The organism is Anaerotruncus sp. 80, from assembly GCF_009936115.1.
In the GTDB taxonomy this organism is placed as follows: domain Bacteria; phylum Bacillota; class Clostridia; order Peptostreptococcales; family Anaerovoracaceae; genus Senimuribacter; species Senimuribacter intestinalis.
In genome coordinates this window covers 1-57,671 of sequence record NZ_QWES01000002.1, presented here as the reverse complement: position 1 = coordinate 57,671, position 57,671 = coordinate 1, and the positions used below count along the sequence as shown (strand labels likewise).

Here is a 57,671-nt window from a genome sequence, read left to right as displayed (position 1 = left end):
ACAAAAGCAGACAAATGAATACCTATCTGGCGAATAGGCTCTCCTTTCCAGCACGCAGAAAACAGCTGACACAAGTAATCGTAAATGCCAGTGGTGTCGTCCAGAAAAAAAGACAGCTGCATCTGATGGCTATAACGAATAAACCCATTAGTCTTAACGCTGATCCCGATCAGCGACGCCTTGCACCGATGCCTTCGCAGCCTGCTTGTTACTCTGTCGGTCAGTGCCAGAATATAGTGCTGCGCCTCCTCTTTATCCGTCACATCATAGGGCAGTGTCATGCTGTTGCTGAGACCTTTCTGCAAAACCTGATCATTGGGCACTACTCTATCATGATCAATTCCATTGGCGTATTCCCAGATCAGCTGTCCATGGCTTTTCAAAAGGCTGCGCAAAAGTGCCTTATCGCTATGTGCCAGGTCTCCTATCGTATTGATATTAATCTTTCTGAGTTTCCGCACTGATGCCCTGCCTACCATAAACAGTTCACCTACAGGAAGAGGCCATAACTTCTCTTCAATTTCTTTGCGATTTAAAAGCGTGTGCACCTTGTCTGGCTTCTCTAATTCCCCTGCCATCTTCGCCAGTAATTTATTAGTACCCACTCCGACATTGACGGTGAATCCCAATTCTTTTCGAATCCGATCCCTTATGCTAAAAGCGGTCTCTATCGCTTGTGCACAATTCCGATTGCCCCTGTCCAGTTCCACAAAGCACTCATCTACGCTGAAACGCTGTATCACTGGTGAATATTCCTGCAAAATACTGTACATGGCCTCACTGCACGCCAGATAAAGGTCATAGTCCGGAGGAAATACCTGCAGATTCGGACATTTGCGGAACGCCTCAAAAAGGCTCTCGCCAGTTTTAATCTGGTATTTTTTCGCTGCCATAGACTTCGCTAAAATAATGCCGTGACGATCTTTCGGGTCTCCTGCGATGACAGAAGGAATCTGTCTGATATCCTGTCCGTATCCCTGCTCCAAAAGTTTCACAGCGCTCCAGCTGAGATATGCTGAATTGGCATCCACATGTAAAATCGTCATCCCCTACACCTCCTAAGAGAACGCATGTTCTTTTCGTAGTTTCACTATATCACGTTCCTTGACTCCATGCAACAGGAAACTTTTCCCAAAATCTGCTTTCATGAGACCCCGCCTACTCCCGCATTTTACGCAAACAAAAGCAGAATGCGCGCTAACGGTTATTTGCCGTCAAACCAACATCCTGCCTTATAAATTTGCCATTTCTAGTATTGCAGAAATCCTTTGCCGCCTTTGTACCTCAGTTCACATTCAGCAATTCTCCCCCAGTCTGCAATTCCTCAAAATCATGGTTTGCTCTTTAAACTTCTACAATCGCCTCAATTTCTACCGGTGCATCCATAGGAAGCTGATTGGTTCCCACAGCAGTTCGTGCGTGTCTTCCCTTTTCACCAAAAACATCATAAAGAAGCTGCGAAGCAGCGTTTGCTACAAGATGCTGCTGCATAAAGCCTGTCTTGCTATTGACAAACACCTGGATTTTCGTAATGTTTTTCACCTTATCCAAATCTCCCAAATAGTCCTTCAGCGCTGCCATTAAATTGATAATGCATCTTCTCGCTGCCTCCTCAGCCTGTTCCATAGAAACAGTATCTCCTACCTTGCCGCTTACTAAAAGCTTTCCATCAACAAAAGGTACCTGTCCTGCAACAAATAGAGCATTTCCCAGTTGTTTTACCGGAATGTACATTGCACCTGGAGGAGACGCTAAGGGTAATTCTATTCCGAGTTCTTCAATTCTTTTTTCTGCAATCATTAAAATCACCTCATCTTTCATCATTGTCTTTACTAATTTGATTATACTCCGCAGGAGTTTGTTTGTCAATATTCAGTTGACAAACAGTCAATTAATTTCATGTCATCCTCTGCTGCATACGTCATCGATAGGATTCCCCTATCGGTTTTGCTTACAATTTGTCTTGCTGATTGCCACAAACCATGGTAGAATAATACTGGTTTTGTCAAAGACAAGCTAGCTTCAGGGAGGATTATCGCCAATGAGTCAAAACAAAGAAAATAAACAGACCAAAGAACAAATTTTAGATTTTATGACCCGTACCGCAGAAGGCCTTGCACAGATGTTTGGTCACTCCTGCGAAACACTGATTCACGACATGAGTATACCGGGTCACCCTATTATCGCTATTTATAACGGTCATGTCAGCGGAAGATCTGTAGGCTCTACGGCTGATATTTTCGGTGATGATATCATGGCAGAAGGACACCTGCAGACAGTAGGAACACGCACTGCTCAAGCAGAAGATACAGATACTGCGCCTTATCATTTTAAGCCGGAAACTGATATCATCAACTCCCTCGCGATTACCAAAAATGGGAGATATATCAAGTCTACGACTTTTAACTATGTGGGGGAAGACTATCACTATGCACTGGGAATTAATTTTGACTACACGTCTTTAGGCAGCGCTATGTCCACCTTGGAAGGTCTCGTTGCCATCGGCAGCGATCTCAATGATGCCATCAAAGACTCCAGCAACAATCAACTGGAAGAAATCTTCAAAGACTGCCTGTCCATCGTTGGAAAAACGCCGCAGGCTATGAAAAAAAATGACCGTCTGCAGCTCATTGCCCTTTTAATACAGCGCAATGCCTTCAGCTTTCAGAAGTCAATTACATACGTTGCAGAGCAGCTGAACGTATCCCGTTATACAATCTATAAATACTGTCACGAAGTGGAGGAATCGCTTAAATAATTCACTTAACACATTCACTAACTGACAATTCCCTTAAAAACCGCAAAAGATACTCATACGCCTCCCTGCCGCGAACAACAATCTCAACACCTCTGGCAGAATTAAAAACCAGAATCGAAAGTCCGCTTCCAATAGCGGTCTTTTTTATAATTTCAGCCGCTTCCATCGCGCTTATTCCTGTAACCGCTGCCTGAGCCTGTCCTGCACATTCCTCTATAGCAATCAGCTGTGGAGCAGCCTCCTGCCACCGTATTGCATCATTCATCTTTTCCAAACCTCCTATCCGAAAAATAAAAGCGACATTGCTGCCGCTTTTATTCATACTATAATCTCATTTTATGTACACATTACTGTGCTGCTTTTCTAGCCTCAATCTCTTTTTTCAGTTCCGGCAGCTTCTTTTCAATTTTGTAAATATACAGCAGAAGCAGCCCCATGACTACATATACTGCAAGCTGTGCAGTGAACTGCAGATGGAAAAAGGCGCTAAGCACATTTGCCGGCTGGGTTGCAGCAGTTGGATCAAAGCCGACTGCATCCAGTACAAATCCGGCAACCGTAGTACCAAATGCCAATCCAATTTTTGTTCCAATACCATATGCGCTCATAATGACGCTGGTATTCTTGTGCCCTGTCTTCCATTCGCCATAGTCAACACAGTCCATAATACACTGCGGTACCACTGCGCTTACCATTACAGGCCCGAGAGACTGCACGGTGGTGATGACTACATAAAAAGTGACGCTAGGCACACCTGTAATAACTGCTGCAAGCAAGCTGAGAGCTGCCAGCGTACATCCAATTAAACCTGTACCTGCATTTCCGAATCGCTTATACAGCGGCACCAGAAGCAGAACCGGTACTAGTCCGACAATCGTGCTCGGTACAGAAGCATAGGACATGGCGTTAACATCTCCCAAATTGTAAGTACAGTAGTAGACCATGACAGCACCTCCAATGGAGGAAATCAGCATTTTCACCACCTGCATTGTCAGAACCGCCAAAGCAGGTCTGTTTTCTGCCAGTGCTTTTATCATCTGTCCCGCACTCGGCGCAGCTGATTTGACGTTGCCCTCCTCTTCATAGTCTTCATACTCATAGCCCTTTACTGTGCAAGTGCCGACATAACCAATAATTGCATACACAACCGCATAAATTGCAGCAAGTTTTGCAAAGGCTGTCGCTTCGCCGTAGCCTGCCAGCCAGCCGACAAGTGGCATTGTTACTGCCGGTACAACAGCGTTAAGGATGGTATTATACACGTTGTCATAGACATTCAGCTTTGCACGTTCTGCACCATTAGATGTCAGTTTTGGTCTGAGGGAATCCTTAGAAATACTAAAAACTGTCTGAGACATTCCCAAGCCTATAAAGGATACCGCAGCCCATACGACCTTCATAGTATAAGATAAATCCGGCGCTGAATAGCAGAGCACCATGAAAATTCCTACCGGAACCAGCGCACAACGCATGAAGAAAATGCACTTATTCGGTCTCCTGCTCTTTTCTACAATAATTCCCACCATAGGGTCATTGATAAAGTCCCAAATACGGGCAATCATGATAATAAGTCCGGCTGCTGTTCCACTGATACCGAGAAAGTTTGTGAAAAACATCAGCAGAAAGTACATCTGGAGCAGCATCTGCAATGTTGCTGACACGTTGAGAAGCGGATACCCCATCAGTACTCTCATAGGCAATTTACGGTCGTTGTTGTTTGTTGACATTTTGCCAATCTCCTTTCAATTCTATGTCTATATTATACCATTTTACGACAAATTGTCAATCATTTTTAAAACATTTTGTCAATTTATTGCAAGCTTCTGACACTCTTTCTAAGGCTTCCTCAATCTGCATTCTCGAACTGGATAGATTCATTCTTGTCATCCTCTCACAGCCCTCTCCGTAAACTTCTCCTGTTTCCACCTCAAAAAGGGCCTCTCTCTCAAAGAAATCGTGGAGCTCTTTTCCTGAAATACCAAGAAACGACCAGTCAATCCAGCAGACGGTTGTTCCCTCCACAGGAAATACGTATGCCTGCGGCAGATGCTCTCGTAAAAATTCTTTTACCCAAACACCGTTTTTGTAAATATAATCTCTTACAGCCGTAAACCAGGCTTTTCCTTCCGGACAGTAGGCGCCCAAAACAGAAGCATATTCAAAAGGTCCCAGACTTCCGTAATGATCCGCATATTTCTGCTCTTCGTAACGTGCACGAAGCTTTGCATCAGGAATAATCGCATGGGCATGATTGACGCCGGTGAAGTTAAAAGCTTTTCCCAGTGATGTGACAGTAATGGCATACGCCTGTCCTTCTTCAATGGAAGCATAAGGCTTAGCCTGATGTCCTTCAAAGGTCATTTCTCCAAAAATCTCATCACAGATAACCGGCATCTGATACTTTGCTGACAGCGCCGCTACTTTCCGAAGGTCCTCTAGTGGCCAGACCTTGCCTATAGGATTATGTGCATTGCAAAGCACCAAAAGCTTATTTTCGGGCGCCTGCATTTTAGTTTCTAAATCCTCAAAATCCATCTGGTACTGCCCATCTACAATTTTCAGCGGATTATGTACCGTTTTCCGTTTCATTCGAGTCGCCGCCTGCTCATAGCGATAATAGACCGGCGTCTGTACAATAATCCCGTCGCCTTCTTTCGTTGTCATGCGAATAGCCGTGGCAACTGAAAAAATCGTTCCCAGCACAGGCACAATCCATTCATCCGCAATGTCCCAGCTGCGCATCTCTTTATGCCACCACTTTACCGCATCCAGATACTGCTGCGTTGGAATCGTAAAGCCATAAATACCTCGTTCCGCCGTTGCTTTTACTGCCTCCCTAATGCTGGGCGCTGTCGAAAAATCCATTTCGGCTGCCGAAAAGCTGGTAACACCCTGCTTACGCAGCGCCTCCGGTCTAAAGCGTGCTTTCAAATTTTCTGTTCCCTCATAGGCTCCTGCTCTATCAAAATCGTACATCATTTAATCCTCTTTCTTGCGCCAAATCAGTGCCCCCTCAATAGCGCCTTTCTTTATATCCTCATAGCGTCCTTTTTCAAAGGAAAACCCGCCGTCAAACCACTGATCATCAGCAGCAATCACTTCATCTCCTGCCATCACCCTTCTAAAGTGTTCGACTGCCTCTTCACCCAGTTCTTCTCCAATCAAAGCTTCCCAGTCTGAAACAGTTACCTTCTCTCCTGCTCTTCTTCGTTCAACAATTAGTAAGACCAAATCGTCTAAACTTCTCTTGCCGCCGGATTTCTTTCTGAGCAGACAATCCGTCTCCGCCAGATAGATAAAACCTCTCCCATAAGGAACACGCTGAACCTGATTGTCTTCCCACGCTTTCTCGTAAGCCTCTTCACTGGTCATTGACTGATATGGGTTGTTGTAATAATTGGTACACTTTTCCGTAATCCAGCCTGCTGCCTGCTCAGAGCCTGCAATTCCACGGCGAAGAGGAATCATTACACTGTAAAACTCTGCGGTACCTTCACTATACCACGGTCCCTTCCCTGCCGGTTCATCAAGAGCCGGCCAATTATGCACAATTTCATGGGCAAGGGTGTTAAGCGCCTCTTCCATAATCAGCGGCATCGCATCACTGTAACCAAACACGAATCCGCCGTCAAAAGCGGTTCCTCCATTAGAAATAGAAAACGGCTCTTTGCGGAAAAATACACTGTACGCTAAGTCTTCATCGCCGAAAAACTCGCACATTGCAGAAAGAAGTGTTGGCAGCTGCCTAGTAACTTTTTCCTGATCCGGTAAATTTTCATCCAGCCAGTAAATATTCCGCTTTCCGCTTTCATCACTGACTCTTTTGATTTTCCCTGCCAAATACAGTGAGAAAGTATAGTCCTGTGGCGTTCCGATATAATCAAGATTTCCGCAGCCTTTTATCGCTGCAGCATCAGCATCTTCCGGCATTTTCGATTTATCCCAGATAAAATGAATGTGGTACTTTCCTTCCTCCACTGCTGCAAGAGATGCTACACCGGGAATCAATGCGCCATTTTTCTCCTGAATCGTATCAAAATATGGATGACATCTGTCCACGCCAGTCAAATCTCTAGGCAGAAAACAGTAAGAAAACCGCACATTACCTACAGTTTCTCTTTTCACGCGCCATACTCGCTTGTCAAAACCGGTAACATCCTTTTCCACGGTTTCGCTAAGTGGAAGCGCTCCCTCATCGTCAAAGGCACAAAGACCCTCCTCTGTAAACTGTGCCCCCGGCACCCCTGCGACCATCTTCCATAAATCCGCCAGCTTATCGCCTGCAGCAAACTGCGGGCTTTCCAAGGTCATCTCAACATCCGCATACTGAAAATCATATTCTTCACTCATATACGGTCTAAGCTTTATCCATAGCTGTTTTATAGTGTCCATCATGTCCTCCATCAAATTATTTCTTGTGTCATCTTTATTATATAGAATAAATTTCATTTCGTCAACTCTATATTGACAAAATGTTTATTTATTGCTATGATGAAGTCATACAAAGAAGGGAGATTATTATGATTTCATACATTTTAAAAGGCCGCCTTATCGACGGTATATCCGATACCCCTATAGAAAACGGACTCGTTGCCGTTGAAGGAAGCTGCATCGTCTATGCCGGTGCGGAAACCGGTTTTGATGCTGCAGCTTTTGATACAGATAACAGCACAACTTTGCTTGATGCCGGAACTGGAACCATCCTGCCCGGCTTTATCGACTGTCATGCTCACCTTTTCGGCGATGAAAACGCCGGAAGCTTTGCAGATGGCAAAATCTTTGGCGATCAATTGCTGGGCGCCGCTTATCAATGCGGTCTGCTTCTGGATGCCGGTTTTACTTCTCTGCGGGATATGTCCGAAAATGGTCTGTATCTTTCCCGTGCGGTGGAACGCGGCATTCTTCGCGGTCCTAAAATCATGCCCGGCGGAAAAATCCTGGGAATTACTTCCGGTCACGTGGATATGAATCCATCCTTATCAAAAGAAGAATTGAATCGCCTGGATCATACCTCCAGACTCGTCGATGGTCCGTGGGACTGTGTACAGGGAGTCAGAGAACAATTCCGCGCCGGGGCAAAATTCATTAAAATCTGCGCTACTGGAGGCGTTTCTTCTCCTACAGACCGTCTGGATGACGTTCAGTTTTCCCCGGAAGAACTAAAGGCAATTGCTGACGAAGCAAAACGCCATCACAGCTATGTCTGTGCCCACTGCACCGGATATGAAGGCACTTATCAAGCGCTGCTTTCCGGTATCACCTGCATAGAACACGGCGTGTACTTAACGCAGCGTGAAATTGATTTGATGAAAGAACTGGATGCTACTTTAGTCACCACCCTCGCTGTGTCTTTGGGCGTTGCCAATATTCCCGGTCTTCCTGAATGGATGGAGAAAAAGGTCAAAACCTGTGCAGCTGCAAATGTCAAAACTATTGAAATGGCACGCAAAGCTGGAATTCGTATTGCACTAGGAACTGATTTTTCCAACAGCCCAAACAGCCCTTATCTGGAGAACGGTAAAGAATTCGCTGCCATGTGCAGAGCTGGCATGACACCGATGGAAGCCATCAAAGCAGGTACAGCAAATGCTGCACATCTCCTTTGGGAAGATGCCAACACCGGTTGTCTAACGCCTGGAAAACTGGCTGATATCGTCATCGTAGATGGCAATCCTCTTTCCGATATCAGCTGTCTGACTCATGCCGACCACGTAAAAATGGTTATGGTAGATGGAGAAATGAAAAAAGAAAATCTACAGTAGATTTTCTCTTTTCTTAAGACATAAAAAAGCCCCATCATTTCAGCACGATGGGGCTTTAAAATCACATGTGGTTATTTATTATTGTATTTTCTATCAATCCTGACTAAAAAGAAGGGCCAGATAATCAGTTCTGCTATCTAATACTCTGATGACTTCAATCTGTTCTATCGCAGCATTCACTTCATAAAAAACAATCTGTTTATCTATAATAAAAAAACGTATCTCTGTTTCTATTTCGTCAAACCTTTCTTTTAGCAGCATTCCCATCATTGGCTGTTTTTTTAACAAAGATATCCCTTGAAGAATTCGCGTCCGAAACTTTCTTGCTGCATTCTCATTGCCAAGTTCATGTTCCATATATCCTGCGGTGGATTCAATGTCAAAAATTGCTGACGGTCTGTATTTCACGTTCATGGCATTTCTACTCCAAGTCGCTTATATACATCTGCTTCGCTCACTAATTCTCCGGATTCTTTTCCCTCATCAAGTGCCTGCATCAGTTTTTCCATTGCTTTTGATTTAATGTACTCTGCATTGTCTCCGGAAACCTGAAATGGAAATCCACCGGCATTCAGTGTCTGCTGTAAAAAAATATTGATTGCCTGAGTCAAAGTGATACCACTTTTGGCATAAATGGATTCCACCTCATTTTTTACCTCCGGATTGATTCGGAAATGATAGGTAGCAGTTTTCGGTGCTGAAAGTGCATTCTTCATGGTTACTATACCTCCTTAAGTGTTTCACCAATATTATATCCTCTCCTTACCAAAAAATCAATATACGTGATACATTGTGCTGCATTAAAATCAAATTACAAGGAATAAAGCAACTTTACAGATACTTCTCAAACCACTGCAGCATCTCATCGTAGTAATGCTGTTGCTGCTTAGGATGAGACGGCTGCTCATGCGCTACGTGCGGATAAAGCACCATCTTTACAGGAAGATCCGGGTGCAAATCCTTCACCGCCACAAAGAGCTGGTGAGCGCCTTCTACCGGTGTACGCAAATCATCAGTTCCATGGAGAATCAAAAGCGGCCTGTCAATACGCTCCGCATAGGCAACGGGAGATTCTTTCAGCTGGTTAACCATAAACTCTTCGAAGCTGTCATAATCCTTGCTGCACCCTTGCATGTCACTGCTGGCGTAGCTAATCATATGATTTGAAATACTCCGCTGTGTAACATAGGCTTTAAACCGCTTACTATGAGTTGCCATATAATTTACCATATAGCCTCCATAGCTTCCTCCTGTCACACCGATTCTTTCCGGATCAATCCAAGAAAACCTCTTGCAGGCTTCGTCCACAATCTGAAGACAATCCTCATAAGCCCTGTTGTCATAAGCCTTTTTAATATCTCCGTGATTCATGCCATAGCTTGAGCTTCCTCTCGGGTTGCAGTAAATCACCGCATAGCCTGCTCCTGCGAAGCACTGGTGCTCAATAGTAAAGCCGTAGGTATAAAACGGATGCGGTCCGCCATGTACATACAGAATCGCCGGATACTTTTTAGAAGCATCCAGATTTTGAGGCGGCATGACCCACCCATGTACACGACTGTCTCCATCCAGTGTATCCACAAAGAACTCCTCCGGCTGACTGTAGTTCACTGCATCAAGTAGCTCCTGGGCAGACTGAATACCGGTCTCAGTACATACGCCGGTTGCCAGTTCCAAAATCTGATATCTCTCCGGTACCGTCTCCTCACAAACCGCAATCAGAGCCTTGCCGTTCTGAATGCTTGAAATACCATGGACGACCTTCTTCCCGCTTTGTATTACGCGGGCTGCACCGCCATCAACCGGTACACCGTAAAGCCGGCACTGACCTTGCCAGCCTGCGTGGAAAAACGCTTCCTTTCCATCTTCACTGACCTGCAGCTTGTCAAAACCCCAACCGCAGAAAGCATTATACGGAAACTGTACGCACTGCAAGCAATCCTCGGAAGGTTCGAAAATACACTGATATCCGCTTCCATCTGTTGCGATTTTATAAAGGTACACATCCGGATAGGTTATTTCGTCTGATAGTTGTATATCATTTGGCATTTCCAAACAGCCTGCGATAATATATTTTCCGTCAGGTGTTGCCACCGGTCTAACCGGATTCGGGTAGGAAACCAGCCATAAATCCTGCGTTAAACGACTGATTTTGCCAACCTGTGCCGGTTCTTTTGCTTCAATCCGAAGAAGATCCATGCCCAGAAGCTGTTCTTTATCACGAAATCTACTGCTTCCACAAATTACAAAGCTTCCATCTGCCGACCAGTTATGGTGCATATAGTCAAAATCCCCGTCTGTAAGCTGTGTGGTCTTTCCCGTCTCAATCTCTGTCATGTAAAGATGCATATGACTATCCGGGGTATAAAATCCAATACCGTCAAATTTATACCCAAAATCCTCTATTACAATTGCCTCATCCTCATATTTGCGCTGCGGGCTGCTGCCTGCCGATGGAGAAGCAAACAAAATTCTGCTGCCGTCCGGTGACCAGATTGGCTCCATGACAGGCGTTTTCATAGAAGTAACCCGTCTAACTGCCTCAGTTTCTAAATCACAGATATGAATTTGACGTCCTGCTGCTGTAGAAGAAATAAACAGCAGCAATTTTCCATCGGGACTAAAAGCAGGGCTCCCCTCACCGCCTCCTCCGGCTGTAATCGTTTTTTCGGTCCCATCTGCCAGGTTTCTCAGTTTGACAGCTCCTTCTACCGCATATGCGATCAAGCTTTTTGATTCTAAATAATCCGCTCCGGTAAATCTCTGAAGCTCCAGACAATCTGCAAATTTAGAAGTTCTTTTACTCATGTTTCCCACCTCCGCACAAATATGTGGTAAACCAGTCTGTCATCTCCGAAAGATGCCTAATCTGATTATATAGTTTTCCAATTCTGTCTACGCCGTGATTTTCTGTCGGGAACATAACAAGACGCACCGGAATTTCAGGATTTCTATCCTTCATCGCAATAAAAAGCTGTTCTGCCTGCTCAAAGCTGCAGCGGTAATCTTTATAGCCGTGCAAAATCAAAAGAGGCACTTTCATGTTGTCGATATAAGTGATAGCATTCCCTCTTGCTCTATCCAAAAGCTCATCCAGCATTTTCATGCCTTCCCAGTTTGGTCTTGCTGAAATGAATCCCATATCACCCGTTCCGTAAGAAGTCGACGGATTAATCAGTGAACGCTGCGTTACTGCTGCTGCAAAATGGTTTGTTCTGCCGATAAATTTATTTGTCATATATCCGCCATAGCTGCCTCCGGTTACACCGATTCGCTTTTCATCGATGAAGCCCTTTTCGCAGGCTGCCTGCACCACAGCAATCAAGTCGTCCATGGCTTCCTTCGCCCAGGCGATTCCGCCTGCACAAAAAGCTCTGCCATAGCCGACGCTGCCCCTTGGATTTGCAAAAATTACCGCCATGCCGGCAGCTGCCAGAGCGTGAAACTCATGCCAGTATTCTGCTGTAAAGGTACATTCCGGACCGCCGTGAATATAAAGCACCGCCGGATATTTCTGTCCCTTTTCCTGATTTTCCGGGTGCATCACCCAGCCTTGCAAATCAGCCTTTCCGTCAAAGGATTTCACAGAAAGTTCCTCTGTCTTTGGCAGTTCATAATCAGAAAGCCAAGGATTCGCATCAGTTAGCCTGTGTGCCTCCTTAGTGCCTGCCAATTTGACGTAAGCTTCTGCCGGTCCTTCAAAATTTGCCATTAAATATACCAGACTTCCCTCCTTTGCTATCGCAAATTCGTGAATGCAGGTTTCTCCCGCTAAAATCAGTTCTACAGGTTCTTCAATCCTGTGTAAGTTCTTTCTGTACAAGCTTTCTCTTCCGCAGAAAGTTGACAAAAAGTACAGATAATCATCCTTCGCACAGTCAAAATAACTGCTGCTCTCTCCATATACTGAACGTCCCACAGGAAATCCATTGAGTCCATGGCAAAGCTGATCTTCTTCCTCCCCGATTACGGCTCTCGTTTTATTGTCTTTCAGACTGTATGCATAAGGCAGTATGATGGTACTTCCATCTTCCAGCATCGGACAGACAGCGAACACAATTTCTTTGCCATCTTCTGAAAAAGCCGGACAAGTATCCGCATAAACTCCGATGTCATTTGTCAGCTGCTTTGGCTTCCCTCCCTGAATATCACAAAGGAATAGCTCCGCTTGCCGTCCCTTTGCACCTGTATGGGGATATCCATAGAAAGCGGCTGTACTGCCATCAGGTGAAATCTGTGGATACACATATTCCAATCCATCTACGGTCAAAAGTTCCTGCGCTCCGCTCTCAATATCCAGAACTGCAATCTTCGGCAGCTGACCTTTTCGCATGCCATACCATTCATCCATTTTGTAGGTCAAATCGGTGATTTCGTAAGGACTGTATTCCACTTCTTCTTTCCACGCAGTCTTCTCTTCATCTGACATGATGACAAACATGGACGCATCGTCAACCTCCTGCTGCCATAAATCAATTTCTAAAACAGCCTTTTTCCCATTTCTCGACAAGCTGTAACGATTGACTCCATGTCTTGCAGATGTCAGCATTTCACAACTTTGTGTTAAAATATTATACTGATATAACTGTCTCTCGCCGCTTGCATCAGACAAATAAAGCAGCGTATCGTCGTCTAAAAACTGCGGCTGACTGCAGCTGCCTGCAAGCTGTAAAACCTGCGGAGCGCTGTCTTTCAAATCCGTCAGGTGGATTTGCCCGGAAAACAGCCCAGTTTCTTCATCCCCTTTATAATTGACCCAGGCAGCCAGGCTCCCCTGTGGATTTACTGCAATCCCTGATAGATAACGGATATATTTCATATCATCAGGTTGAAATTGTTTCTTCATAAAAATTCTCCTTGCATAGCGTCAATTCACTTTACTTATTGACACAATAATAGCATATTTTAAACATTTTGTCAATATAATTCCACCTTATTGTCACCTTTCCCAGGAAAATATCTAAAAATAGGGCTGTCCATTTCTGGCACAGCCCACTAGGAGGTAATTTATTTATTTTAACTTATTGCTTCTTCTCCAGATACCCATTTTCTCCGCCTGAGAAATCAGGTCTTGCCGAAAATCCGGATGCGCTACGGAAATCACTTTTTCTGCCCTTTCCCAAAGACTTGCGCCTGCCAGGTTAACCATTCCCTGTTCTGTCACCAGATAGTAAGCGTGACTGCGCGGGTCTGTCACTACATCGCCTGCGCCAAGAGATGGCACAATACGGGATTCCAACAGCCCTGTCTCCTTATTCACATAGGTCGACGCCATACAGAGAAATGCCTTTCCGCCCTTTGACAGGAATGCACCATACTGAAAATCCAACTGACCGCCGGTTCCGCTGATTTGACGAAAACCTGCCGTCTCAGCGCAGGTCTGTCCGAACAAATCCGTCGTAAGGCAGTTATTGATAGAGACCATATTATCCTGCTGTCCTATCACCTGAGGTAAATTGGTATAATCCACCGGATAGCTGGCAAGCCCCGGATTTTCAGCTGCCCACTGATACAGTTCTTTACTTCCCAGACAAAAGCTCCATACACCTTTACCCCGATTCAAATTCTTACATCGGTTAGTCAGTTTTCCGCTCTTATAAAGATCCAGATATGCGTCGCACAGCATTTCCGTGTGCATGCCCAAATTCTTTACATCGGACTGCGCAATCAGTTTGCCCACCGCATTTGGCGTTCCGCCGATTCCCAGCTGCAGCACTGCGCCGTCACCGATTTCCTCACAAATATACGCTGCGATAGCGCTGTCCGTTTCTGTAGGCGCTGCTGCTTTCAGAACAGGAAACGGCTCGTGCTCGCCTTCTATAATATAATCCACCTGAGAAATATGGATACATTCCTTTTCGCCGCCGTAAACCCGCGGCAGATGCTCGTTGACTTCAACTACCACCGTCTTTGCCTTTTCCAAAATCGCATAAGCCGCTGAGTTGGTCAGTGAAAAGTTAAAGTACCCGTGTCTGTCCATCTGCGAAACCGTGATACACGCCACATCGACCTTCAGAAAATCTCTGTAATATTTGGGCTGACTGCTGTAGTTCATTGGAATATAACTGCACAGTCCCTGATCCGCATATTTTCGTTCCAGCCCGGAAAGATGCCAGCTGTGATAATGAAAGGTACTGCTGCAAGGATCTGCTTCCAGTGTTGCCAAAGGTTTCAGCAGCATGGCGCCGCGAATCTTTACATTCTGCAGTTCCTCCTTTCGCTCTGCCAGGGCTTCATCAAAGAGATATGGAATCTGAGAAATCATTCCATAGTCTACCCAGTCCCCGCTCTCCACCAAAAGAGCTGCGCTCTGCGCGCTAACTTTCTTTCTGCTGTACTCTGTCTGTAATAGCATTACTTATCCTCCCCGGCAAGTCTGACAAGCTCCTTATAGCGTGCTTTGGCGTCCTTCTCCGCCTGTGCAAAGAGACGCTCTGCGTTTTCAGGAAAAGCTTTATGTAAGGAGGCATAACGATTTTCCCCTTCCAAAAATTCTTGGTAGTTCAAGGAAGGTTCTTTGGAGTCCAGACAGAACTTGCCGGTTTCTTTGTGCGGATTGTATCTGTACAGGAACCAGTAGCCTGCATCTACCGCACGCTTCATTTCTTCCTGGGCTTTGTCCATACCTATTTTCAAGCCGTGATTAATGCACGGCGCATAGGCAATAACAATGGACGGACCGCAAAAGTGTTCCGCTTCGTCGATGGCTTTCATCAGCTGGTTCGGATCTGCGCCCATAGCTACGCTGGCAACATAGCAGTTGCCCTGAGACATCATCATCCGTCCTAAATCCTTCTTAGCAGATTTTTTGCCTGCACTCTGAAACTGGGCTACAGCGCCAAGAGGCGTCGCTTTGCTGCTCTGTCCGCCGGTATTGGAATAAACTTCCGTATCCACCACAAAGACATTGATATCTTCGCCCTGGGCGATCACATGATCCAGTCCGCCAAATCCTATATCGTAAGCCCAACCGTCGCCGCCGTACATCCAGACAGTTTTTCTCGCCAGCTGATCTTTCGCACCGATAATCTGTTCTTTTAAAACTCTGCTGCGGCCTGTCAGCTCTGCCGCCTCAAGGGCTCCCAGCAGTTCTTTCGCTGCATCCATAGAAGCGTCCACATCGTCAAAGGTATCAAGCCATGTCTGAATCGGCGCATCCAATGTGTTTTCCAGTTCCATGAGTTCGCTAATCCACATGCGCACCTTGTTTCTCTGCTGCTTCATAGACAGCAGCATGCCCAGCGCAAATTCCGCATTATTTTCAAAGAGTGAATTACTCCATGCAGGACCTCTCCCTTCCGCATTTACCGTATATGGAACCGATGGCATTGCGGCGCCCCACGCCTGGGTACAACCTGTGCCGTTTGCCCAGTACATTCTGTCTCCGTAAAGCTGCGTCAAAAGCTTCGCATAAGGGGTTTCGCCGCAGCCCGCGCAGGCCCCGGAAAACTCGCACAGTGGCTGTTTAAACTGGCTTCCCTTGACGGTATTTTTTGCAAAACAATCCTTCTCCTTTATAGTAAGTCCGTATTCCCACTGCGGTGTTACAGCCATGTCAGCAGGCGCAGAACACATCTTCAAAGCCTCCCCTTTCTTCGGGCAGACGGAAACACAGCTTCCGCAGCCAGTGCAGTCCATATCGCTGATCTGCATGGAAAAATACATAGGCGCTTCGCCCTTTACACCCTTTGCTAAAGCAATCGCAAAGCCTTCCGGCGCAGCCTTTTTTTCATTTTCATCTAAAAGATATGGTCTGATAACACCGTGAGGGCATACGTAAGAGCAGCGGTTGCACTGGATACAGCTTGCGGCGTCCCAGAGAGGAATCTTTGCTGCAATACCGCGCTTTTCGTAAGCGGTCGTTCCCATAGGCATGGTGCCGTCCTCGTAGCCTTCGAAAGTAGATACCGGCAATGTGTCGCCCTTCTGCCCGTTGATTGGCATCAGAATTTCTCTGATAAATGACGGCAGCTTGGTCGCATCAACGGGAGTTTTCTCTGTACCGGCATTATCACTCAACTTTACAGCCTGTACGCACTGCATACCTGCATTGATGGCCTGCAGATTCTTCTGCACCACTGCTTCGCCCTTCTTCGCAAAGGATTTCCTTGCAGCTTCTTTCATCTGGTTCAGCGCCGCTTCCTCCGGCAAAATCTCCGCCAGCTTAAAGAATGCCGCCTGCAAAACCATGCTGATTCTGCTGCCAAGACCCAAACTTTCTGCAATACCGTTTGCGTCTATGATGTACACCCTTGCGCCCTTGTTCAGCAGAGTTTTCTTAACTTCCTTTGGTAGATTTTTATCGGTTTCCTCTACACTCCAACGTGTATTGAGAAGGAAAATGCCCCCCTCTTTCAACTCTGTCACGATGTCATACTTATCTAGGAAAGACTGATTGTGGCAGGCGATGAAATCCGCTGATTTCACCAGATAAGTGGACAGAATCGGCTCGTTTCCAAAGCGAAGATGGCTCTTGGTGATCCCGAAGGATTTTTTCGTATCATATTCAAAATACCCTTGGGCATACATCGGTGTATTTTGTCCGATAATTTTAATGGAATTCTTATTTGCACCTACCGTTCCATCACTGCCCAGCCCCCAGAATTTACACGCTTTCGTGCCTTTGTCTGCAATCTGAAAACTCTCGTCAACCGGAATGGAAAGTCCGGTCACGTCGTCCTCTATGCCCACAGTGAACTCTTTCGCAGGGCAATCTTTCACAAGATGGTCGAAGACCGCTTTTATCTGCGCCGGTGTTGTATCCTTAGAAGAAAGGCCGTAACGTCCGCCGCAAAGATACGGTTTCTGCTCTTCATTGGCAAAAGCACCGCAAACAGTTAAATACAGAGGTTCGCCCATAGCGCCCATTTCCTTGCAGCGATCCAGCACAGCAATTTTTTTCACCGTCTTTGGCAGCGCCCTCAGGAAATATTCTGCAGAAAATGGATTGAACAGATGAACCTGCAAATATCCGACTTTTTCACCGCAAAGATTCAGGGCTTCTACAGTTTCTCTCGCTGCGCCGCTGACGGAGCCCATAGCTATGATGACACGCTCTGCGTCCTTGGCGCCGTAATAGTTAAACAGATGATAGTCCTCTCCTGTGATTTTGTTGATTTCTGCCATATATTCCTCTATAATAGCAGGAACATTGTCATAGGCCTTGTTGTTGGCTTCACGGAACTGAAAGTATACGTCCGGATTTTGCACTGTGCAGCGCAGGGTCGGATGATCAGGGTTGAGGGCTTCTTTCCGGAACTGCGCCAGCGCCTCTCTATCCAGCAGTCGGTCAAAGTCTTCATAGGAAATCGCTCTGATTTTCTGGATTTCGTGGGAAGTTCTGAAGCCGTCAAAGAAGTGCATAAACGGCACTCTGCTTCTAATTGCTGCCAGATGAGCGATTCCCGCAAGATCCATGGTTTCCTGCACACTGCCCGACGACAGCTGGGCGAAACCCGTCTGTCTGCAGTTCATCACATCGCTGTGGTCACCAAAGATAGACATGGCGTGAGTCCCCACAGTACGTGAAGCGACGTGAAGCACGCCCGGCTGTCTGGTGCCGCTGATTCTGTGCAATGCCGGAATCATCAGCATTAACCCTTGGGAAGATGTAAACGTCGTTGCAAGGGAACCTGCTTCCAGCGCCCCATGTACTGCGCCCGCTGCACCTGCTTCCGACTGCATTTCCACCAGGGTTACCGACTGCCCGAATAAATTCTTTTTTCCAAGGGCTGACCACTGGTCGGTCTTTTCCGCCATCGGTGAAGAGGGTGTAATCGGGTAAATGGCTGCAATTTCCGAAAAAGCGTAAGCCGCATAAGCTGCCGCCTCATTTCCGTCTGCTACCATGATGTACTGTTGTTTATCCATAGAAAAAATCCTCCTTAGAAGTATTGATTTCACACTTTTCTTCTATGGAGGATTTTACCATCATTCGAATTATTCATAAAACGGTAAAAAATCATATTAAAAATTCTATTATAGAATATTTTGTTTTTTGTCTTCTTCATCGCAAAAGGTCTGCACATAGGCAAAGAGCTCCGTTTCAAAGGCTGCTGCCGCAGCAGTTTGTTTCTCCCCTTCGCTTTCCTTTTTCAAAAAGAACAATTCCCATGTATCGTCGCAATCCTGCAGCTGATAAATCTGCAGACTGACATTGCGGCCAATAGAGTCTGCCATAGAGGGCGTACAAACAGCCCAGTAATCGGTTCCATCCAGAAACGGCACAATTCCCTGCACCGTGTTCAGTTCCAGTCTGCTTTCACTTTTACCGGAAAACCAGCTTTGCCGCCAGTGCTTCATACTGCGGAAATTACCGCCGGTAAAACGGATTTCTTTCGCCGGATCCAGCTCCTCAGGTGAAATAGACATAATCTCACCTTCCTTTGGATTTTCGCAGTAGCGGATAATACAAAGCTTCTGCCTGCTGATACACTGCCGCTGTATTCCCGCCCGCTCCGACTCATAGGCTACAATTCCATAATCCAGCGTGCGGTTTTCAAGCATTTGATAAATCTGATCGGAATTGTAAATACTTGCCACGACGCGAATATCTGCATGGTCTTCCAAAAACTCCTTCATAAAAGGCGCAATAAATCCGTAATAGGAGCTTTCACTGATTCCCAGCATAATGGTAGAAAGAGAAGAATTTTTCAGACTCTCCGTCTCCTCAAAGAGATTTTTCCACCGCTCAGCCACGGAAATAAACTGCTCCCCCTGTCTGGTCAGCAAAATCTCACGACGCCCCTTGGTTCTTCGAATCAGCGTGCAATTCAGTTCTTCCTCCAAGGCGGCAAGCCGCTTGCTCACAGTGGACTGAGAAAGATACAGCCGCTGGGCAGTCTTTGTGATATTTCTCGTACGTACTAAATCAAGAAATATTTCTATGGTTCTGTAGTTCATAGTCTGTCTTTCCAATCTAAATTTTCATTTCATGCGCTGTGGCTTTTCCAGTTCATTATACACCAGAAAGGCAATTTAGTTCAATCGACAAATCTGATTGTGCAGTAATAAAAAACACCTTGCCATGTCATTCTTTCATGATATAATAGATTTAACAGGAGGTGAACATATGCCGCTATTTATATTAGGACTGGTCTTTGCGGTCGGTTTATTTATCTACTATATGGTTTCTACCAGCGGAAGTGGTCAGGACAATACGCCCAGCAAAGATCCCTACGAAAAAACGTCTCAAGCCTCTGACTTAAAAAAAGAAGGTAATGTCATTTTTCTTCCAACCGATATTGAAAAAGCCAAAAAAGAACATCGAAGGAAGCAATAAATATCGAAAAAATAAACCTCTGCCCGCATATACTGCTGCAGAGGTGTTTTTATGTCTAATTACAATCGTATCGAAAAATCTTTTTCAAAAGCACTGTGTCTTTCTTACAATGTGCTTCCAAAGCTTGTCATCATGAGCGACTGCCACCGCGGCACAGGAACCTGGGCTGATAACTTTCTCAGAAACAGACCCATCTATACTGCTGCGTTAAAACACTACTATCAAGAGAATTTCACCTACATAGAACTTGGCGATGGTGATGAACTGTGGGAAAACCGCCGATTTGCCGACGTCTATAATACCCATCAGGAAATCTATCAGATTCTGCAAAAATTCCACGATGAGAGCCGTCTCTTCATGGTCTTTGGCAATCACGACCGAGTCAAAGAAAACGGCGCTTATCTGTGGCGGGGCCTTTCCGGTGCTATCCCTTTTTATGAATCCATCATCGTGGAAAGCCCCGGTATGCCTCCTCTTTGCATGTTTCACGGATATCAGGGCGATCATATGAACGACGAACTTTGGAAAATTACTCGCTGGCTGGTGCGCTACCTGTGGCGTCCTTTAGAGCTTCGCGGTGTTAAAGACCCTACCAGTGCTGCAAAAAACTACACCAAAGTGCGTAAAATCGAAGAGAATTTCATCAACTACAGCTGCAGAAAGAAGTGCATTCTCATTGCAGGTCACACCCACAAACCTGCTCTAATGAAAACCGACTGCGGCATGTATTTTAACTGCGGAAGCTGTGTTCACCCTTCCGCTATCACCGCCATAGAAATTCAGAACCACACTGCAAGTCTGGTCAAATGGTCTGTCTGTGCAAACCCTGATATGGTGCTTTACGTCTGTCGGGAAACATTAAAAGAAGTGCACCTTTAATGCTGTGCACTTCTTACTTGGTTATTAAACTATCAGAAAATCAATCTGTCTTTCTTCCGGGTTTGCCGCCAGCACCTCTATGGTAACCCGGTCTCCCAGGGCATAAATATTGTGACTGAGTCTGCCGATAACCCGATATTTTCCTTCCTCGTAATCGTAATAATCATCACGCAGACTGTCAAGGCGCACCATACCCTCCACTGTATTAGGCAACTGCACATAAATGCCAAAATTAGTCACGCCGCTAATGACTCCTTCAAAGCTTTCTCCGATGTACTGCTGCATATACTGCGCTTTTTTCATCTTTGCAACTTCTCGCTCCAGACTCTGCGCTTTTCGCTCAGTCAGTGACGCAATTTCTGCCGCAGCCTGCGCGTCAGCCTTATATTTTTTCAGCTTCTGCTCATCTGCCCTGCCGCAAATAGAGTCTTTAATAATTCGGTGAATACAAAGATCTGGATATCTTCGAATCGGTGAAGTAAAATGACAGTAATACGGAAAGGACAATCCAAAATGTCCCTGACAGTCGGTGCTGTAAAATGCCTTTTTCATAGAACGCAGCATGACAGTGCTGACGATATTTTCGTAAGGCATGCCCTCCACTTTCTGTAGAATATCATTGAGAGCCTTCGGATGAATGTTGTCAGGATTTCCCGGCAGATTAATTCCAAAGCCAGCAAGGAAAGCTTTCAGCTCTACGATTTTGTCTGTGTCCGGTTTTTCGTGAACACGATAGACGAAAGGATATTCCATCCAATAAAAATGCTCCGCTACAGTCTGATTGGCCGCCAGCATAAACTCCTCAATGAGTCTGTTGGCAGTGCGCCTCTCGGAAATCCCGATGGCCACCGGCACTTCCTCTTCATCCAGTTCTATTTCCGCCTCATCAAAATCAAAATCTAAGCTGCCCTTTTCCTTTCTCTTCTTTCTGAGAATTTCTGCAAGGCTTCCCATAGCAAGAAGGTCGTCGTAAATATCCTCATATTTTTTAATTAACGCCTCATCTTCATGCTCCAAAATATCCGAAACATCATCGTAGACCATTCTCGCCTTGGAACAAATAATGCTTTCAAATATCTCATAGTGCACTACGCTGCCGCTCTCATCAATTTCCATCTGACAGGTCAGGGTCAGCCTATCTTCACCCTGATTCAGACTGCAGATTCCATTGGAAAGCACCTTAGGCAGCATGGGAACTACTCTGCTTAAAAGGTACACACTGTTGCCCCGTTTTAATGCCTCCCGATCAAGATGACCGTCCGCCGCCACGTAGTGACTGACATCAGCGATATGGACGCCTAAAAGATAATTGCCGCCGTCAGTGATCTCTATAGAAACACCATCGTCCAAATCCTTTGCCGACGCACCGTCTATGGTAATAATCGTTTTATCCCGCAGATCCCGTCTTCTTCTAATTTCCTCTGCAGTAATCTCCTCCCTGGACTTTGCCTTTGCCTCTGCATTGACCCTGCTTGGAAAAGTCTCATAGAGACCGCTTGCTCGAATCAGCGCTTTGATTTCGCCGCCTGTCTCTCCAAAGCGTGAAATAATCTCAGTGATTTTTCCTTCTGCACTGACATTTTTCTCAGGATACTTAGTAATCTTTGCAACTACCTTATCTCCATTCTGTGCACCTCGAAAATCCGATTTCTTTACAAAAACGTCATCATTATTTCTCTTATCATCAGAAACCACGAATCCAAATCGCTTATTCTTTTGAAAAGTTCCTACAACTTCTGTATTGCCTCTCTCTAAAATTTTGTCTACAATGCCTTCTCTGCTTCTGGTTCTAAACTGTTCCGGCAGCAAATCAACAGAAACAGTATCGCCGTGCATGGCGCCGTACATATTGCTTCTGCCAACAAAAATATCTCCGCCCTCTTCCTGACGGACAAATCCAAATCCCGATTTTGTTTTTTCCAGTACACCGGTCAGTTTCTCAGTCCCCGGTGTATAAAACTGTTTCTTTCTTCTTTTTCTCATGGTTCTATTGTATATGAAAACTCTTCTCATTACCAGAACAAATTCAAAACGCAGGGAATTTCCCTGCGCTTTGCCCTTCACCTTTTCAGGCGAAATTCCTTTGGTTATTACTCGGCTGTCTTTGCATCGTTGTCGCCGCTGCCGTCTCTGCCGTCTGTTCTTGCTTTATCGCCGCCGTCAGGATCTAAAGCGTCTTCAACATCATCTACCGCATCGGATGCGCCATCTTTCATATCATCGCCTAAATCCTCAACGTCATCTTTAACGTCATCGGCACCGTCTTTGACATCCTGTTCCATATTGTTAGTCGGGTTGTCAGAAACGTTGTCATTATTGTCGTCACTTCCGCAGCTGGTAAAGACTAGAACAGTCACCAGTAATAAAGCCATTAGAAAAAATCTGGTCTTTTTCATGTTGAAACTCCTTTCTTTTTTCTAAGGTTATTATCTGATGTTCTTCAAAAAATATGAAAGGTATTATTCGGAAACTATTTCAGTTCAATCAGCTAAGCAGTTTTTCCGGTGAAAACTTCTGTCGTTTCGGATCTACAACTAAAACTCTGCCATCCAGTTGTTTTAAAAGATCGTCAGCGCCGTGCTGCATTTTGAAATCCATTTCTTCCCTGTAAAGTGGAATAATCTGGTAAAAATTAACTTCCTCTCCCTCTGTCAGAGGACAAATGTACTCCTCTTCATCGAAGATAACCGGTGTAATCAGCATACTGCCACAGAGCTGCGTGCTTTCATCAAAGCCTTCTCCATTATCGATGGTATGCCCCCATCCCAGCCAGGCATCTTCCTGTATCGGCAATCTGGCAAGAACTTTGAGCAGTCTGATCGGCCAGTACCACTCTTCCTTCTCACTCTCAAGGTCCCAGTAAGGCGGAAGGCAAATGACAAGTTCCGCTCTCTGCAGCTTATACTCGGAAAGATCCTCCGGCACATTCATGCGATGCGCTCCCATTCCCATGGTCACCAGTGTATAAAAATTACGTTCCTCTGTAGGTGGAATCACACAGATATCCACGTGAATATCCGGTGAAACCAGCTCATGAAACACGCTTTCAAATTCCCCAAAAGTTTCTTCTATGTACGTTTCTATAATTTCCTCTTCTTCACTGCTGTATACTTCCGGATTCAGTTCCTCATCAAAGAGTCCGTTGCGCCTTAAAATCTGCTCCTTGCACTCCGTAATGAAAAAATCTACATCCTCATCAGAAGGATCCAGATGCAGAGATTCTTCAAAGCACATCAGTGCATCTTCGTATCTGCCGCTGAAAAAATATGCATAACCCAGTCTGTAATGCCAGAGCGGATCGTCCTTTCCCATATCGTAAACCATCTGCAAAAGATCGGCAGCCTTATCGTAGTCGCCTTCCTCGCCGCGGTTATTATAGGCTCGCGCCAGATAGCAAATTGTATCGTAATCGTGTTCAGCGCCTTCACTTTCCAGTATCTTTATAATCTCTTCATGGTTGTCTTCCTCATGAAGTCTGTTTAAAAGTTCCTTTTCCATCTGTCAAATCCTCCATACGTTCTTCCGTTGAGAAAGGCGCCTTACGCCCTTTTCAACAGAAGCAAAAAAAGCCGGTTATTTATATTATACTAAATTATAGCCGGATATACAATCTTTTCAACACAGGGAAAATCTTGAAGTTTCATCCGATATAGAAAATATATGTACAATGTGATAAAATAGTTTTAAGAAAAGGAGGCGGCTTCATGGATTCATATTTTTCTGTCAGTCACATTTCGACTGGCATTTATCATATTTACGAAAACAGCAATGTTTGCTGTACCCTTATCACAGGCACCGACGCTGCGCTGCTCATCGACACAGGCTATGGATTTGAGGATCTGCCTGCCTTTCTGCGTACAATCACCAATCTGCCCCTTATCCTCCTCAACACCCACGGACATCTGGATCACACCGGCGGCAATTTTCGCTTCTCTGAAACCGCATTGATTCATCCTGCCGAACTTTCTGTCTACGATCTATATCAGCATGACAAAGTCAGCATGCTTGCATTTTTGGAAAAACGCTATTCCGCAGGCAAAATAAAATATCCGTTTCCTAAAAATTTCAATCGCGAATTTTATCTGACCTATAAGCAGGTTCCATTCAGCTGCGCTGCAGATGGACACATTTTTGATCTGGGTAGCCGCACCTTAGAAACCTTTCTGCTGCCTGGACATTCCCTCGGCTCACTTTCCGTCTTCGACCACGAAAGCGGCACGCTGGTGGCAGGCGATACGATAGATAAAAGCCTTTGGATGATGTTTGACCACAGTGCGCCGCCGGAGGAACTTTCTGGTCGTCTACAGCTTCTGAAAGACAAATTTCCTATCCGCAGAATCCTCGCCTCCCATGCAAAAACGCCTTATCCGCCGGAGATGCTGGACGCAGTGATTTCTGCCATCAGCCACCGCAATCCCGAAAAGGATTCCATCTTCGTTCATCCTCGCCACGGTTACAAAGCGCTGCACCACAAAGAACCTGTAAGCGGTATTTCCGGTGTCAACGAAATTCATCTGGTGTATCCTTTTCCAAAAGAAAAATGAGGGGTTCCAAAAGCTTTTAAAGCTTCGGGAATCCCTCACAAATAAACCTGCTCGATTATTCCTCTTCAGAAATAGTTTCTTCAGCATCTAAAGTTTCCTTGATGCTCAGGCTGATTCTCTTTCTTTCTTTATCAATTTCCAGAATCTTTGCGTTAACATCCTGACCGATAGAAAGTTCGTCAGCAATGTTAGTCACTCTCTTGTGCGCAACTTCAGAAATATGTACCAGTCCATCAAGACCCGGCTCTAATTCGATGAATGCACCGTATTCCTTAATCTGTACAACTTTTCCAGAAACAACCTGTCCAATCTGATAGGTCTCGTCAATTACGGACCATGGTTCAGGAACAGTCTGCTTCAAACCTAAGGAAATCTTTCCTTTTTCTTCGTTCATAGCCAGAATCTTTACCTTAACAGTATCGCCAATCTGCAGAACTTCCTGCGGATGTTTCAGCTTGCCCCAGGAAATTTCGGAGATGTGAAGCAGTCCGTCAATTCCGCCCAGATCGATGAATGCACCGTAATCGGTAAATCTCATCACAGTACCTTCTACGATATCATCAACGTGCAATCCTTCCCAGATTGCAGCAATCTTCTGTTGTTTCTCTTCTGTAAGAACTATCTTGCGGGAGAATACAACTCTGCCTCTCTTCTGGTCAACTCTGCTTACTCTTACATCCATAGTCTGTCCAATAAATTCATCTGCGTTTTCTACAAACTTATCGGAAAGCTGGGAAAGCGGAATGAATCCGGTAACTTCCTTGTAAGCAGCGATTACACCGCCGTTAACCTGTCTTACGACTTTTACAGAAATAATTGATTTATTTTCAAGAGCTTCGTTAATCTCATTCCAGTGCTCATTTATCTCAAGCTTTTTCTTTGAAAGTAAGATTCCACCGTCGCCGTCATCAGTTTTGACAACCTTAGCCTGGATTTCATCGCCTTCTTTAAATAAATCTGTCAGCTTCTGTCCTTCCTCTAATGTTACTTCTTCCACAGGAAGAATTCCGTCCTTTTTACATCCCATGTTTACGATAACTTCTTTTTCAGTTACCTGATGTACTTTACCGTCAACGATTTCGCCAGTGCGTGGTAGTCTTAAAGACGCGTCGATTTCATCCATGAAATCTTCCATTGAAATTTTTTCGTTAGTGATCATTTCACTCATGTTAGCAATAACCTCCTTAATTACGCATTCAGGTGTTGATGCGCCTGCTGCAACTCCTATTCTATTACATTTTCGCAATTGTTTCAATGGTAAATCTCGAATATTTTCAATAAAAAAGGAATTTTTGCACTTTTTTTTGGAAATTTCGTATAACTTTCCCGTATTGGAGCTATTTTTGCCTCCAATGATAACCATAGCGTCGACTTTTTCTGCCAAATTTTTACAGGATTCTTGTCGTTCTTTTGTCGCATTACAGATAGTATTGTAAATTTCTGTAAGAATATGTTTCTCTTCAAAGACCGCAACGATATCGTCCAGCAGTTTTTTTTGAATGGTGGTCTGGCAGACAAGAAAAACTTTTTCACATGTCACTGCCTCAGCTTCCTCCCTGCTTCCCACGATAATTCCCTGCCCTGCGCACCAGCCGTTAATTCCGATGACTTCCGGGTGATGTTTATCGCCAACGATGACGATATTTTTTCCCTCCTGCCATGCACCGTGAACCAGCTGATGAATTTTTTCCACAAAAGGGCAAGTGGCATTGACAACAGTCAGTTTTCTCCTTTTGGATTCATCAAAAAATGCCTTGGTCTCGCCGTGGGAGCGAACGATGACAATATCGCCCGGTTCCGCTTCTTCTGGGCTTTCTATGATGCCTACACCTCTCGCCTTTAAATCGTCTGTCACAAAACGATTATGAATCAAAGGTCCGCAGGTATAAATCTGTCTTTTTTTCTCTAATTTCTCATTGAGATGAATCTGTTCTTCTGTTTTTTCAATGGCTTGCCGCACGCCGAAACAAAAGCCGGAGTGTTCAGCCCTTATGATTTCTGCCATATTTTTCTTCCAGTCCTTCTAAAAATTTCTTAAAAGAGGCTTCCGATCCGTTCGCTGTCGGTCTGTAGTATTTAACCCCTTCCTCATACAAATTATCCGGCAGGTACTGCTGCTGCACGTATCCTCCAAAATTGTGAGGGTAAAGATAATCCTTCCCAATTTCCTTATCCTTTGCCCCCTGATAATGACTGTCCTGCAAATGAAGGGGTACATCGTCAATATTTCTGCTTCTGATATCTGCTATAGCCTCAAAATACGCCATACTGGCAGCATTCGATTTCGGCGCTGAGGCAAGCATAATCACTGCCTGCGCCAGATTGATAGCCGCTTCCGGATAGCCCACCATCAGCGCCGCCTGCATGCAGGAAGTGACGATGGATATAGCCGAAGGATACGCCATGCCGATATCTTCACTGGCGATGACAAGCAACCGCCTTCCGATCATCTGAATATCTGCACCACCGTCAACCAATCTTGCAAAATAGTGAATTGCCGCATCCGGATCGCTGCCTCTGATAGACTTTTGCAGCGCTGAAAGCAGATTGTACCGGTCATCACCTTTACTGTAAAAGCCAATCTTTCTCTGCATGGCTTCCGCCACCATTTCCTTAGTGATTTTCTTGGACAAATCCAGATTGTCCACAATAAAGCCCAGCGTATCCAAAGAAACTCTGCCGTCTCCTCCTGCCAAATCTGCCAGAATATCCAGGGCTTCTTCGTCATACTGAATATGCAGATTTCCAAAGCCTTTTTCCGTATCAGTCAGCGCCCGCAGCAGCATTTTCTTAATTTGCGGCGCCTCAAGACGCTTAAACTCATAGACATTGCGCACCCTGCTGAGTACTGCATTGTTGATAGCAAAATATGGATTCTCCGTAGTGCTGCCGATAAATTTAAGCACACCGTCTTCCAGCGCTTTCAAAAGAGAGTCCTGCTGCAGCTTATTCCACCTGTGAAACTCGTCGATGTACACGTAAGTTGTCCGTTTCTCCAGTCCAAAAAAACGCAGTCTTGCGCCTTCAATCAGTTCTTTCAGTTCCTTTGTTCCTGTGGTCGACGCATTGATTTCTGTAAAGCTGCTGTCCATTTCATTTGCGATAATTCTAGCCAGTGTAGTCTTACCCGTTCCCGACGGTCCATGGAAAATCGCCGAATCAAAGGTTTTATTTTTTATTGCATTGTAAAGAAGTGAGCCCGGATATAGAAAGTGTTCTTGTCCTACAAAATCCTGCAATTTGTCCGGTCTCATTCGGGTCGATAATGGTATCATAGTATTCCTTTCAAGTGGTTGGATTGGCTGTTTGCTCTTATCAAATTCATCATGACAGCTGGGTAATAAAAATCCCCTTCGCATAGGACGATTCAGTATCCTTCAAAAGAGCCAGCGCCTCTTTCTTTGTCCCCCTCTCAGAGCTGATGACCTTAAACTGACCGTCCGATTCCATAATCTCCGTATCGATGTCTTCAGTTTTCAATTTTCCTGCTAGTTCCTCGGCACCCGATTTACTGCTGAAAACACCATACTGCAATGTGTATTCGCCCTCTGCGTCAGTTTTTTCTGCATCATTTTTGTCTTTCTGTTCTTCGCCTTCATCGCTTCCATCGTCGCTGCCATCTTTCTCATCGTCGCTGTGAAAGACATCTAGCAGATTGGACGGAAAATCCAGTTTCAAAACCTCCGTATCATAGCCTAAAAGCGGTGCAATAATAAACCTTGCCGTCATATATCCGCAAACAACTGCCACTAACATTATACCAACAATTCCTAAAAGATTCACCCCTGAATTTTTTCTTTGACGATGGTATCTTCTGATTTTTCTCTTATTCACTTTTTCCTGCCTCCTCGTGGATATGATTATTACATCATATGCGGCAAAGGAAAAAGTAGACATCTCCTTTTTGAAGAAATCAATCAGATGCGCAAAGAAAATTTAATACTGTATGTTCCTATATTTAATTCCAGATTTTTCATATTATAGAGAACCAAAGACAGCGCCAACACGCAAGCCAATCCATCAGCAAGAGGCCCCGCGTATAGAACTCCATTAAGACCTAATTAAAGCTGAGAATCGGCGTACAGCCATGCGCCAGCCCGACAGTAAAAGCAACTATAATACTATTAAGTTTTATTACAACCCCGGATACTGCCAACGGAATATCTTCTCCATAAACAGAAAGCGCACCGTAATGCGTTAATGTATTATTCATCACAATATTAACAAGCATCATAACAATCTGATTGATAAAATGAGAAACACCAAGCTTTGCAATGTCTTGCATGTACTTTGCGCTTAATCCCAGCATATTGCGTCTAATCCTAAAACTTTTTCTTGGAAAAAACAATAATCTCTAAAAACTCCAATTGGTTTTTCCTAAAGTGGTACATGTACCATATTTTTTTTGGTACATTGACACCACTAAAAAGTGCGTTCTTCTGCGGCTGTATAACGAAAAAGCCTGTCTGGTGCAATGCCAGACAGGCTTTTACTGTGCTGTGGTCCTACTGTATGCCGCACAGATATACTTCTCTGCGCAAATTTTCCAGATGATGCAGCTGCGCTTTGTAACCGTACTCGTCGGATGCCAGAAACTCTGCCGCGCTGTCGATATAACCTTCCCCAGAGGGGGCACCTTTTTCTCGAAGCATCCTCATAAGAGCCGCCAGCTTCTTTGAAAAATCCGTACCTGCGCCGACTTCTTTTCGGTAAATCATCTTGATTCGGTCGAACCCTTTGTCCACAAAGATACAGTCCACATTTACCGCAAAATTCTCGGAAAAAATACCATGTTTTTCGCACTGATAGACACCGTGAAGGAGACTGATTGCCACAGAAAAGATTTCCTCAGTAGACAGCTCTAAAACAGAGCTGAGCGGTCTAAAGCCTTCGGTTTTATACATGCAGGTCAAAGTGCCGTCCTCTTCCACAAAGCCAGCTGGCAGAAAGAGGTCACAAAGACCTAAGGATAAAAGCTCCACGATGTAATCTGGAATTTCCTCTTTGGCATATTGCGCTGTCAAATAGCTATTCATTTTACTTACCTCCACATTTAGAACAAGGTGTGTACCCCTGCTGCACTGCCTTTCCTTTCTCAATTTCCACGTAGTACCGCGATACAATCCTGCAATCCGCCAGATGATATACTCTGCCATTTTCCGTAAAACAGAATACCGGGCTGCCGATTTGGGCAAAACTGGCATTACATAATGAACATGGCGTATACCCTTTTTTTGTATCCTGCGACAGATACACCATCTTGCAGTTTGCTTTGATGTAGGTGCAGTGCTTTCCGTGGTATTTCATGCCCCACTCGGGAAAAATATATACGATTGTGTCATCATTTTCGGCACCTGCATCCGGCGGCTTTTTGTGCAGTTTTCCGGTAAAGGCTCTCGCCGTAAGACTGCAGTCAAAACGAATCGAGTCAAAAACTCCTGCCGGACTGTTCTCTGAAAAAGTGGCACGCAAATCAAGGTGCAGCAAATCCTCTATACCGGCTTCTTTGTACAAATATCTGTAAAATACTACCTGACAGGAATCCATTCTGAGATTTTCCTCGCTGCTTCTGCTTTTTATCAGAATCGGCAGCGCGGCGGGATTTTTGCGAAAAATGGTCTTTACAGATTCCATGCGCATTTCATCTGCTGCAGAAAATACCAGATTTTCACAAGACGCAAAGATCGGCACCAGGGACATCAGCGCTACTGTCGCTGCAATAAAAATTGGCATGACGATGGCTGCTTCCACGATGTAACTGCCTCGGCGTAAATTCCTACTTCTTTTCCTCTCTCTCATAAGACCTCTCTGTTTCATAATCCTTTCCATTGACTGTCATCACAAAGGATAGTCCTGCGTTGTACTCCCGAAGGAGAAATCCTTCGTAATAAAACCGTCTCATATTTATCTGAATCAAGTCCATCACCCGAAGCATTCTTACCTGTGAATCCATGGTGTAGGTAAATAATCGCAGGTAGTCTGCATAGGTCTCGCCCACATCTGAGCCAGTATCGATATAACCCTCTGACTGATTTTCAATAACAGACTTAATGTCTACTGCGAAGGTCTGCTCCGACTTTACTACCGGCACTCTCTTCCCATGGATTAGCAGCTGATAATCGTTATAACTTTCCGCAAGCGCCCAAGCTGAAAGCAAGGCTTTTTGTGTCACCAACGCCGCCGGACCCGGCGTCAAAATCTCCGCTGCCAAAAGAGCCTCATTGCTCTTTACAGGGTCTTTGAGCAGATAGGCAAGATTCATCATCTCTCGAAGCGCCACAATTCTTCTCTTTAATGTGCTTTTGTTTGCACTGTCACTCTTCTTCCCGCAGATGATGTATTCGATTTCCCCGGAAAAATAGGTCTCCCCTAGGTCTTTGTCGTCAGAAGCATCTTTAAAATAGGCGAAAATATACTGATTAATCCACCAGTTTTTTCCGGTCTTTTCCAGCGCCGTTCCGATAGATGAAGCCCCTTCTAAAAGATTTTTCACCGCTGAAAGTGAGTATCCTTTTTTGGATCCTTCTGAAGGTAAATCATCAAAGATGACTGACGCAGCCGCAGGTCCCGTATAACCGAGAACCGGTGTAATCGTTTTCTCAGGCTTTTGAAACTTCTCCGTAAAAGCCAGCTTTCCCGCCGCTTCAAGCTGCTTCTCCATCACACCTGTATTGATTAGACAGTAGTCGTACAAACTGCAGTTTTTGATCTGATAGTCTATGTATTTTTTTCGGTCAAAAGAATCCTTTGCATAGAAAGTAAGTTTCTCCTTTATCTCCGCTGGATAGCCATAAAACCCAAAAATTTGGTATCTCTTCTGCAGGTTCAAATCGTACTCCGCCAGCACTGAATCCGCCCAAAGGCTGCAAAGCGCCTTGGTACTTCCTGCTACCGCTTTCTCCTTGGATACCCCCGTAAAGGTAAAGATCATCATGACCAGAGATACAAAAAACACACAGATAAAAACTGTAACTGAGCCTCTTTTATTGCTGAACATCAATACCTGCCGCCTCCCCCAATCTGATGATTTGCGAAGGATATACTGCGTAAATCCTGCCAAAAATATCATTTTCCATCACAATACTGCTCACGCCTCTCAGCTGTTTCGATACTGAGTCCCTATCCTCCAGCTTTTTATATACAGCACGGCTTTCAGCAGCTTCTTCTTGCAATCTCTCGTGAAGATTCAGCTGGCCGTCGAGGCAGGCATAGTAGTAAACAATCAGCAAAATGAGACTGCAAACCACCAGAATCAGCAGCGGAATCACTATGGTAGCCTCTACCATATCACTGCCCCGCCTGCTTCTCATCATCCGTTGAGTCCTTTAAAGGTATTATTGACAAAGGTGGTAATCTCCGTCTTAAAAATTAGTCCCAGCGCCACAGCAAGCGCAATTAAAATCGCCACCTGTACCAGTTCCATTCCTTTTTTGTTTTTTAATACTCTCATTATATGTACACTCCTTCCTTCATTTTCTTTCTTTTTAACTTTATTACATCTGCAGCATTGCAGGCGCTGCTGTAATCAGAATCAGCACTAGCAACAGAATCGCCAGAGGAAATGCCATTTTGGTTTCCGCTGCTCTGCCGCGCTCCTCTGCCAGCTTTTTTCTCTGCGCCCAGAGCAAATCTCGCTCGCTTTCCAGCTTGTCCGACAGGTCCACACCCTTAAACTGATTGTCTGTAATGATGTTAATCATACGTGAGAACTCTCTGACTTGCAGTTTCTTTCCAAACTGCCCCATGACAGTAACTAAACTGCTTCCTGTTTCTAAAGATGCAGCCTTAATTCGGCAAATTAGATCTCCCATCGGACTTTCCCGCTGTCCTGCCGCATACCCGTCTGCAATCCTTGCAAACGCATCATTAAAAATCAACCCGCTGTTTAAAAGCAGTAAAAGCTGATTATTAAAACCAGGCAATTCCCTGCGAATACCGTCGGTTATACGCTTTTGCGCAGCCTTTTCCTTCTCCTTCTGATTTCGGTAAAGAGCAAATAATGCCAGCGGAAAGAGCAGCAGACTGAGCAGAAATTGAGGACTTCGGTTTTTCGACCAGATGATTCTCGTTCCATCGTCAAGTTTTGCAGGCAGTGCAATGAGTTCCCCCTCTTCCTCTTCCAGTTTTTCTGAAAGCGCCTGAAGCTCCGATTTTAGAACCTCCTCCTTAGATGTTTTCTTCTGCGTCGCCTTTGCAGCAGGCTTTTCATCCGTAAAAGATAAAAGCACCTCAATCCTTGTACTCACGCCGTCCTTTTCTCCTTCGATGACAACAGGCACAGACTGTCCGCTCTGTCTGTCAGAAATGCGGAGCGCCGTCAGCTGACCGTTTTTCCCAGTCACATAATATCCTACTTGTCTTACTTCGATAATCACCTGAAAAGTCAGAAGAAAAACGACTGCTGAAAATAACAGTACCACAAGCTTTCTATTTTCTATGCAAAAGACAGCAATAGGCAGTTTCTCTATCTTTTCTCTATACTTCAATGGCTGTAATCCTTTCTATCATCACGTAAGCTAACACCGTCGCAAGAAGCGCCAGACTCATCAAAATTTTGCCCGCCAAGGACTCATACATCACTGCCAGATAATCGGGCGAAGTCAGCTGCAGAAACAATACGATAAAAATCGGCATTGCTGTAATCAGTCGGCCTTCCAGCTTTTTCTGAGATATCATAGTTTTAATCTCTGTTTCTATAGCAATTTTGTCACCGATAACAGCAGCTGCCCTGTTGACTGCAAGAACCAGATTCCCGCCCGTCTCTCTGACCGCACGAAAAACCTGCGTAAAGTCCCCGATATCCGAAATTCCGCTGCGAGAAGCAAAGTCCTCCCAGACAGAAATATCTGTTGCCCCAGTTTCCTTCATCTTTCTCAGCATATAGAGCAGCTCACAAACAATCAGAGCCTGTTCTCCATAAATTTCCGAAAGATTAGAAACTGCTTCTTCAATCGCCTCTTCCATGTGTCTGCCCGCAGCAAAGGAAGATGACAAACTGAACAGCAAATCCCGAAACTGCCCTAAAAGCTGTTTCTTTCTGCGCGCCGCCTGATACCCGCAGTAAACAGACAGCAATTTGGGATAGAAAAAAGGAAATAAAATGCCCCACAGTAAGGTTCCATAAAATATGTAACCGCAGAAAATCCATGCGAATGCAAAGCCTAAGGCTACTGCCACTTTTTCCCTTGAGGTTGCCTGATAAATTTTGTAGTCGTAAATCATAAAGTCCTGCCTCTAAGACGCAGCTTGGACTGACTGACAAGAGGATTTCCAGTAGCACTAAGCTGCCTTTCATCGCTTAGTAAAAAGAGTGGGTTTAAAACATATTTGCCATGCTCAAAATCCACCAGTTCCTGCACCTCAAGCACCCTCCTGTCGCCGCCTGGAAGCCTTCCCAAGTGAATCATAATGTCTATGCCTTCCACAATCTGCGCTCTGATAGCATCTATGGGAATCTGCACACCCATCAAATACATGGATTCAAGCCTTCGCAGCATGCCGGAAACCGAATTGCCGTGACCTGTAGCCAGACAGCCGTCATGCCCTGTGTTCATGGCATTCATCATGTCCGCCACTTCCTTGCCTCTGACTTCTCCTACGATAATCCGATCGGGTCTCATTCGCAGACTGGTCTTAATCAGCATGTCCATAGAAATCATACCCTGACCTAAAGCATTGGCATTGCGGCATTCCATCTGCACCAGATTCGCGATGTGATTCATGGCTAGTTCCGTGGAATCCTCAATGACGATGACCCGCTCCTGTACCGGAATAAAATCGGACAAGGCGTTGAGAAATGTTGTCTTTCCTGAAGAAGTTCCCCCGCTGACGAAGATGTTATAGCCGCAGGCAACCAGTGTTTTCAGATATTCCGCGCATTCTGCAGTCAAAGTGCCGCTTTTTACCATCTGTTCCATGGTAATTCTCTCTCTGGCAAATTTTCTGATGGTGAGAACAGGGCCTCCTGCCGCGACATTTTTATAGACTGCATTGACTCTGCTGCCGCCGGGCAACCTCGCGTCCAAAATCGGGTGCATTTCATTGATTTCCCGATGCACACCCGCCGCAATATTTCTGATGATTTCCTCCAGCTCCTCCGTAGAATCAAAATGCTCATCGGTACAAACCATATCTCCGCCGGTTTCCAAAAAGAATCGATCCTTTCCATTAATCATAATCTCATTGATTGACGCATCTTCTATGTACTCTTCCAGAATCCCCAGCTTGCTTCTGGTCCTCGCATAAAGGGTTCTGATGACAGCGTGAAGTTCTGAAAGTTCTATTTCTTCTGCGTCAGCAAAGACCACATCTTCTATAATTTCCATAGCCTGCTGCCTGCTTAAATTCTCTTCTGCCGCTAGAATTTTCTCACGCACCCTGGCAGTCTTCTCCTCCAGGTACATAGCTCTTTCCCTCTCCATGACCTCCTCCTTCCATAATTTCCCGAGCAAGAATACCGATTTCCATGCCGTAATTCTTCTCAAGACGCAAATCAGTATCCCTCTGAGCCGCGATATAAAGGGTCTGAGGCTCTTGTTCGCAAACCATATCATCTGCAAAATTCTCCACCCGTAAAAGCCTGCCCTGATCAATTCGCTTAAATATTTCCCGGGCAATCCTCTGCCTATATTTCCCAGGACGAACTCGCTGACTATCGCACAGCATAACGGTACAGTCGGCATAGCCCAGCATCTTCCGATTCTCTCGGCTCAGGTGATTGCCCATATCCACGATGAGAAAATCATATTTCCCAAGCTGATCAATCTTGTTCAGAAAGCGGCGCATGAGAAACGGCTTCATTTCGCTGAAGTAGGAATTAATCACGCCCGTGTTTACAAAATCCAACTCTTCCCTTTCTGTAATAAATGCGCTGATAGGAAACTCTTTCTCCTGATCCAGATAATAAAGCAGCTTCATCAAACTCTCCTCCCCATCCTCAGACAAATATTTTCTGGAATCGTCGATGGGGCAGAGATTTAGGTACAAAGATCTGCTACCATAAATTCTGTGCAGCATACAGGCTGTAGCAATGGCTGACGATGTGGTGCCACAGCCGCCGCTTTCTCCGAGAAACACCAGCAGTCTGCAGTTGCTGTCACCTTTGGTTTCAACAACTTTACCTGTTACCTTAAAGTAAATAAAAAGAAGACTGTTCATCAAATTCTGACTTTCCATATAGCGATATAGCCGGTAAGGCGGCTCACCCGTATACTGTACAGCCGCCATATCGCGGACAAGTTCAATGACCCGTTTATCACCTGAAGGCTTCTCCGTCAGAATCAAATCACAAAAGTCACCTTCGGCTATACTGCCTAAAAGATAAAAGCGCATGCAGCTGTCCTCTCTGGCAAGGACAATGGAAAGAGCCTGCGCAAAGGCATGATCCTCCAAAGCAATACCCACTTTTATAATTTCCATACACTCCCTCCTTTCGGTAGGGATATAGTATCATTTTTGTAAATAACTGTCAACCATTTTTTCCTATAATTTTACTTATTTGCTAATTCTTTCAGTTTTTTCAGTGCGCAGCTGAGCCCGCCGATTTCGTCAATCAGCCCCATTTTTACAGCGTCAGAGCCGAATAGTACCGTGCCCACATCGTTGGACATATTTCCTGTCTGATTCATCTTTTCTTCTACATCTGCCTTTGATGCATGAGAATGTTTGACAATAAAATCTACCACTCGTTCCTGCGTCTTTCGCATATACTCAAATGTTGCGTCCGCTGTAATCAGTGTGCCGCTGGTTCTAATGGGGTGCATGGTCATAGTCGCAGTCTCAGCTACAAAGGAATAATCCGCAGAAACGGCAAGAGGAATACCGATGCTGTGACCACCTCCGATGACTAATGTCACAGTTGGCTTTGATAAAGACGCAATCAGCTCCGCAAGGGCAAGCCCTGCTTCCACATCGCCTCCGACAGTATTTAAAATCAGCAGAAGCCCCTTAATATCTGGATTTTCCTCCACTACCACAAGCTGCGGAATCAGATGTTCATACTTGGTAGTCTTGTTATCGCTTGGCAGCGTGGTATGCCCTTCAATGCTGCCGATAATATTGATATACTGATAGTCTGACTGGAAATTTGTTCCTGTCGTTAAAATACCCAGCTCCTTAATCAAATCGCTGGTTTCTTTTTTTTCTTCCTGTTTTTCTTTTTCTTCACTCATATTTTTCACCCTTTCGTCGTAAAATTTAAATATATTATCTGCAAAGGATGTGTAATTTATGCTATTAAGTGAAATCGGAGATAAAGAGGTCATCGACCTTTCCAAAGGCAGCCGTCACGGCTCTTTCTGGGATGCAGAAATTCTCTTTGACGAGCAGACAGGAAAAATCAGAGCGCTGCTTGTGCCCAACTTTGTGTCTAAAAGCCGCTTCACCGCAGGACATGACACCATGCAGCTTCCCTGGGAGTCCATCGTGAAAATCGGCGAGGATATGATTATCTTCCGGTCGTAAATCAGTTTCGACAGAACTTGAAAAATTTTGATAAAATCTTAAGATTTTCTTAGCTTTTCCCGTTTTTCTTGAAAATAAGACTTTAGTAGGATATACTATAATAGATGAACTTTGTTAGGGAACGGGAAAAAGAGATGAAGAAGAAATTTCAAAATTGGTACGGGACGCATATGGACAAGTGGATTCCTGCCTATGCGTTTTTTTCATTGATAGGCTGCTTTGTATGGAACTGTCTCGTCTACTCTATTACACAGCATCTGGGCTCAAATCTTTACCATTATGACTTTACGACGGGCTTTGACCGCAGCGTGCCCTTTTGTCCTGCTTGGGTATCAATCTATGTACTCAGCTTTCCTTTCTGGGTCATCAGCTACGCTTTGACAGCGAGGGAAAACAGCAAGGAATTTTGGTATCGCTTTGTCTTTGCCGATATGCTTGCAAGAGTCGTCTGCGGTGTGTTCTTTCTGCTGATTCCGACTACTAATGTAAGGCCAGAAATTACTGGTGACGGATTCTGGGACAACGCCATGGCATTCATCTATGCAATGGATATGCCCTACGACCTGTTTCCGTCTATCCACTGTTTGGCAAGCCTGATGTGCTATCTGGGAATCCGAAAATGCAGTACGCTTCCAAAGACTTATCGATATGGAACTTTGGTATTTGCAATTCTGGTTTTCATCTCCACCCAGTTTACCAAGCAGCACTATATCGTCGATGTCATCGGCGGCATCACCGTTGCTCTTGGCTGTTTTACGCTGAGCATGCACTGCAATGCTTACAAACTGCCCGAGCGGCTCTTTGCAAAAATACATATGAAAGTATTTGGAGACTACTGCAATGAGTCATAAGAAAAAAATTATTTTTAACTGCATATTTCTGCTGGTTTGTTTTGCCCTTACCATGTACTACGTCTTTCACGGTCAGGACTTTTCCAAGATCATGTCCTATGTGAAAGATGCCCACAGCCTTTACTGGCTCCTCGGAGTAGTGCTGGTCATCGGCTTTATTCTCGGCGAATCAGTGATTATATTTTATCTGATGAGAAGTCTTGGGAAGCAACCAAAGCTGAATCACTGTTTTCTCTACTCTTTTGTAGGATTCTTCTTCAGTCTGGTTACACCATCTGCCACTGGCGGACAGCCTGCTCAGGTTTTGTTCATGAAAAAGGACAAACTGCCTGTGCACCTGTCGACTCTGGTGCTTTTACTTGTCACCATTACCTACAAGCTGGTTTTGGTCATTATCGGAATTGCAGTTCTGATTTTAAGACCCTCTTTCGTCATGACCTGCCTTGATCCAATTATGCACTGGGTTTGGCTTGGGATTTTCCTAAACGTCCTGTGTGTAGGCGGCATGCTATGCCTGGTATTTTCACCCGGTCTTGCAAAACGCATTGTTATGGCGTGCTTCTTTCTTCTAAAAAGGTTTACCAGCTCAAAAAAAGTCCACAGCTTTGAATCAAAGCTTTCCGGCAGTATGGATAAATACAGCGCTGCTGCTAGCTATTTTGAACATCACAAGAGGATTCTGTTCAACGTTTTGGCATTGACATTCCTGCAGAGAATTTTTTTATTCTTTATCACATGGCTAGTACTTTGTTCCTTTGATATCACAGGGATTAATGCCCTTGAGGCCGTTACCCTGCAGGCGATGATTTCCGTTGCAGTCGACATGCTTCCGCTGCCTGGTGGTATGGGAATCAGCGAGCACTTGTTTCAGGCGGTGTTCTTGCCGATTTGCGGCAGTGTGCTGACCATTCCTGTCATGATTGTCAGCCGCGGAATCAGCTTTTACACACAGCTTTTCATCAGTGCGGTCTTTACTGTTATTGCATATTTTGTTGTATTTAGAGAGGGAAAAGAGAAAAAAAATGATCGGATTTTATAACTACACAGTAATACTTACTTATATGAGTCTTTTATCAGCTATGATCGGCATGACTTTTGCCACCACAGGGCACTTCAAAATGGCAGTCTTTTGCCTCGCCCTTTCTGGCTTTTTCGATATGTTTGACGGAAAGGTTGCCAGACGCAAATTGGACAGAACCGATGACGAAAAACTCTTCGGCATTCAGCTGGATTCCCTTTGTGATGTCGTTGCCTTTGGCGCCCTGCCGGGACTTCTGTGCTATTGTCTGGGGGTTCGCGGCAGTCTGGGCATGCTTGCAATCGGCTTTTACTGTATCTGCGGCGTCATCAGGCTGGCTTTTTTCAACGTAATCGAAACCAACAATTTCTTTTCAGAAGAAGAACACGAAAAGGTTTATCATGGACTTCCGATTACTTCTATTGCAGTGATTCTGCCGCTAATTTTTCTGCTTCGCTTTGTGGTAACCACCCGAGCTTTTGTCTTGATTCTCATCGTCATGCTCTTTGGCACAGGTACTCTGTTCATCGCTGACTTTAAAATGAAAAAGCCTAGCAATAAGGTTCTCGCTCTGCTGGTTCTCATTGTGGCAGCTGCCATCGCTGTAACCTTTGCTTATTCAAAACATCTGCTGCCTGCGGCGCTGGTGTAACGAGGTAGGAATTATGGACTGCAAAGACAGAAAAGGAAATATCATCTACACCGACGATGGTCAGGACAAACTTCTAGAAAAACTTTACAGTAGCGCCTGCGGGCGCTTCCTTTTGCGTTTTTTGATACCCCCCCAAATTTCAAAATTTGGAGGTTTTTTCCTGTCCCGCAAAATCTCTCGTATTGCAATCGAGCCATTTATTCGTAAAAATCAAATCGACATGACTCAGTACGAATCTCGTAAATTTTGTTCCTATAACGATTTTTTCACCAGAAAAATTAAACCAGAATGCCGTCCTATTGACCTAACGGAAACGCATCTTATCGCACCTTGTGACAGCAGACTTACCGTTTATCCCATCACATCAGACAGCCGGTTTACAATTAAGAATACAGAATATACGATGAAAAGTCTGCTCCGCGATGAAGATGCTGCCAAAGCATATGAAGGAGGTCAGCTGCTGCTTTTTCGCCTTACGGTTAAAGATTATCACCGGTACTGCTATCCAGACAGCGGAATTCTAAGCAAAATCCATAAAATCCCCGGTGTCTTTCACACAGTCAACCCCATCGCAAACGACTATTTTCCCATTTACAAAGAAAACACACGCTCCTACTGCTATCTGGAAAGTGCGGTCTTTGGCACCATGCTGATGATGGAGGTCGGCGCTTTGATGGTTGGAAAAATCTGCAACTACGAAGAAAACTGTACAGTCGTGCGCGGCACGGAAAAAGGACGCTTTGAATTCGGCGGTTCTACTATTATCCTTTGCCTTCCAGCAGGAAGCGCCATCATCGACCCGGATATTTTAGCCAATACATCAGCAGGATTTGAAACTCGGGTCAAGTATGGCGAAAAAATTGGTATACACCAAACAGAGAATGCTTTAACTTAAAACGATTCATTCTTGAAAAAAGTGTATAAAAAAATTTTTGAATCTTAACCGAGAATCAGAAAACATATAAAAAATGTATAAAAATCTTGGAAAATATTCTTAATGTTCATCACGATGCGAACTTATAATTATTTCTTGAAGAAAAAACTTGCATTATATGCAAATTTTCTTTAAGATTTATCCATCATCTTGCAAGAAATACAAGAAGTATGAAATCGCTAACTATAAACTTTATACATCTTTTTTTAAAAATCGCAGTTTAGGTTAAGTTTCTCACACTATAGTAACTTCTACAGCAAAATTTCCTATAGTTCTTGACAAAACTATCTGACAGGTATAAAATGACCATATTGAAAAGTTCATATTGAATCTTCAGGGCAGGGTGTAATTCCCGACCGGCGGTATAGTCCGCGAGCGCTTCCCGCGCTGATCCGGTGTGATTCCGGAACCGACAGTACAGTCTGGATGGAAGAAGATATTTCTTGTTTCGTTTTATGATGCTCTGGAATTTTTAGTTCCAGAGTTTTTTATAGGCGAAGCATATTTTGCAAACTAAAGTCCTGAATTCATGTCGATTCAGGACTTTTTATTTAGAAAGAAACATAGCAACCGCATGAAACTTTGTTTTCGTACTTTTCGACGATTTTTTACGAAAAGGTACTAAAAATCAACAGTTATTCGATGCTAACCCAGAGGCTTTCACGGCTGTCAATCAAAATTTTACATCAGTTTTGGTTCATCACGCCTTTATTTGCGCACAAATTTTCCATTATATGAGATTTTATTCTTTAATTTCCATATAATAGGCTGCACAGATTAAAAGTTTTAGTACCTTTTTTGAAAAAAACCGAAATAAGTACTAACAGCTAGTCTCCATGCTCTTTCATGCATTTGCTTTGTGGAAAGGAATACCTCCTATGGACAAAAAATATATGAGGCTTGCCATCAATCTTGCGAAAAAGGGCGCCGGTTATACCGCCCCTAACCCGCTGGTCGGCGCAGTTATCGTAAAGAATGACAAGATTATCGGACAGGGTTTTCACGAAAAGTACGGACAGCTTCATGCTGAGCGCAACGCTCTTGCAGACTGCAGAAGTCGTGGAAATGACCCAAAAGGCGCGTCTATCTACGTGACCCTGACGCCCTGCTGTCACTACGGCAAAACGCCGCCTTGCACGGAGGCAATCATTGAAAGCGGTATTTCCCATGTCATCATCGGTTCCCGCGATCCCAATCCGCAGGTTTTAGACAAAAGTATCGAGCTCCTGAAAGCTGCCGGAATCAAAGTCACAACCGATTTCCTTCGCGAAGAATGCGACCAGCTGAATCCAATCTTTTTCCACTATATCACCTGTCACACTCCTTATGTGACGCTGAAATATGCCATGACTATGGACGGGAAAATTGCTACCTTCGCCGGTCATTCCCAGTGGATTACAGGCGAGACTGCCCGTGCAAAGGTTCATCAGGACAGACATCTGTACACAGCGATTATGGTCGGTATTGGTACAGTTCTTGCTGACGATCCACTCTTGACCAGCAGACTGGCTGATGGCAGCGGAAAAAATCCGATTCGCATTATCTGCGACAGCAGTCTTCGCACACCTCTCACGTCAAAGATTATAACTACCGCTTCCGAAGTGAAAACGATGATTGCTACAGCAGAAAATGATCCTGCGCGCCACGCACCTTATCTGGAAAAAGGTTGTAAAATTCTAGTGGTTCCAAAGGATGCTTCCGGCTCTATCGACCTGAAAATCTTGATGGTGCTTCTGGGCACCATGAAAATAGATAGTATTCTTTTGGAAGGAGGCGCTGCTCTGAACTGGTCGGCGCTGCATGCCGGCATTGTCAACAGACTGCAGGCATATATCGCCCCGAAGATTTTCGGAGGAAAAAATGCCCTCTCCCCTGTTGCCGGAGACGGCGCCGAATTTCCTTCGGAAGCTGTTAAACTGACTAATTCGAAGATTACCGCCATCGGCGAAGATTTACTCATAGAAAGCGAGGTTTTGCCATGTTTACAGGAATTGTAGAAGAGTGCGGCACCGTAACAGCTGTTCAGAAAAATGCCGCTTCGGCGGTTTTACACATCGGCTGCAAAAAAATCCTGTCTGACATTCATCTGGGTGACAGCATTGCAGTAAACGGCGTCTGCCTAACTGTCACAAGCTTTAACGGAAGCAGCTTTTCCGCTGATGTCATGCACGAAACTCTGAACCGGTCCTCTCTAGGGGCTTTATCCGCAGGTAGCCGGGTCAATCTGGAGCGTGCTATGGCAGCGGGCGGCAGATTCGGCGGACATATCGTCAGCGGACATATCGACGGCACGGGCACGATTACCCAGATTCAAAAGGACGACAATGCAGTCTGGTACACCATCAACTGCGGTGATCAACTGCTAAAATATATCATAGAAAAAGGCTCCATCGCCATCGACGGAATCAGCCTGACAGTAGCGCGGCTTGAGCACCGAAGCTTTTCTGTCTCCATCATTCCCCACACCTTATCTGAAACCATACTGGCAGATAAAAAGTCGGGGGATATCGTCAATCTGGAAAACGACTGTATCGGAAAATACGTGGAGCGGCTGCTCTCCCTTGAAGATCCCAACGCTGCTCCTGCGAAAAAAGAAAGTAACATCACCGCCGCGTTTCTTGCAGAACACGGATTCAATTATTAGAAACAAAAAAGAAAGGAAAATCACCATGAAAGAATTTGAGTTCAGTACAGTAGAAGAAGCCTTGGAAGATTTGCGCCAGGGTAAAATCATTCTCTGCACCGATGATCCGGACAGAGAAAACGAAGGCGATTTCATCTGCGCCGCAGAGTTTGCCACGACTGAAAACGTCAACTTTATGGCGGTTCATGGCAAAGGTCTTATCTGCATGCCGATGAGCGAAGAAATCTGCAGGAAACTCCAGCTTCCCCAGATGGTTGACAACAACACTGACAACCACTGCACCGCCTTTACCGTTTCCATCGATCATGTAGACACCACGACCGGCATTTCCGCTGAGGAACGTGGACTGACCGCCAGAAAATGCGTCTCAGGTGACGCAAAACCAGAGGATTTCCGTCGTCCCGGTCACATGTTTCCGCTGCTTGCAAAGCCGCAGGGCGTTTTGGAGCGGAACGGCCATACAGAAGCAACCGTAGACCTGATGCGCCTTGCTGGGCTTTCCGAATGCGGTCTGTGCTGCGAAATCATGCGGGAAGACGGCACTATGATGCGCACCCCGCAGTTGAAAGAACTTGCTGCCAAATATGACTTAAAATTCATCAGCATCAAAGCTATCCAGGAATACAGAAAAAAACACGAAAACCTGGTAGAATGCGTCGCTGTTACCAAACTGCCAACCAAATACGGCAACTTTATGGCACACGGCTATATCAATAAACTCAACGGCGAGCATCATATCGCATTGGTCAAAGGAGATATCGGAGACGGAGAAAATCTTTTGTGCCGTGTACACTCTGAATGTCTGACCGGCGACGCCTTCGGTTCGGCTAAGTGCGACTGCGGCGAGCAGCTTGCCGCTGCCCTGACCCAGATTGAGGCAGAAGGCAGAGGCATTCTCCTCTACATGCGGCAGGAAGGCAGAGGCATCGGCTTAATCAATAAACTGAAAGCTTATGAACTACAGGATCAGGGTATGGATACCCTGGAAGCCAACCTTGCCCTGGGTTTTGCGGGCGATCTTCGCGAATACTATATCGGCGCGCAGATTCTAAAAGATCTGGGCGCGAAAACCCTGCGGCTTTTAACCAACAACCCACAGAAGGTTTACGAACTGTCCGAGTTCGGCATGGACATCACAGAGCGCGTGCCGATTCAGATGCCTGCCACCGCCCACGACCTGTTCTATCTGAAAACCAAACAGGAAAGAATGGGACACATTCTGGATTATAAATAAACCATACGTCAAATCTTTCCCGGAGAGCTGCACTGCTCTTACTGTATAACGCTCCGGAAATGATATTGACAAAAATCTAATCTTAAGATAGGAGAAATAAAACATGAAAATTTATGAAGGAAAATTAGTATCAAAAGAAATCAAAGTTGGCATCGTATGCGCCAGATTTAACGAATTTATCGTATCAAAGCTGCTTGGCGGCGCCCTGGACGGTCTAAAACGTCACGACGTTAAAGAAGAAAACATTGAAATTGCATGGTGTCCAGGCGCTTTTGAAATTCCTCTCATTGCACAGAAAATGGCAAAGTCCGGAAAATACGACGCGGTCATCTGTCTTGGCGCAGTAATCCGCGGCACTACCTCCCACTATGATTACGTCTGCGCAGAAGTTTCCAAAGGCGTTGCTTCCGTCTCTTTAGCTGCGGATATTCCTGTGATGTTCGGTATTCTGACTACAGACAACATCGAGCAGGCCATCGAAAGAGCCGGCACAAAAGCTGGAAACAAAGGCTATGACTGTGCAGTTGGCGCAATCGAGATGGTGAATCTGATTGGGGAGATTGAGAAATAATTCGCGTTCCCAAAAAGCAACATATTAAAATTGTATAAGCGAAAAGTACTGACCAGCATATCTTTCGAAGAACTAAAAACTATAAAATGAATTTTTCAGCCCAAGGAACCTGCCGGCAAAGCAAGCCCCTTGGGTTGTTCTTCAAATCACCCTGCCTCCTCTTCTTCCCTTTCCGATTTCAATCAGGCCCTCCGATTCCAATGTATGAAGCAATTTTCGCGCCTTATCATCGCTAAGTCTGATTCCCCTCTTTGATAGCTCCCACAAAATCGCAGTGCGCCCAATGCCGGAATCAGCGTCCGTATGTCTGCTTATAATATCCAGCACTAGCTCCCTAATATCTGTCGGCTTTGGCTCAGTACCAATTACTTCCCGCTGCGGTAACACGGTAGCGCCGATTCCCTTCGGCAACTCTCCAAGAAGCAGATAGTAGTCTGCTGCATTTTTTAACTCACGCACATTACCCGGCCATGAGTACTGCGCAAGTGCAGTCTTCTCCTCGGCAGTCAGCCTCTCGTAAGATTCGCCGAGAAAAACCTCCATCAGCTTTGGAATTTCTTCCGGTCGTTGACGCAGAGGCGGTAGTTCAACAGGAATATTGCTGAGCCTATAATATAAATCCTCTCGAAACTCTTTTTGAGCAATGGCTTCCCGCAGATCCTTGTTGGTGGCAGCCAAAATCCGAATATCTACATCGATGACCTTATCACTGCCAAGACGCATAATCTGCTTTTCCTGCAGCACACGCAGAAGTCTTGCCTGCAGATTTAAAGACATATCTCCGATTTCGTCCAGAAAAATAGTACCCTTGCTGGCCTGCTCAAAGAGACCGGTCTTTCCGTTGACTGACGCACCGGTAAAAGCGCCCTTTTCGTAGCCGAACAGTTCACTTTCCAGAAGTGACTCCGGCAGCGCCGCACAGTTAATCGCCACAAACGGCTGACTGTTTCTCCAGGAGTAATTATGAATAGACTGTGCAATCATTTCCTTTCCGGTGCCGCTTTCTCCGCTGATTAAAACTGTATAATCCGAAAGCGCAGCTTTCTTTGCAATCTCGATGGATTTACGCATGGCAGAACTTTCACAGCATATATCGTCAAAGGTGTATTTCGCTACCAATCCGCTCTTTACAAGCTGCTTATTCAGTGCGTTTTCCATGTTCTTAATGTCCTTGACATCATTAAACAGCAGCGAATATCCAATCACCTGATCCACAATTTTTACATCAATCTTGGTGACAATATAATTGCCTCCGTAAAATTTTACCAATCGATTGTCAAATTCTTCATGACGTATCATCTCCACCATATCATCATCAAAAAAGGAGGAAACACTGACGCCCTCTCTATCGTCAATACCAAGCAGCGTCTGTGCTTTATCATTGACATATACAGTGCGAAGCTCCTTATCCAAAATCAAAACAGCATTTTGCGCATCCCTAATCGTTCGCTTAAGCATTTTTGTCTTGAGATGCTCCGTTACATAGCGCTCATTGATGCCCTTGTTGTTTTCAGCTACCAGCTGGGTGTACTTCAAAAGATTTCTCGTCACACTTTCGTTATGCAGTCCCAGCTTATTGATAATCGTAATAAAAGTGTTCACATCGATATATCTGTTCTGGATGTTAATCGCTTTTTTAATAAACGATGGCACTTTTTCATCCGGTGTAATGGCAATGGTGATTTCACGATACTGCGCCTCATTTTCCCCTTCTAAATAGGGAATCAGATGTAAATGATTGAGTCCCATCTCATACAGGTTATTGGTAACCTGCAGCGTGCTTTCTCTCGAATCGTTGACCACAAGCACATTGGTTCCTTCCGGAATACTGAAAACCTCAGGCAAAAACTGCCGCTGAATGGTTCTTCCCATAACAATGACCTTGTCCAGCGAAGAAGTATAATCCTTCATTGCGTAAACTCGGTCTTCATATAAAACAACAAACAAATCTGCATCTATCAGCGCCTCATGGTTCAGTTCTTCGAGAAAACAAATTCTGCCCTCAACATATTCTCCCAGCACGTACTTTAAATTCCGTAAAAGCAAATCACATACTGCAAAATTTTCTCTGTTATTAAATACCAAACATACGTTCTTCATCAATCTTCCCCTTTCCTTGCTCATTTTCCTTTATCGGATAATTATAAGATAATAATCCCATTTTTGCAATAAAATTTCCTATTTCTTTCCTGACTTTTACTTAATTTCTCTTTTTTCTGTACTGGCACGCTTTTTGCTATATAATTAATAGCGCGCAACTAAAATTTTACAAATCTAAAAAACAAGAAAGAAAGGTAGAAACTATGTTTGCACTCTTTGAACAGTTTACAAATTTCCTCTACGGACTGCCGCTTCTGATCGTAATACTGGTCACCGGCATTTACTTAACCCTTCGCACCGGATTTTTTCAGCTCCGTCACTTCGGACATATTATAGGCAGTCTCTTCAACAAAGAGCGCCGCAGCGGCGGAGCCGATGATAAGAAAAAACTAACTCCTTTCCAGGCCATTTCCATCGCTATCGGCGGTACAGTCGGCGTCAGCAATATGAGCGGTGTCGCTACTGCCATTGCAACAGGAGGCCCAGGCGCCCTCTTCTGGCTATGGGTTGCCGCTCTTTTAGGCATGATTATCAAAATGGCAGAAGTTACACTGGCTGTTTATTACAGAGAATCCACTCCCGGCGGCGAATTCCGCGGCGGTCCTACTTATTACATGCAGAAAGGTCTGGGTCAGGAAAAAGGATATAAATTCTGGAAAGTCTTTGCTGTTATTTTCGGCGGCTGTATCTTTATGACATGGTTCATCACATTACAGAACTACACCGTATCTGAAGCTGTCGGCAACACCTTTGGACTGCCTCTCATCGTACCTGCGATTCTTTACGTAATCGGAATTTACATCGTCATCATCGGTGGTATCAAAAAGGTCGGCGTTGTTGCCTCCTATCTGACACCGATTATGTGCACTTTTTACATCATCGCAGCTATCGCTATCCTGATTATCAACGCTAACCAGTTGCCTCACACCTTCGCTATGATCTTTAAAGGTGCATTCTCCACACAGGCTGCTTCCGGCGCTTTCCTTGGCGCAACAGTGGCTTACGCTATGCGACTTGGCTTTGCTCGCAGCGTATACAGCAACGAAGCCGGTTGGGGTACTTCGCCAATGGTACACGCTACTGCAAACACAGATCACCCTGTAAAACAGGGACTGATGGGCGCCTTTGAAGTATTCATGGACACCATCGTCGTATGTTCCCTGACAGGACTTGTTATTATTGTAACTGGTTACTGGGACAGCGGTCTGCAGGGAGCGACCCTGACACTGACAGCTTTCGAATCCGTCATCGGCTCCTTCGCAAGAATTATGATCGCTATCAGTATCTTCCTGTTCGGCATGACCACTTCCACGGGCTGGTTCACCTACTATCAGGTTATTTTAGACCATGCTCTGAAAGGAAAAGATAAAGTGAAGAAAATTGCTTCCAAAGTATTCCTCATCGGAACACCGCTGTGGGGTCTTATCGTAACTGTACTGACTGTATACGGAAACGGCACCCCTGCACAGCTTTGGGTCATTGCAGACTTTACTACTGTATTCCCAACCTTCTTTAACGTTGCAACCCTGTTCCTGCTCAGCGGCACTTTCATCAAGCTGTTAAAGGACTACCGTGCACGTTACCTGGGTGAAGGCAAAATCGACCCGGATATGCACCTGTTCTTTGAGGATAAAGAAAAAGCACAGAAAAAGGACGCATAAAACATGGATACATTATTTTACAACGGAATTGTAAGCACATTGGATGGGCAGGATACCATAGCAAATGCCGTTGGAATTACCGACGGACGAATCACCTTTGTCGGTTCTGACGAGGAAGCTGCTTTGCTTTCCTGTAAAGAACGCATCGATTTGAAAGGAAAAATGATGCTGCCCGGCTTTGTTGACAGCCACCTGCACATGCTCCACTACGCTTTTGTGGAAAACTCCGTCAAACTCTTCGACTGCCGCAGTGTGCAGGACGTTTTGGACGCTGCAGCTAAAAGACTTGAAATCAGAAAGGAAAAACCGCTGTCATGGCTCTTTGGCCGCGGCTGGAACGAGGAACTTTTCGACGTGCCCAAGTATCCAGACAAAAAGGACCTGGACGCACTGGCAGATGACATTCCTATTATCATGGTTCGCGTCTGCGGACACACCGCAGTATGCAACTCCTGCGGGCTGGAAAGGCTGAAGGAGATCAAAGAATACCCGGAAATCTGCCGTGACGTAGATGAAGTTCACGGCATTCTGAAGGAAAATGCTGTTCAGTTCTTCTATTCTGTATTGGATGCTCCCAGTCAGGAAGAGATCGAAGATTACATCAAATTCGGTATCAGCAAACTAAACGAGGCAGGTGTCACCGCTATTCAGTCTGATGACCTTGCTTCCCTTCCGGGTAAAAACTGGCGCAGAATTATGTCTGCTTTCAAAGCCCTGGACAATCGCAAGGAAATGAATCTTCGTATCTATGAACAATGCCTCTTTGAGAGATTTGTGGATTTAAAGGATTTTCTAAAGGAAGGCTATCGAACTGGTCAGCAAGGCGACTTCTTCACAATCGGTCCGGTCAAGCTACTGCAGGACGGTTCCCTGGGCGCAAGAACCGCTGCTCTGTCGCAGCCTTATGAGGGAGATTCTTCCAATACAGGTCTGATTATCTATGAGCAGGAGGAACTCAACGAAATCGTCGCCTGCTGCGACAAATATCACATGCAGATTGCTGTACACTGCATCGGAGACAGGGCTATGGATATGGTAATCAAAGCCATCGAAGCCTCCCCTTACAGAAAGGATAATCCGAAAGACAGGCACGGCATTGTCCATGCGCAGATTACCAGTCAAAAGGTGCTGGACGATATGAAGGAAAATCATATCATTGCATACATTCAGCCGGTATTTCTCGATCTGGATATGGATATTGTAGAATCCCGAATCGGCAGCCACCGTATGGATAAAGTCTACGCTTGGAAATCCATGCTGGACATGGGCATTCCCGTGTCCGGCGGCTCCGACGCACCGGTTGTAAGCTTTGATGTACTGGAAAACATCTACTTTGCTGTCACAAGAAAAAACATTCACGGACAGCCGGAGGAAGGCTGGATTCCTGAGGAGGCCATGTCTGTTCACGAAGCGGTTCGTCTCTTCACCAAAGACGCAGCCTACTCTTCCTACTCCGAGGAAATAAACGGCACCATCGAGGTCGGTAAATACGCCGATTTAGTCGTTCTGAACCAAAATATATACGATATCCCGCCTGAAAAAATCAAAGATGCTCAGGTCGAGATGACAGTATTAAACGGAAAAGTAATCTATCAAAAATAATTGCATACTGTCTTACGCAAAAGGACGTCCCAAATCATCAGGACGTCCTTTGCTATTTTCTTTATTTTTACTTCACATCACATACAGCGCCAAAGCCGCCGTCATAATCAAAATAGCCGCTATCTTTTTCCGTAGCATAGCTTCCTTTAAGAACACCGCCGACAACACCGCAGATAAAATGATACTCATACGAAAAATCGTTGTTACCACATTGACATCAGCAAAAATCAAGGCTTTATAGAAAAAGATATATCCGCCGCCAAGCAAAATAGCGCCTAATACGATTTTTACCAGGTCCCCTGCCGCCAAGGACCATGCCTTTTGCCGGTGCCTGCTCCTTGGTTTTTCCTCTTTCTGCTTCGCCAGATACAAAATCCACATCATAATCATTACGATAAAATACCGTATCCCACTGGCAAAATTGCTGTCTACCGGTGAGCTGTCCATCTTCGTCAAGATATGAGAAACCGATATACATGCAGCAGACAAAACCTCATACACAATCCATTTTCGACTGGCACAGTTTTTCTCCTGCGATGATTTATTTTCCTCGTCTCTTTCAATCATCAGCACAGTCCCCGCTGCCATCAACACTGCGCCTGCCAGCATAGCGCCTGAGATATGTTCCCGCAGTATCACCGCACTTAGAACCATCGTCATAACAATGGACAGATTTTGCAGTGCCAGCACCACGCTGACCGGACCGTCTTTCAGCCCCAGATAATAGAAAACCCAAGATATGCCCAGAAAAAAACCGGAAGCCGTCAAAAGAGGCCAGCTTTCCACCAGCCCCCATTGATTGAAGCTGCCAAACAGGATTGCCGCTGCTGCAAACATGCAAAAGATGATGGTATTACTCAGGCCGTTGACCCAGTAAACATCCGCCTTTCCCATGCCTGCCTTTGTCGCAACCACAGAACTTCCGCCAAGGATTGCGGACATCCCTGCCAAAATCAAACCGATTATCTGCATGCCCACTGGATAAACTTATGCAGATCTTCGCCCAGCTTAGCCGCTGTCACTTCACCTAAGTACGGCATATGACCTGATTCATAGGCTTCAAACTGAATCCGGTCTTTGGGCAAATCATGTGATGCAACCAAATACTCCGTATAGCCCAAAGTCGTTACCATGTCATAGTATCCGGTTCCAAACATAACTTTCATCTTCGGATTTTTGCGCATAGCGCTTTCAAGACACTTAACCGGCGGTTTCATGGTATGAAAATCCCAGCTTTCGCTGACGTCCATGGTTAAATTATCGTACAGATCGTCATTTTCTATGGTCAGTTCCTTTTTCATCATACTGTTAAAACAGTGGACAAAAGCAGGCATCGCCATTGCGCTGATTGCATCGTCACCGAACATATCATAAGTAGAAATATCCTCCAATGCGTCCATTTTGAACCTGCCGTCATAACGACTGAGACGGTATCCCTCTTTCGCCATACCGATTAAAGGATAATTCTTTGTTTCTACCCGCAAATTCAGTTTCAAAAGGGTTTCCGCATCCAGCCCTGTGAAATACTCCAGTCTTTCCAAAATATGGTTTTTCTCCCCTTCTTCAAGACGGCTGCCAAGGGCCAGCGCCGGCAGATATTCCCGATATGCAAATTCCGAAGCTTCCTTTGTAAAGTCTTCCAAGGACGGCTTTCCATCCTGATGGTGCAGCCAGTAGCTTGCCGCAATGGAGCTAAAATTCAGTACTGCTGTATCTACAGGAAACGGTGTTTGTCCGTGATCCAGCGCCGTTCCCAGCATAACCACACCGCTTAAATGGAGCGTATTGCAGCTGCTAAGGCCTGTTCCCTCGTTATAGAAAATCTTATCTGCAACCAGTGCATTTCTAATGGTTCCGTAGCTTTCACCCATGACAAACAGCGGAGCGTTCCATCTGTCGTGACTGCTCAGCCATTTGTTCATAAGCTGCACAATTTCAATGGCGTCTCCGTCAGACGAATAGTATTTATGCTTTGCCTCGTTTTTCATCAGGCGGCTATAACCACAGCCCACTGGATCGATGAGCACAATATCACAAATATCCAAAATCGTATCAGGGTTATCTTCCATTTCAAAAGGCGGCATAAAATCCATGGAAACTGCGTCGCCAAACTTTATTCTTTTTGGACCAAGAGCGCCCAGATGAATCACAGCGCTGGAAGAACCCGGCCCGCCGTTATAGGCAAAGAGCACCGGTCTTCCTGCCTCGCTGCAGTCGGTACGCTCATAAGCTATGGTATATGCTGTCGCCTCAGCCTCACCGCAATCATCGAAAAAGGTCCATTCCTCAGTTGCTGCTTTATAAGCGACTTCTTCATCCCGCAAGATGCAGCTTTTCTCTGTCAAATAGGATTTTGTTTTCTCGATTTTCATTTCTATCTCACCCTTTCACCAGCCAGGAATACTGCTTCCGGCTTATGATACATGACAGAAATATCCTGTTCCGGTTTTCCGCTCACCAGAATCAAATCAGCAGCTAAACCTTCCTTAATTTCGCCAGTTTCTTTTTCAATGCCAAGAATTTCAGCATTGTACTTAGTCGCCTGCAGCAAAATATCCAAATCTTTCATGCCGCAAAGTTCCTTTCTGAAACGGAATTCGATGCCCTCCTCGTACTGATCCATGCCTACAGTACTGTCTGTCGCAAAGCCCAGTTTCAGTCCTGCTTCATAGGCAGATTTAATTCTGCCCGCTGTCAGTTTCAGCATATTTGCCAGCTTTTCTAAAAGAAATTCCATTTCAGGCGGTGTCTGCGCCGGATTCTGGTACATTGCAGAAAGGGTCGGTACCAAATAGCAATTCTTCTTTCCCATCAGAATTTCGATGGTTTCATCGCTGATGAATGACGCATGTTCCACGGTTCTTACCCCGCTTTCAATACTGAGACGGATTGCGCCGTCGCCATGAGCATGAGACGCTACATAAGCGCTCTTTAAATCTGCTGCCTCAATAATCGCCTCTATTTCTCTTTTGGTAATAATCGGCTGTACCGGAATGCCCTGCTTGTGGAAAGCGGAGCCTGACGCCATAATTTTTACAAAATCGGCGTGTTCAGCTAACTCCTTTCTCACCAGCTTCATCAGCTCGTCAGGACCATCGCCCCACTTATACATATCATAGATAATATCCGCTTCTTCAATTTCTGTCGTTGAAATGATATGTCCGCTGGAAATGACTCTAGGTCCTGTCATCAAGCCAGACGCAAAAGCATCACGAACATAATTTGCAACACGCAGCGGTGTGCCGCAGTCTCTCAACGTTGTAAATCCGTAATCCAGATACCGCTTGCTGACCTCTGCGGTTTTCATGAACAACTTCATCGGATTTCTCATCATATCCGCCGTGAAGTAACGAATTCCAATTAAATGGGTATGGGTATCCATCAGCCCCGGCAGCAAAGTTTTGCCGCCGCAGTCGATGACTTCACCCTCATAGTTTTCCTTTGGCCTGTCATAGACTGCTGAAATTTTCCCATTTTCTATTTCAACTGCGCCGCATTCACTCTCCACACCGCCAGACAAAGCACCTACTAATCTGCAACGATTCAATAACATGATTCCATCTCCTCCTTTTCAATAAAATCTCTGATATCTTGAGATAATTTTTCTCCGCTTTCTTCGCCTACGTAAGACATATGCCCCGATGGATACTCTCTCAGAATCACCTGCCCTTTCTCAGCATCCAGATGTCCCGCCGCATAGCGCGCCTGCCCGATGGTAGTTACCAAATCATATACGCCGTTGGTCAGCAGTACCCGAAGGCTCGGATTTCTGCGCAGCGCCGCCCGCAGATATTCCAGCGGTGTCTTTATTCCGTCAAACTTCCACATACCATTTACATTGAAATTGATGATGTGGTATGGCATATCAATGTCAATTCCCAGTTCTTCTGCCAGTTTCAGGAATCCACCACGGAAAGCAGGTGTATAGCGTCCCATAGCGCCGTCATCTGCAACAGGGTCTGCCATACCGATTTGACCGCTTGCATGCATGACAAATCTGCCGTCATACATGCCGATTTCCTGGCCCTCATCGCCGAGGAGCTCCTTGCTGAACTCGCTAAGACTGATGCGGTCATTCTTTTTCTTTAAATAAGATGGAGAAAGTCCTGTAAAATAGGTCAGTTTCTCGATGAAAGACTTCGTCTCTGCTTCGGTCATTCTGTTTCCACGGTATAATCCAGCGAGAAGTTCCTTTCCTGCAAAGGCGTCCGCCTCCGCTATAAATGCGTGTAAATCAGGTTTCTCTTCCCGATTAAAATACCAGTTACACGCCGCCATAGTCGGCAGATCCAGCACCATCTTCTCAACACCGTATTCGTCCCACCAGTTTGGCTGCGGATTCACATTGAGTCCCGTTCCCATCATGATAATGCCATCGATGGTAATGCCCTTTGATACAGCGCCTGTACAAATCGGTCCGCCCATAAGAATTGACGGAATCACACAAGCACGCATCGTTCCGTAGCTTTCACCCATGAGATATTTTGGACTGGCCCAACGATTTTCTTTTCTAATCCAATCTTCGATGAATCTCGCAAAAATTTCACCATCTTTTTCGTAGGAATAAGCCTCCGCCTGCCTTGTTTCCTCTATAATCTGGCTCCAGCCTGTTCCCATCGGATCGATGATAACAACGTCGCAAAGATCCAAAAAGCAATTAGGATTTTCTTCAAGTTCAAATGGCGGTACTGTCTGCGGCGCGGTAGGATTTTCAAGTCTAATGCGCTTCGGCGCCAAAAGTCCTGTATGCAGCCACAGAGCCGAAGAACCCGGTCCTCCATTAAAGGCAAATATCACCGGTCTGTCCTGAGAAGATTCAACATCTGTCCGCACATAAGAATATGTAAACATCGTGCCAAGCAATGCTCCGTCTTCTCCGTAAACAGGATAATCGCCGCAGCAGGTTTTATAAGAAATCTCAATTCCACCTGCAGCCGCTTTGCCTTCTGATTCAAATTTTCTCAAAATAGCTTCCATTTCAAATACTCCTTTTCAGATGCCGTTTATCTTGCTTCTGCAGCAGCTTCGCGTTCTTTGATTTCTTTCTGCATTTGCGGAATCTGCTTTTCAATCTTCGCAATATACAGGAACAGCAGTGCGATTACAGCAAAGGCGATTGCCGGTATGGTAATATTTTCAGCAAAGAACAGCTGTAATACAGAGTTTTCCTGCATTTCCGCGCCCGCAACGTAAGGCACTAAAGTGAGCAGTGCTGCTGCAACAACGCCGCCGATCGCCTGTCCGAACTTCTGCGCAAAAGTAAACACTGACATAATGCTGGCCTGATTATCAACGCCTGTTTTCCATTTTCCGTAAATCATAGAGTCTAAGATACACTGGAAAATCATATTTCCAAAGAGTCCAAGACCGATACCCTCTACGCCCCAGCAGAAGAACAGCAGCGGTGTAAATGCGTCTCTTGTAATAAATCTCAGCGCATAGTTTGCGATTGCTAAAATGCATCCGAAAAAGCAGGTTTTCGCATTGCCGATTTTAGAAGAAAGCCATCTCATAAACAGAATCGGAAGAACTGCTGTCACTGTACCAATCATGGAATATGCTGACATCAGACCGGTATTCTGAATATTGTACTGTAAGTAATACACCAAAGTGCTTCCCATGACGGAGGCATAAAGCAGATATCCAATATACGACAAGCTGACAATCAGACAGTACTTATTGTGAATCAGCGCAGATAACATCTGACCGATTGTAACATCGTCTTTCTTTTCCGGTTCCAGCTCGATTTCTTCTTCATAGGTTCTCTCATAGCCTTTGGTTCCAAAGTATGCGACTAAGTGGCACAGCGCATAAGCAACGGCATAGATCGCTGCAACAAGGGCAAAGCCTTTTTCCAAATCCATACCGCCCAGCTTCGTTACCATAGGCAGAGAAATAGCCGGAATAATCAGGTTTGCAGCCAGTGTGCCGACAGCCTTGTACTGTCCCAGGCTAACACGTTCTTCTCTGTTGTCGGTAAGACGAGCAAGAAGCGTATTCAGAGGAACACTGGTAATGGTTGTTGCCATACCCTGGAAAATGTAGGTTACAGCAACCCAAATAATCTTGCTGCTGCCGGAAAGTTCCGGAACAAAATAGCTGAGGAAAAGACATACACCTGCAGGAACGGAGAAATATTTCAGCCAGAATCTGCACTTGCCTTCTTTTGACTTGGTTCTGTCTACCATAACGCCCATCATCGGGTCATTGATTGCGTCCCAAATTCTTGCAATACCCATGATAATAGCGGCTACACCCGGATCAATTTGAATGATATCCGTATAAAAGTACAATAAAAAATACGTGTTAAAAATAATAAGGCAATTCTTACCAAAATCTGCTATTGCAAAACATGATTTAGTCGAAATCGGTAGTTTGTTTCTATCTTTCATGACAAGCTCCTTATAGATTGGTTTAGTGATAACGAATCATTGCTTTAACCGAATCAGAACTAACATTTTCTGTAACATGTTCAGTTTGAGAAAAAGAAAACTCCGCCAATGGATCGGCCGTCTCCCAGTGTCCTGAGCACTCTTTTCCTTGTCAATATTTCGCTGAACATGTCAGCAAAATATCGATAAGCTAATGATATCACAAGCGTCGTTAATTGTCAACAAAATTGTATCGATATAAAAACAACCTCTGCTCCAAAAGTGATAATGTCTTAAGAAAGCGCAAGAGAAAATGTCCCAAAAGGATTCCTAAAAAACACATATCA

Annotated in this window: 52 protein-coding genes and 1 riboswitch (1 of these 53 running past the window's edge); of the genes, 16 read left to right on the top strand and 36 right to left on the bottom strand. The window is 45.1% G+C overall.

What is annotated here, in order from left to right:
- Together D1155_RS02205 and D1155_RS02200 are read right to left on the bottom strand one after the other, a co-directional pair.
- Window positions 1-1,046, bottom strand: partial view of a DNA polymerase IV gene (locus tag D1155_RS02205; RefSeq protein ID WP_160200788.1) — the 5' portion only. The gene continues 205 nt to the left of window position 1, outside the view; the window shows 1,046 of its 1,251 coding nt (coding positions 1-1,046); the start codon lies at window positions 1,044-1,046; its stop codon lies beyond the left edge, outside the window.
- 298 nt (window positions 1,047-1,344) lie between these two features.
- Window positions 1,345-1,800: a RidA family protein gene (locus tag D1155_RS02200; protein WP_160200787.1), complete on the bottom strand. Its 456-nt coding sequence runs from the start codon at window positions 1,798-1,800 to the stop codon at window positions 1,345-1,347.
- A 241-nt stretch (window positions 1,801-2,041) separates the two neighbouring features.
- Between D1155_RS02200 and D1155_RS02195 the strand changes: the two genes are divergently transcribed.
- Window positions 2,042-2,758 carry a helix-turn-helix transcriptional regulator gene (locus D1155_RS02195; RefSeq protein WP_160200786.1) on the top strand — a complete coding sequence of 239 codons (717 nt, stop codon included), beginning with the start codon at window positions 2,042-2,044 and terminating at the stop codon, window positions 2,756-2,758.
- Between the two features lies 1 nt (window position 2,759).
- Here the strand turns inward: D1155_RS02195 and D1155_RS02190 are convergent, their stop codons facing one another.
- From D1155_RS02190 to D1155_RS02175, 4 genes are all read right to left on the bottom strand, one after another.
- Complete coding sequence (locus tag D1155_RS02190) at window positions 2,760-3,023, bottom strand: hypothetical protein (RefSeq protein ID WP_160200785.1); 264 nt, start codon at window positions 3,021-3,023, stop codon at window positions 2,760-2,762.
- Between the two features lie 82 nt (window positions 3,024-3,105).
- The gene (locus tag D1155_RS02185) at window positions 3,106-4,485 is read right to left on the bottom strand and encodes a glycoside-pentoside-hexuronide (GPH):cation symporter (protein WP_160200784.1); all 1,380 of its coding nucleotides are present in this window, start codon (window positions 4,483-4,485) and stop codon (window positions 3,106-3,108) included.
- Window positions 4,486-4,540: 55 nt separating this feature from the next.
- On the bottom strand, window positions 4,541-5,737 hold the full coding sequence (locus D1155_RS02180; RefSeq protein WP_160200783.1) for an aminotransferase class I/II-fold pyridoxal phosphate-dependent enzyme: 1,197 nt from the start codon (window positions 5,735-5,737) through the stop codon (window positions 4,541-4,543).
- The gene (locus D1155_RS02175; RefSeq protein ID WP_160200782.1) at window positions 5,738-7,207 is read right to left on the bottom strand and encodes a hypothetical protein; all 1,470 of its coding nucleotides are present in this window, start codon (window positions 7,205-7,207) and stop codon (window positions 5,738-5,740) included.
- A gap of 71 nt (window positions 7,208-7,278) precedes the next feature.
- Between D1155_RS02175 and D1155_RS02170 the strand changes: the two genes are divergently transcribed.
- Window positions 7,279-8,520, top strand: a complete 1,242-nt coding sequence (locus D1155_RS02170; RefSeq protein WP_160200781.1) for an amidohydrolase family protein — start codon at window positions 7,279-7,281, stop codon at window positions 8,518-8,520.
- A 93-nt stretch (window positions 8,521-8,613) separates the two neighbouring features.
- Here the strand turns inward: D1155_RS02170 and D1155_RS02165 are convergent, their stop codons facing one another.
- The 7 genes from D1155_RS02165 to D1155_RS02135 all read right to left on the bottom strand — a co-directional run bounded on the left by D1155_RS02165 (window position 8,614) and on the right by D1155_RS02135 (window position 19,422).
- Complete coding sequence (locus D1155_RS02165) at window positions 8,614-8,934, bottom strand: type II toxin-antitoxin system RelE/ParE family toxin (protein ID WP_160200780.1); 321 nt, start codon at window positions 8,932-8,934, stop codon at window positions 8,614-8,616.
- On the bottom strand, window positions 8,931-9,236 hold the full coding sequence (locus tag D1155_RS02160) for a type II toxin-antitoxin system RelB/DinJ family antitoxin (protein ID WP_160200779.1): 306 nt from the start codon (window positions 9,234-9,236) through the stop codon (window positions 8,931-8,933). The genes D1155_RS02165 and D1155_RS02160 overlap by 4 nt, the downstream gene beginning before the upstream one ends.
- A 115-nt stretch (window positions 9,237-9,351) precedes the next feature.
- Window positions 9,352-11,328: a S9 family peptidase gene (locus D1155_RS02155; RefSeq protein WP_160200778.1), complete on the bottom strand. Its 1,977-nt coding sequence runs from the start codon at window positions 11,326-11,328 to the stop codon at window positions 9,352-9,354.
- Entirely contained in the window at window positions 11,321-13,366 is a 2,046-nt protein-coding gene (locus D1155_RS02150) for a S9 family peptidase (RefSeq protein ID WP_160200777.1), read from the bottom strand. Before D1155_RS02150 ends, D1155_RS02155 begins: the two co-directional genes overlap by 8 nt.
- Before the next feature lie 165 nt (window positions 13,367-13,531).
- Complete coding sequence (locus D1155_RS02145) at window positions 13,532-14,875, bottom strand: acetyl-CoA hydrolase/transferase C-terminal domain-containing protein (RefSeq protein WP_160200776.1); 1,344 nt, start codon at window positions 14,873-14,875, stop codon at window positions 13,532-13,534.
- Window positions 14,875-18,390 (bottom strand): pyruvate:ferredoxin (flavodoxin) oxidoreductase, encoded by a 3,516-nt coding sequence (gene nifJ / locus D1155_RS02140; protein WP_201759514.1) that lies wholly within the window; start codon window positions 18,388-18,390, stop codon window positions 14,875-14,877. Before nifJ ends, D1155_RS02145 begins: the two co-directional genes overlap by 1 nt.
- Window positions 18,391-18,498: 108 nt before the next feature.
- A complete protein-coding gene (locus D1155_RS02135; protein WP_160200775.1) occupies window positions 18,499-19,422 on the bottom strand; it encodes a LysR family transcriptional regulator in 924 nt (307 codons plus the stop codon).
- 169 nt (window positions 19,423-19,591) lie between these two features.
- Here D1155_RS02135 and D1155_RS02130 point away from each other — a divergent pair, with 169 nt between their 5' ends.
- Together D1155_RS02130 and D1155_RS02125 are read left to right on the top strand one after the other, a co-directional pair.
- Window positions 19,592-19,801 (top strand): hypothetical protein, encoded by a 210-nt coding sequence (locus D1155_RS02130; protein WP_160200774.1) that lies wholly within the window; start codon window positions 19,592-19,594, stop codon window positions 19,799-19,801.
- 51 nt (window positions 19,802-19,852) lie between these two features.
- The gene (locus D1155_RS02125; protein ID WP_160200773.1) at window positions 19,853-20,680 is read left to right on the top strand and encodes a metallophosphoesterase; all 828 of its coding nucleotides are present in this window, start codon (window positions 19,853-19,855) and stop codon (window positions 20,678-20,680) included.
- A gap of 24 nt (window positions 20,681-20,704) precedes the next feature.
- On the opposite strand, the gene rnr is transcribed toward D1155_RS02125, so the two are convergent.
- From rnr to D1155_RS16070, 3 genes are all read right to left on the bottom strand, one after another.
- Window positions 20,705-22,663 carry a ribonuclease R gene (rnr, locus tag D1155_RS02120; RefSeq protein ID WP_160200772.1) on the bottom strand — a complete coding sequence of 653 codons (1,959 nt, stop codon included), beginning with the start codon at window positions 22,661-22,663 and terminating at the stop codon, window positions 20,705-20,707.
- Window positions 22,664-22,770: 107 nt separating this feature from the next.
- Window positions 22,771-23,076: a hypothetical protein gene (locus tag D1155_RS02115; protein WP_160200771.1), complete on the bottom strand. Its 306-nt coding sequence runs from the start codon at window positions 23,074-23,076 to the stop codon at window positions 22,771-22,773.
- A gap of 88 nt (window positions 23,077-23,164) precedes the next feature.
- Entirely contained in the window at window positions 23,165-24,178 is a 1,014-nt protein-coding gene (locus tag D1155_RS16070) for a suppressor of fused domain protein (RefSeq protein WP_306770822.1), read from the bottom strand.
- A gap of 206 nt (window positions 24,179-24,384) precedes the next feature.
- Here D1155_RS16070 and D1155_RS02105 point away from each other — a divergent pair, with 206 nt between their 5' ends.
- Window positions 24,385-25,224 (top strand): MBL fold metallo-hydrolase, encoded by an 840-nt coding sequence (locus D1155_RS02105; protein ID WP_160200770.1) that lies wholly within the window; start codon window positions 24,385-24,387, stop codon window positions 25,222-25,224.
- A gap of 55 nt (window positions 25,225-25,279) precedes the next feature.
- On the opposite strand, the gene D1155_RS02100 is transcribed toward D1155_RS02105, so the two are convergent.
- The 14 genes from D1155_RS02100 to D1155_RS02035 form a co-directional block, all read right to left on the bottom strand.
- Window positions 25,280-27,229: a bifunctional 4-hydroxy-3-methylbut-2-enyl diphosphate reductase/30S ribosomal protein S1 gene (locus D1155_RS02100; RefSeq protein WP_160200769.1), complete on the bottom strand. Its 1,950-nt coding sequence runs from the start codon at window positions 27,227-27,229 to the stop codon at window positions 25,280-25,282.
- Window positions 27,207-28,478, bottom strand: a complete 1,272-nt coding sequence (locus D1155_RS02095) for a replication-associated recombination protein A (protein ID WP_243153688.1) — start codon at window positions 28,476-28,478, stop codon at window positions 27,207-27,209. The genes D1155_RS02100 and D1155_RS02095 overlap by 23 nt, the downstream gene beginning before the upstream one ends.
- A gap of 70 nt (window positions 28,479-28,548) precedes the next feature.
- Complete coding sequence (locus D1155_RS02090) at window positions 28,549-29,058, bottom strand: SPOR domain-containing protein (protein WP_160200767.1); 510 nt, start codon at window positions 29,056-29,058, stop codon at window positions 28,549-28,551.
- 223 nt (window positions 29,059-29,281) lie between these two features.
- Complete coding sequence (locus tag D1155_RS02085; RefSeq protein WP_201759513.1) at window positions 29,282-29,533, bottom strand: hypothetical protein; 252 nt, start codon at window positions 29,531-29,533, stop codon at window positions 29,282-29,284.
- Window positions 29,534-29,729: 196 nt separating this feature from the next.
- Window positions 29,730-30,260: a DUF6382 domain-containing protein gene (locus tag D1155_RS02080; protein WP_160200766.1), complete on the bottom strand. Its 531-nt coding sequence runs from the start codon at window positions 30,258-30,260 to the stop codon at window positions 29,730-29,732.
- 1 nt (window position 30,261) lies between these two features.
- Window positions 30,262-31,023 (bottom strand): hypothetical protein, encoded by a 762-nt coding sequence (locus tag D1155_RS02075; protein WP_160200765.1) that lies wholly within the window; start codon window positions 31,021-31,023, stop codon window positions 30,262-30,264.
- Window positions 31,001-32,221: a DUF5702 domain-containing protein gene (locus tag D1155_RS02070; protein ID WP_160200764.1), complete on the bottom strand. Its 1,221-nt coding sequence runs from the start codon at window positions 32,219-32,221 to the stop codon at window positions 31,001-31,003. Before D1155_RS02070 ends, D1155_RS02075 begins: the two co-directional genes overlap by 23 nt.
- Entirely contained in the window at window positions 32,208-32,537 is a 330-nt protein-coding gene (locus D1155_RS02065; RefSeq protein WP_207709508.1) for a hypothetical protein, read from the bottom strand. Before D1155_RS02065 ends, D1155_RS02070 begins: the two co-directional genes overlap by 14 nt.
- Window positions 32,534-32,674 carry a Flp1 family type IVb pilin gene (locus tag D1155_RS02060; RefSeq protein ID WP_160200762.1) on the bottom strand — a complete coding sequence of 47 codons (141 nt, stop codon included), beginning with the start codon at window positions 32,672-32,674 and terminating at the stop codon, window positions 32,534-32,536. The genes D1155_RS02065 and D1155_RS02060 overlap by 4 nt, the downstream gene beginning before the upstream one ends.
- Before the next feature lie 43 nt (window positions 32,675-32,717).
- On the bottom strand, window positions 32,718-33,710 hold the full coding sequence (locus D1155_RS02055; protein WP_160200761.1) for a type II secretion system F family protein: 993 nt from the start codon (window positions 33,708-33,710) through the stop codon (window positions 32,718-32,720).
- Window positions 33,700-34,446 (bottom strand): type II secretion system F family protein, encoded by a 747-nt coding sequence (locus D1155_RS02050; protein ID WP_160200760.1) that lies wholly within the window; start codon window positions 34,444-34,446, stop codon window positions 33,700-33,702. Before D1155_RS02050 ends, D1155_RS02055 begins: the two co-directional genes overlap by 11 nt.
- The gene (locus tag D1155_RS02045; protein WP_160200759.1) at window positions 34,443-35,645 is read right to left on the bottom strand and encodes an ATPase, T2SS/T4P/T4SS family; all 1,203 of its coding nucleotides are present in this window, start codon (window positions 35,643-35,645) and stop codon (window positions 34,443-34,445) included. The genes D1155_RS02050 and D1155_RS02045 overlap by 4 nt, the downstream gene beginning before the upstream one ends.
- Window positions 35,593-36,642: a hypothetical protein gene (locus D1155_RS02040; RefSeq protein WP_160200758.1), complete on the bottom strand. Its 1,050-nt coding sequence runs from the start codon at window positions 36,640-36,642 to the stop codon at window positions 35,593-35,595. The genes D1155_RS02045 and D1155_RS02040 overlap by 53 nt, the downstream gene beginning before the upstream one ends.
- Window positions 36,643-36,713: 71 nt before the next feature.
- Complete coding sequence (locus D1155_RS02035) at window positions 36,714-37,394, bottom strand: ATP-dependent Clp protease proteolytic subunit (RefSeq protein ID WP_160200757.1); 681 nt, start codon at window positions 37,392-37,394, stop codon at window positions 36,714-36,716.
- Window positions 37,395-37,452: 58 nt separating this feature from the next.
- On the opposite strand from D1155_RS02035, the gene D1155_RS02030 reads away from it, so the two are divergent.
- From D1155_RS02030 to ribE (D1155_RS01995), 9 genes are all read left to right on the top strand, one after another.
- Window positions 37,453-37,686, top strand: a complete 234-nt coding sequence (locus D1155_RS02030; protein WP_160200756.1) for a YlmC/YmxH family sporulation protein — start codon at window positions 37,453-37,455, stop codon at window positions 37,684-37,686.
- 134 nt (window positions 37,687-37,820) lie between these two features.
- Window positions 37,821-38,537 carry a phosphatase PAP2 family protein gene (locus tag D1155_RS15555; RefSeq protein WP_243150991.1) on the top strand — a complete coding sequence of 239 codons (717 nt, stop codon included), beginning with the start codon at window positions 37,821-37,823 and terminating at the stop codon, window positions 38,535-38,537.
- Window positions 38,527-39,576: a lysylphosphatidylglycerol synthase transmembrane domain-containing protein gene (locus D1155_RS15550; RefSeq protein WP_201759515.1), complete on the top strand. Its 1,050-nt coding sequence runs from the start codon at window positions 38,527-38,529 to the stop codon at window positions 39,574-39,576. The genes D1155_RS15555 and D1155_RS15550 overlap by 11 nt, the downstream gene beginning before the upstream one ends.
- Complete coding sequence (locus D1155_RS02020; protein ID WP_160200755.1) at window positions 39,560-40,207, top strand: CDP-alcohol phosphatidyltransferase family protein; 648 nt, start codon at window positions 39,560-39,562, stop codon at window positions 40,205-40,207. The genes D1155_RS15550 and D1155_RS02020 overlap by 17 nt, the downstream gene beginning before the upstream one ends.
- Before the next feature lie 13 nt (window positions 40,208-40,220).
- Window positions 40,221-41,102: a phosphatidylserine decarboxylase gene (locus tag D1155_RS02015; protein WP_160200754.1), complete on the top strand. Its 882-nt coding sequence runs from the start codon at window positions 40,221-40,223 to the stop codon at window positions 41,100-41,102.
- A 364-nt stretch (window positions 41,103-41,466) separates the two neighbouring features.
- Window positions 41,467-41,583, top strand: a riboswitch (FMN riboswitch).
- Between the two features lie 436 nt (window positions 41,584-42,019).
- Window positions 42,020-43,138, top strand: coding sequence for a bifunctional diaminohydroxyphosphoribosylaminopyrimidine deaminase/5-amino-6-(5-phosphoribosylamino)uracil reductase RibD (ribD, locus tag D1155_RS02010; RefSeq protein ID WP_160200753.1), 1,119 nt, complete (start codon window positions 42,020-42,022; stop codon window positions 43,136-43,138).
- On the top strand, window positions 43,120-43,785 hold the full coding sequence (gene ribE / locus D1155_RS02005; protein ID WP_160200752.1) for a riboflavin synthase: 666 nt from the start codon (window positions 43,120-43,122) through the stop codon (window positions 43,783-43,785). The genes ribD and ribE (D1155_RS02005) overlap by 19 nt, the downstream gene beginning before the upstream one ends.
- Window positions 43,786-43,810: 25 nt before the next feature.
- Window positions 43,811-45,019, top strand: a complete 1,209-nt coding sequence (locus D1155_RS02000; protein WP_160200751.1) for a bifunctional 3,4-dihydroxy-2-butanone-4-phosphate synthase/GTP cyclohydrolase II — start codon at window positions 43,811-43,813, stop codon at window positions 45,017-45,019.
- Between the two features lie 103 nt (window positions 45,020-45,122).
- Window positions 45,123-45,590: a 6,7-dimethyl-8-ribityllumazine synthase gene (ribE, locus tag D1155_RS01995; RefSeq protein WP_160200750.1), complete on the top strand. Its 468-nt coding sequence runs from the start codon at window positions 45,123-45,125 to the stop codon at window positions 45,588-45,590.
- A 141-nt stretch (window positions 45,591-45,731) separates the two neighbouring features.
- On the opposite strand, the gene D1155_RS15915 is transcribed toward ribE (D1155_RS01995), so the two are convergent.
- Complete coding sequence (locus D1155_RS15915; protein WP_160200749.1) at window positions 45,732-47,690, bottom strand: sigma 54-interacting transcriptional regulator; 1,959 nt, start codon at window positions 47,688-47,690, stop codon at window positions 45,732-45,734.
- A 203-nt stretch (window positions 47,691-47,893) separates the two neighbouring features.
- Between D1155_RS15915 and D1155_RS01985 the strand changes: the two genes are divergently transcribed.
- Both D1155_RS01985 and D1155_RS01980 read left to right on the top strand, forming a co-directional pair.
- A complete protein-coding gene (locus tag D1155_RS01985; protein WP_160200748.1) occupies window positions 47,894-49,351 on the top strand; it encodes an amino acid carrier protein in 1,458 nt (485 codons plus the stop codon).
- Between the two features lie 3 nt (window positions 49,352-49,354).
- Entirely contained in the window at window positions 49,355-50,953 is a 1,599-nt protein-coding gene (locus D1155_RS01980; RefSeq protein ID WP_160200747.1) for an amidohydrolase, read from the top strand.
- Window positions 50,954-51,025: 72 nt separating this feature from the next.
- On the opposite strand, the gene D1155_RS01975 is transcribed toward D1155_RS01980, so the two are convergent.
- Genes D1155_RS01975 through D1155_RS01955 form a run of 5 tightly spaced genes read right to left on the bottom strand, consistent with a single transcriptional unit; the run spans window position 51,026 to window position 57,345 of the window.
- Entirely contained in the window at window positions 51,026-51,925 is a 900-nt protein-coding gene (locus tag D1155_RS01975; protein ID WP_160200746.1) for an EamA family transporter, read from the bottom strand.
- Window positions 51,916-53,325: a hypothetical protein gene (locus tag D1155_RS01970; RefSeq protein WP_160200745.1), complete on the bottom strand. Its 1,410-nt coding sequence runs from the start codon at window positions 53,323-53,325 to the stop codon at window positions 51,916-51,918. The genes D1155_RS01975 and D1155_RS01970 overlap by 10 nt, the downstream gene beginning before the upstream one ends.
- Before the next feature lie 2 nt (window positions 53,326-53,327).
- The gene (locus D1155_RS01965) at window positions 53,328-54,506 is read right to left on the bottom strand and encodes an amidohydrolase family protein (RefSeq protein WP_160200744.1); all 1,179 of its coding nucleotides are present in this window, start codon (window positions 54,504-54,506) and stop codon (window positions 53,328-53,330) included.
- A complete protein-coding gene (locus D1155_RS01960; protein ID WP_160200743.1) occupies window positions 54,497-55,930 on the bottom strand; it encodes a hypothetical protein in 1,434 nt (477 codons plus the stop codon). Before D1155_RS01960 ends, D1155_RS01965 begins: the two co-directional genes overlap by 10 nt.
- A 26-nt stretch (window positions 55,931-55,956) precedes the next feature.
- Window positions 55,957-57,345 (bottom strand): glycoside-pentoside-hexuronide (GPH):cation symporter, encoded by a 1,389-nt coding sequence (locus D1155_RS01955; RefSeq protein WP_160200742.1) that lies wholly within the window; start codon window positions 57,343-57,345, stop codon window positions 55,957-55,959.
- Window positions 57,346-57,671 lie beyond the last annotated feature (326 nt).

What these genes read in the sequence shown, in the direction of transcription:
- D1155_RS02200 (WP_160200787.1), bottom strand. Translation starts at nt 1,800, where the DNA reads ATGATTGCAGAAAAAAGAATTGAAGAACTCGGAATAGAATTACCCTTA.
- D1155_RS02195 (WP_160200786.1), top strand. Translation starts at nt 2,042, where the DNA reads ATGAGTCAAAACAAAGAAAATAAACAGACCAAAGAACAAATTTTAGAT.
- D1155_RS02190 (WP_160200785.1), bottom strand. Translation starts at nt 3,023, where the DNA reads ATGAATGATGCAATACGGTGGCAGGAGGCTGCTCCACAGCTGATTGCT.
- D1155_RS02185 (WP_160200784.1), bottom strand. Translation starts at nt 4,485, where the DNA reads ATGTCAACAAACAACAACGACCGTAAATTGCCTATGAGAGTACTGATG.
- D1155_RS02180 (WP_160200783.1), bottom strand. Translation starts at nt 5,737, where the DNA reads ATGATGTACGATTTTGATAGAGCAGGAGCCTATGAGGGAACAGAAAAT.
- D1155_RS02175 (WP_160200782.1), bottom strand. Translation starts at nt 7,207, where the DNA reads ATGAAATTTATTCTATATAATAAAGATGACACAAGAAATAATTTGATG.
- D1155_RS02170 (WP_160200781.1), top strand. Translation starts at nt 7,279, where the DNA reads ATGATTTCATACATTTTAAAAGGCCGCCTTATCGACGGTATATCCGAT.
- D1155_RS02165 (WP_160200780.1), bottom strand. Translation starts at nt 8,934, where the DNA reads ATGAACGTGAAATACAGACCGTCAGCAATTTTTGACATTGAATCCACC.
- D1155_RS02160 (WP_160200779.1), bottom strand. Translation starts at nt 9,236, where the DNA reads ATGAAGAATGCACTTTCAGCACCGAAAACTGCTACCTATCATTTCCGA.
- D1155_RS02155 (WP_160200778.1), bottom strand. Translation starts at nt 11,328, where the DNA reads ATGAGTAAAAGAACTTCTAAATTTGCAGATTGTCTGGAGCTTCAGAGA.
- D1155_RS02150 (WP_160200777.1), bottom strand. Translation starts at nt 13,366, where the DNA reads ATGAAGAAACAATTTCAACCTGATGATATGAAATATATCCGTTATCTA.
- D1155_RS02145 (WP_160200776.1), bottom strand. Translation starts at nt 14,875, where the DNA reads ATGCTATTACAGACAGAGTACAGCAGAAAGAAAGTTAGCGCGCAGAGC.
- nifJ (WP_201759514.1), bottom strand. Translation starts at nt 18,390, where the DNA reads ATGGATAAACAACAGTACATCATGGTAGCAGACGGAAATGAGGCGGCA.
- D1155_RS02135 (WP_160200775.1), bottom strand. Translation starts at nt 19,422, where the DNA reads ATGAACTACAGAACCATAGAAATATTTCTTGATTTAGTACGTACGAGA.
- D1155_RS02130 (WP_160200774.1), top strand. Translation starts at nt 19,592, where the DNA reads ATGCCGCTATTTATATTAGGACTGGTCTTTGCGGTCGGTTTATTTATC.
- D1155_RS02125 (WP_160200773.1), top strand. Translation starts at nt 19,853, where the DNA reads ATGTCTAATTACAATCGTATCGAAAAATCTTTTTCAAAAGCACTGTGT.
- rnr (WP_160200772.1), bottom strand. Translation starts at nt 22,663, where the DNA reads ATGAGAAAAAGAAGAAAGAAACAGTTTTATACACCGGGGACTGAGAAA.
- D1155_RS02115 (WP_160200771.1), bottom strand. Translation starts at nt 23,076, where the DNA reads ATGAAAAAGACCAGATTTTTTCTAATGGCTTTATTACTGGTGACTGTT.
- D1155_RS16070 (WP_306770822.1), bottom strand. Translation starts at nt 24,178, where the DNA reads ATGGAAAAGGAACTTTTAAACAGACTTCATGAGGAAGACAACCATGAA.
- D1155_RS02105 (WP_160200770.1), top strand. Translation starts at nt 24,385, where the DNA reads ATGGATTCATATTTTTCTGTCAGTCACATTTCGACTGGCATTTATCAT.
- D1155_RS02100 (WP_160200769.1), bottom strand. Translation starts at nt 27,229, where the DNA reads ATGGCAGAAATCATAAGGGCTGAACACTCCGGCTTTTGTTTCGGCGTG.
- D1155_RS02095 (WP_243153688.1), bottom strand. Translation starts at nt 28,478, where the DNA reads ATGAGACCGGACAAATTGCAGGATTTTGTAGGACAAGAACACTTTCTA.
- D1155_RS02085 (WP_201759513.1), bottom strand. Translation starts at nt 29,533, where the DNA reads ATGCTGGGATTAAGCGCAAAGTACATGCAAGACATTGCAAAGCTTGGT.
- D1155_RS02080 (WP_160200766.1), bottom strand. Translation starts at nt 30,260, where the DNA reads ATGAATAGCTATTTGACAGCGCAATATGCCAAAGAGGAAATTCCAGAT.
- D1155_RS02075 (WP_160200765.1), bottom strand. Translation starts at nt 31,023, where the DNA reads ATGAGAGAGAGGAAAAGAAGTAGGAATTTACGCCGAGGCAGTTACATC.
- D1155_RS02070 (WP_160200764.1), bottom strand. Translation starts at nt 32,221, where the DNA reads ATGTTCAGCAATAAAAGAGGCTCAGTTACAGTTTTTATCTGTGTGTTT.
- D1155_RS02065 (WP_207709508.1), bottom strand. Translation starts at nt 32,537, where the DNA reads ATGATGAGAAGCAGGCGGGGCAGTGATATGGTAGAGGCTACCATAGTG.
- D1155_RS02060 (WP_160200762.1), bottom strand. Translation starts at nt 32,674, where the DNA reads ATGAGAGTATTAAAAAACAAAAAAGGAATGGAACTGGTACAGGTGGCG.
- D1155_RS02050 (WP_160200760.1), bottom strand. Translation starts at nt 34,446, where the DNA reads ATGATTTACGACTACAAAATTTATCAGGCAACCTCAAGGGAAAAAGTG.
- D1155_RS02045 (WP_160200759.1), bottom strand. Translation starts at nt 35,645, where the DNA reads ATGGAGAGGGAAAGAGCTATGTACCTGGAGGAGAAGACTGCCAGGGTG.
- D1155_RS02040 (WP_160200758.1), bottom strand. Translation starts at nt 36,642, where the DNA reads ATGGAAATTATAAAAGTGGGTATTGCTTTGGAGGATCATGCCTTTGCG.
- D1155_RS02035 (WP_160200757.1), bottom strand. Translation starts at nt 37,394, where the DNA reads ATGAGTGAAGAAAAAGAAAAACAGGAAGAAAAAAAAGAAACCAGCGAT.
- D1155_RS02030 (WP_160200756.1), top strand. Translation starts at nt 37,453, where the DNA reads ATGCTATTAAGTGAAATCGGAGATAAAGAGGTCATCGACCTTTCCAAA.
- D1155_RS15555 (WP_243150991.1), top strand. Translation starts at nt 37,821, where the DNA reads ATGAAGAAGAAATTTCAAAATTGGTACGGGACGCATATGGACAAGTGG.
- D1155_RS15550 (WP_201759515.1), top strand. Translation starts at nt 38,527, where the DNA reads ATGAGTCATAAGAAAAAAATTATTTTTAACTGCATATTTCTGCTGGTT.
- D1155_RS02020 (WP_160200755.1), top strand. Translation starts at nt 39,560, where the DNA reads ATGATCGGATTTTATAACTACACAGTAATACTTACTTATATGAGTCTT.
- D1155_RS02015 (WP_160200754.1), top strand. Translation starts at nt 40,221, where the DNA reads ATGGACTGCAAAGACAGAAAAGGAAATATCATCTACACCGACGATGGT.
- ribD (WP_160200753.1), top strand. Translation starts at nt 42,020, where the DNA reads ATGGACAAAAAATATATGAGGCTTGCCATCAATCTTGCGAAAAAGGGC.
- ribE (WP_160200752.1), top strand. Translation starts at nt 43,120, where the DNA reads ATGTTTACAGGAATTGTAGAAGAGTGCGGCACCGTAACAGCTGTTCAG.
- D1155_RS02000 (WP_160200751.1), top strand. Translation starts at nt 43,811, where the DNA reads ATGAAAGAATTTGAGTTCAGTACAGTAGAAGAAGCCTTGGAAGATTTG.
- ribE (WP_160200750.1), top strand. Translation starts at nt 45,123, where the DNA reads ATGAAAATTTATGAAGGAAAATTAGTATCAAAAGAAATCAAAGTTGGC.
- D1155_RS15915 (WP_160200749.1), bottom strand. Translation starts at nt 47,690, where the DNA reads ATGAAGAACGTATGTTTGGTATTTAATAACAGAGAAAATTTTGCAGTA.
- D1155_RS01985 (WP_160200748.1), top strand. Translation starts at nt 47,894, where the DNA reads ATGTTTGCACTCTTTGAACAGTTTACAAATTTCCTCTACGGACTGCCG.
- D1155_RS01980 (WP_160200747.1), top strand. Translation starts at nt 49,355, where the DNA reads ATGGATACATTATTTTACAACGGAATTGTAAGCACATTGGATGGGCAG.
- D1155_RS01975 (WP_160200746.1), bottom strand. Translation starts at nt 51,925, where the DNA reads ATGCAGATAATCGGTTTGATTTTGGCAGGGATGTCCGCAATCCTTGGC.
- D1155_RS01970 (WP_160200745.1), bottom strand. Translation starts at nt 53,325, where the DNA reads ATGAAAATCGAGAAAACAAAATCCTATTTGACAGAGAAAAGCTGCATC.
- D1155_RS01965 (WP_160200744.1), bottom strand. Translation starts at nt 54,506, where the DNA reads ATGTTATTGAATCGTTGCAGATTAGTAGGTGCTTTGTCTGGCGGTGTG.
- D1155_RS01960 (WP_160200743.1), bottom strand. Translation starts at nt 55,930, where the DNA reads ATGGAAGCTATTTTGAGAAAATTTGAATCAGAAGGCAAAGCGGCTGCA.
- D1155_RS01955 (WP_160200742.1), bottom strand. Translation starts at nt 57,345, where the DNA reads ATGAAAGATAGAAACAAACTACCGATTTCGACTAAATCATGTTTTGCA.